52 protein-coding genes (1 of these 52 only partly in view) are annotated in these 56,940 nt (G+C 66.3%); 23 read left to right on the top strand and 29 right to left on the bottom strand.

The genetic code is table 11. The annotated features are described in order from the left end of the window. Window positions 1-140: 140 nt before the first annotated feature. From G5A46_RS13855 to hflX, 6 genes are all read left to right on the top strand, one after another. Window positions 141-1,613: a leucyl aminopeptidase gene (locus G5A46_RS13855; protein ID WP_163850256.1), complete on the top strand. Its 1,473-nt coding sequence runs from the start codon at window positions 141-143 to the stop codon at window positions 1,611-1,613. 84 nt (window positions 1,614-1,697) lie between these two features. Beyond that, the gene (locus G5A46_RS13850; RefSeq protein ID WP_163850254.1) at window positions 1,698-2,165 is read left to right on the top strand and encodes a DNA polymerase III subunit chi; all 468 of its coding nucleotides are present in this window, start codon (window positions 1,698-1,700) and stop codon (window positions 2,163-2,165) included. Between the two features lie 302 nt (window positions 2,166-2,467). Further along, window positions 2,468-3,844, top strand: coding sequence for a Trk system potassium transporter TrkA (trkA, locus tag G5A46_RS13845; protein WP_163850252.1), 1,377 nt, complete (start codon window positions 2,468-2,470; stop codon window positions 3,842-3,844). A 4-nt stretch (window positions 3,845-3,848) separates the two neighbouring features. Beyond that, window positions 3,849-5,384 (top strand): potassium transporter TrkG, encoded by a 1,536-nt coding sequence (locus tag G5A46_RS13840; RefSeq protein ID WP_239520920.1) that lies wholly within the window; start codon window positions 3,849-3,851, stop codon window positions 5,382-5,384. Between the two features lie 129 nt (window positions 5,385-5,513). After that, entirely contained in the window at window positions 5,514-5,753 is a 240-nt protein-coding gene (gene hfq / locus G5A46_RS13835; protein WP_163850248.1) for an RNA chaperone Hfq, read from the top strand. Further along, window positions 5,750-7,024, top strand: a complete 1,275-nt coding sequence (gene hflX, locus G5A46_RS13830; protein ID WP_163850246.1) for a GTPase HflX — start codon at window positions 5,750-5,752, stop codon at window positions 7,022-7,024. The genes hfq and hflX overlap by 4 nt, the downstream gene beginning before the upstream one ends. A 255-nt stretch (window positions 7,025-7,279) precedes the next feature. Here hflX and G5A46_RS13825 read toward each other — a convergent pair whose 3' ends face one another. Both G5A46_RS13825 and G5A46_RS13820 read right to left on the bottom strand, forming a co-directional pair. After that, window positions 7,280-8,230, bottom strand: a complete 951-nt coding sequence (locus G5A46_RS13825) for an aldo/keto reductase (RefSeq protein WP_163850244.1) — start codon at window positions 8,228-8,230, stop codon at window positions 7,280-7,282. Window positions 8,231-8,286: 56 nt separating this feature from the next. Further along, window positions 8,287-10,758: a penicillin acylase family protein gene (locus G5A46_RS13820; RefSeq protein ID WP_163850241.1), complete on the bottom strand. Its 2,472-nt coding sequence runs from the start codon at window positions 10,756-10,758 to the stop codon at window positions 8,287-8,289. A gap of 41 nt (window positions 10,759-10,799) precedes the next feature. Here G5A46_RS13820 and G5A46_RS13815 point away from each other — a divergent pair, with 41 nt between their 5' ends. Next, window positions 10,800-11,729 carry an NAD(P)-dependent oxidoreductase gene (locus G5A46_RS13815; RefSeq protein WP_275585272.1) on the top strand — a complete coding sequence of 310 codons (930 nt, stop codon included), beginning with the start codon at window positions 10,800-10,802 and terminating at the stop codon, window positions 11,727-11,729. A 146-nt stretch (window positions 11,730-11,875) separates the two neighbouring features. On the opposite strand, the gene G5A46_RS13810 is transcribed toward G5A46_RS13815, so the two are convergent. From G5A46_RS13810 to G5A46_RS13780, 7 genes are all read right to left on the bottom strand, one after another. Next, on the bottom strand, window positions 11,876-12,208 hold the full coding sequence (locus G5A46_RS13810) for a DMT family transporter (protein WP_163850237.1): 333 nt from the start codon (window positions 12,206-12,208) through the stop codon (window positions 11,876-11,878). 11 nt (window positions 12,209-12,219) lie between these two features. After that, complete coding sequence (locus G5A46_RS13805) at window positions 12,220-12,843, bottom strand: YitT family protein (protein WP_239520917.1); 624 nt, start codon at window positions 12,841-12,843, stop codon at window positions 12,220-12,222. Window positions 12,844-12,845: 2 nt separating this feature from the next. After that, window positions 12,846-13,472: a YitT family protein gene (locus tag G5A46_RS13800; protein ID WP_163850235.1), complete on the bottom strand. Its 627-nt coding sequence runs from the start codon at window positions 13,470-13,472 to the stop codon at window positions 12,846-12,848. Window positions 13,473-13,760: 288 nt separating this feature from the next. Next, a complete protein-coding gene (locus G5A46_RS13795) occupies window positions 13,761-14,975 on the bottom strand; it encodes an NADP-dependent isocitrate dehydrogenase (RefSeq protein WP_163850232.1) in 1,215 nt (404 codons plus the stop codon). A 106-nt stretch (window positions 14,976-15,081) separates the two neighbouring features. Continuing rightward, a complete protein-coding gene (locus G5A46_RS13790) occupies window positions 15,082-16,290 on the bottom strand; it encodes a multidrug effflux MFS transporter (protein WP_163850230.1) in 1,209 nt (402 codons plus the stop codon). A gap of 148 nt (window positions 16,291-16,438) precedes the next feature. Then, window positions 16,439-17,089, bottom strand: coding sequence for a DsbA family oxidoreductase (locus tag G5A46_RS13785; RefSeq protein WP_163850228.1), 651 nt, complete (start codon window positions 17,087-17,089; stop codon window positions 16,439-16,441). Between the two features lie 34 nt (window positions 17,090-17,123). Continuing rightward, window positions 17,124-18,653: a class I adenylate-forming enzyme family protein gene (locus tag G5A46_RS13780; protein WP_163851142.1), complete on the bottom strand. Its 1,530-nt coding sequence runs from the start codon at window positions 18,651-18,653 to the stop codon at window positions 17,124-17,126. An 88-nt stretch (window positions 18,654-18,741) separates the two neighbouring features. Between G5A46_RS13780 and G5A46_RS13775 the strand changes: the two genes are divergently transcribed. Further along, window positions 18,742-19,365 carry a helix-turn-helix domain-containing protein gene (locus G5A46_RS13775; protein ID WP_163850226.1) on the top strand — a complete coding sequence of 208 codons (624 nt, stop codon included), beginning with the start codon at window positions 18,742-18,744 and terminating at the stop codon, window positions 19,363-19,365. Between the two features lie 128 nt (window positions 19,366-19,493). On the opposite strand, the gene G5A46_RS13770 is transcribed toward G5A46_RS13775, so the two are convergent. Both G5A46_RS13770 and G5A46_RS13765 read right to left on the bottom strand, forming a co-directional pair. Beyond that, entirely contained in the window at window positions 19,494-19,841 is a 348-nt protein-coding gene (locus G5A46_RS13770; protein ID WP_163850224.1) for a hypothetical protein, read from the bottom strand. A gap of 59 nt (window positions 19,842-19,900) precedes the next feature. Further along, window positions 19,901-21,727 (bottom strand): extracellular solute-binding protein, encoded by a 1,827-nt coding sequence (locus tag G5A46_RS13765; protein WP_163850222.1) that lies wholly within the window; start codon window positions 21,725-21,727, stop codon window positions 19,901-19,903. A gap of 398 nt (window positions 21,728-22,125) precedes the next feature. On the opposite strand from G5A46_RS13765, the gene G5A46_RS13760 reads away from it, so the two are divergent. Both G5A46_RS13760 and G5A46_RS13755 read left to right on the top strand, forming a co-directional pair. Then, window positions 22,126-22,899: a 3-hydroxybutyrate dehydrogenase gene (locus tag G5A46_RS13760; protein ID WP_163850220.1), complete on the top strand. Its 774-nt coding sequence runs from the start codon at window positions 22,126-22,128 to the stop codon at window positions 22,897-22,899. Between the two features lie 7 nt (window positions 22,900-22,906). Continuing rightward, on the top strand, window positions 22,907-24,001 hold the full coding sequence (locus tag G5A46_RS13755; RefSeq protein WP_239520915.1) for a patatin-like phospholipase family protein: 1,095 nt from the start codon (window positions 22,907-22,909) through the stop codon (window positions 23,999-24,001). A 37-nt stretch (window positions 24,002-24,038) separates the two neighbouring features. Here G5A46_RS13755 and G5A46_RS13750 read toward each other — a convergent pair whose 3' ends face one another. The 4 genes from G5A46_RS13750 to G5A46_RS13735 form a co-directional block, all read right to left on the bottom strand. After that, window positions 24,039-24,731: a DUF502 domain-containing protein gene (locus G5A46_RS13750; protein ID WP_163850216.1), complete on the bottom strand. Its 693-nt coding sequence runs from the start codon at window positions 24,729-24,731 to the stop codon at window positions 24,039-24,041. A gap of 87 nt (window positions 24,732-24,818) precedes the next feature. Beyond that, window positions 24,819-25,730 carry a pseudouridine-5'-phosphate glycosidase gene (locus tag G5A46_RS13745; protein ID WP_163850215.1) on the bottom strand — a complete coding sequence of 304 codons (912 nt, stop codon included), beginning with the start codon at window positions 25,728-25,730 and terminating at the stop codon, window positions 24,819-24,821. A 15-nt stretch (window positions 25,731-25,745) separates the two neighbouring features. Next, complete coding sequence (locus G5A46_RS13740) at window positions 25,746-26,636, bottom strand: PfkB family carbohydrate kinase (protein WP_163850213.1); 891 nt, start codon at window positions 26,634-26,636, stop codon at window positions 25,746-25,748. 229 nt (window positions 26,637-26,865) lie between these two features. Then, window positions 26,866-27,681: a DUF4198 domain-containing protein gene (locus G5A46_RS13735; RefSeq protein WP_163850211.1), complete on the bottom strand. Its 816-nt coding sequence runs from the start codon at window positions 27,679-27,681 to the stop codon at window positions 26,866-26,868. On the opposite strand from G5A46_RS13735, the gene G5A46_RS13730 reads away from it, so the two are divergent. The 7 genes from G5A46_RS13730 (at window position 27,668) to ald (ending at window position 36,869) form a co-directional block, all read left to right on the top strand. Further along, the gene (locus G5A46_RS13730; RefSeq protein WP_239520909.1) at window positions 27,668-28,843 is read left to right on the top strand and encodes a HupE/UreJ family protein; all 1,176 of its coding nucleotides are present in this window, start codon (window positions 27,668-27,670) and stop codon (window positions 28,841-28,843) included. The two genes, G5A46_RS13735 and G5A46_RS13730, sit on opposite strands and share 14 nt — an antisense overlap. Window positions 28,844-28,994: 151 nt before the next feature. Then, window positions 28,995-30,569 carry an ABC-F family ATP-binding cassette domain-containing protein gene (locus G5A46_RS13725; protein WP_163850209.1) on the top strand — a complete coding sequence of 525 codons (1,575 nt, stop codon included), beginning with the start codon at window positions 28,995-28,997 and terminating at the stop codon, window positions 30,567-30,569. 213 nt (window positions 30,570-30,782) lie between these two features. Continuing rightward, complete coding sequence (rpsB, locus tag G5A46_RS13720; protein ID WP_163850207.1) at window positions 30,783-31,556, top strand: 30S ribosomal protein S2; 774 nt, start codon at window positions 30,783-30,785, stop codon at window positions 31,554-31,556. Window positions 31,557-31,630: 74 nt separating this feature from the next. Beyond that, complete coding sequence (gene tsf, locus G5A46_RS13715; RefSeq protein WP_163850205.1) at window positions 31,631-32,506, top strand: translation elongation factor Ts; 876 nt, start codon at window positions 31,631-31,633, stop codon at window positions 32,504-32,506. 303 nt (window positions 32,507-32,809) lie between these two features. Further along, complete coding sequence (locus tag G5A46_RS13710) at window positions 32,810-34,297, top strand: NAD-dependent succinate-semialdehyde dehydrogenase (protein ID WP_163850203.1); 1,488 nt, start codon at window positions 32,810-32,812, stop codon at window positions 34,295-34,297. A gap of 24 nt (window positions 34,298-34,321) precedes the next feature. Next, complete coding sequence (locus G5A46_RS13705) at window positions 34,322-35,692, top strand: aminotransferase class III-fold pyridoxal phosphate-dependent enzyme (RefSeq protein ID WP_163850201.1); 1,371 nt, start codon at window positions 34,322-34,324, stop codon at window positions 35,690-35,692. A 61-nt stretch (window positions 35,693-35,753) separates the two neighbouring features. Beyond that, window positions 35,754-36,869: an alanine dehydrogenase gene (ald, locus tag G5A46_RS13700; RefSeq protein ID WP_163850199.1), complete on the top strand. Its 1,116-nt coding sequence runs from the start codon at window positions 35,754-35,756 to the stop codon at window positions 36,867-36,869. Between the two features lie 51 nt (window positions 36,870-36,920). Here ald and G5A46_RS13695 read toward each other — a convergent pair whose 3' ends face one another. From G5A46_RS13695 to G5A46_RS13635, 13 genes are all read right to left on the bottom strand, one after another. Further along, a complete protein-coding gene (locus G5A46_RS13695; protein WP_420821363.1) occupies window positions 36,921-37,403 on the bottom strand; it encodes an Lrp/AsnC family transcriptional regulator in 483 nt (160 codons plus the stop codon). Beyond that, on the bottom strand, window positions 37,400-38,374 hold the full coding sequence (locus tag G5A46_RS13690) for a cyclodeaminase (protein WP_163850197.1): 975 nt from the start codon (window positions 38,372-38,374) through the stop codon (window positions 37,400-37,402). The genes G5A46_RS13695 and G5A46_RS13690 overlap by 4 nt, the downstream gene beginning before the upstream one ends. Next, a complete protein-coding gene (eutB, locus tag G5A46_RS13685; RefSeq protein WP_163850196.1) occupies window positions 38,364-39,368 on the bottom strand; it encodes a hydroxyectoine utilization dehydratase EutB in 1,005 nt (334 codons plus the stop codon). The genes G5A46_RS13690 and eutB overlap by 11 nt, the downstream gene beginning before the upstream one ends. A 307-nt stretch (window positions 39,369-39,675) precedes the next feature. After that, on the bottom strand, window positions 39,676-40,362 hold the full coding sequence (gene phoB / locus G5A46_RS13680) for a phosphate regulon transcriptional regulator PhoB (protein WP_163850194.1): 687 nt from the start codon (window positions 40,360-40,362) through the stop codon (window positions 39,676-39,678). A 1-nt stretch (window position 40,363) separates the two neighbouring features. Beyond that, window positions 40,364-41,101, bottom strand: a complete 738-nt coding sequence (gene phoU, locus G5A46_RS13675; protein ID WP_163850192.1) for a phosphate signaling complex protein PhoU — start codon at window positions 41,099-41,101, stop codon at window positions 40,364-40,366. A gap of 16 nt (window positions 41,102-41,117) precedes the next feature. Then, a complete protein-coding gene (gene pstB, locus G5A46_RS13670) occupies window positions 41,118-41,915 on the bottom strand; it encodes a phosphate ABC transporter ATP-binding protein PstB (protein ID WP_163850190.1) in 798 nt (265 codons plus the stop codon). A gap of 18 nt (window positions 41,916-41,933) precedes the next feature. Then, entirely contained in the window at window positions 41,934-43,295 is a 1,362-nt protein-coding gene (gene pstA, locus G5A46_RS13665; RefSeq protein ID WP_163850188.1) for a phosphate ABC transporter permease PstA, read from the bottom strand. Further along, entirely contained in the window at window positions 43,292-44,758 is a 1,467-nt protein-coding gene (gene pstC / locus G5A46_RS13660; protein ID WP_163850186.1) for a phosphate ABC transporter permease subunit PstC, read from the bottom strand. The genes pstA and pstC overlap by 4 nt, the downstream gene beginning before the upstream one ends. Before the next feature lie 106 nt (window positions 44,759-44,864). Further along, the gene (locus G5A46_RS13655) at window positions 44,865-45,908 is read right to left on the bottom strand and encodes a substrate-binding domain-containing protein (RefSeq protein WP_163850183.1); all 1,044 of its coding nucleotides are present in this window, start codon (window positions 45,906-45,908) and stop codon (window positions 44,865-44,867) included. Window positions 45,909-46,228: 320 nt separating this feature from the next. Further along, window positions 46,229-47,269 (bottom strand): sensor histidine kinase, encoded by a 1,041-nt coding sequence (locus G5A46_RS13650; RefSeq protein WP_163850181.1) that lies wholly within the window; start codon window positions 47,267-47,269, stop codon window positions 46,229-46,231. 134 nt (window positions 47,270-47,403) lie between these two features. Then, window positions 47,404-47,934, bottom strand: coding sequence for a gamma carbonic anhydrase family protein (locus G5A46_RS13645; protein ID WP_163850179.1), 531 nt, complete (start codon window positions 47,932-47,934; stop codon window positions 47,404-47,406). Then, window positions 47,931-48,572, bottom strand: a complete 642-nt coding sequence (gene gmk, locus G5A46_RS13640; protein ID WP_163850177.1) for a guanylate kinase — start codon at window positions 48,570-48,572, stop codon at window positions 47,931-47,933. Before gmk ends, G5A46_RS13645 begins: the two co-directional genes overlap by 4 nt. 163 nt (window positions 48,573-48,735) lie before the next feature. Beyond that, the gene (locus G5A46_RS13635; RefSeq protein ID WP_163850175.1) at window positions 48,736-49,629 is read right to left on the bottom strand and encodes a YicC/YloC family endoribonuclease; all 894 of its coding nucleotides are present in this window, start codon (window positions 49,627-49,629) and stop codon (window positions 48,736-48,738) included. 391 nt (window positions 49,630-50,020) lie between these two features. Between G5A46_RS13635 and G5A46_RS13630 the strand changes: the two genes are divergently transcribed. Beyond that, entirely contained in the window at window positions 50,021-50,662 is a 642-nt protein-coding gene (locus tag G5A46_RS13630) for a PAS domain-containing protein (protein ID WP_163850173.1), read from the top strand. Between the two features lie 220 nt (window positions 50,663-50,882). On the opposite strand, the gene G5A46_RS13625 is transcribed toward G5A46_RS13630, so the two are convergent. Further along, entirely contained in the window at window positions 50,883-52,250 is a 1,368-nt protein-coding gene (locus tag G5A46_RS13625; RefSeq protein ID WP_163851136.1) for a class II 3-deoxy-7-phosphoheptulonate synthase, read from the bottom strand. A gap of 196 nt (window positions 52,251-52,446) precedes the next feature. On the opposite strand from G5A46_RS13625, the gene G5A46_RS13620 reads away from it, so the two are divergent. The 5 genes from G5A46_RS13620 to G5A46_RS13600 form a co-directional block, all read left to right on the top strand. Beyond that, window positions 52,447-53,493: a GlxA family transcriptional regulator gene (locus tag G5A46_RS13620; RefSeq protein ID WP_163850171.1), complete on the top strand. Its 1,047-nt coding sequence runs from the start codon at window positions 52,447-52,449 to the stop codon at window positions 53,491-53,493. A 150-nt stretch (window positions 53,494-53,643) separates the two neighbouring features. Beyond that, on the top strand, window positions 53,644-54,831 hold the full coding sequence (locus tag G5A46_RS13615; RefSeq protein ID WP_163850169.1) for an ABC transporter substrate-binding protein: 1,188 nt from the start codon (window positions 53,644-53,646) through the stop codon (window positions 54,829-54,831). Between the two features lie 90 nt (window positions 54,832-54,921). Next, on the top strand, window positions 54,922-56,115 hold the full coding sequence (locus tag G5A46_RS13610; RefSeq protein ID WP_163850167.1) for an ABC transporter substrate-binding protein: 1,194 nt from the start codon (window positions 54,922-54,924) through the stop codon (window positions 56,113-56,115). Next, complete coding sequence (locus G5A46_RS13605) at window positions 56,115-56,894, top strand: ABC transporter ATP-binding protein (RefSeq protein ID WP_163850165.1); 780 nt, start codon at window positions 56,115-56,117, stop codon at window positions 56,892-56,894. Before G5A46_RS13610 ends, G5A46_RS13605 begins: the two co-directional genes overlap by 1 nt. A 31-nt stretch (window positions 56,895-56,925) precedes the next feature. Then, window positions 56,926-56,940 carry the 5' end (the start) of an ABC transporter ATP-binding protein gene (locus G5A46_RS13600; RefSeq protein WP_163850163.1) on the top strand. 819 nt of this gene lie beyond the right edge of the window, so 15 of the gene's 834 nt are visible here — the first part of the coding sequence; its start codon is at window positions 56,926-56,928; its stop codon lies off the right edge, out of view.

Here is a 56,940-nt window from a genome sequence, read left to right as displayed (position 1 = left end):
CGGCGGCAGGGGTAGCCTCCGCCGCGCCCGCCCGGCCATGTGCCCCTGCACGGGCCCGCCGGACCCCGGCGCCGGGACGGTGCAGGACCACCCACCCGGCCTGGTGCCCAACCATCCGGTCAACCGAAGGAGCGACCCGAGTGACAGACCCCCTCCGCATTTCCGCCCAGGACCACGATCTGGACAGCCTGAGCACGGCCACCGGCCGGATCGCCGTGGTGCTGGACCCGACCGCCGCGCTGCCCGCCCATGCCCGCCGCCTGAACCGCACCATGCGCGGCGCATTGAAACGGCTGCTGGACAGCGACGGCTTTGCCGAGCGCAAGGCAGGCGAGCTGGTCAGCCTGGCCTGGCCTGCCGGGCTGGAAGCGGAGGCGGTCGATGTGCTGTGCCTGCCGCGCCGTGCCGCCGCCGCAGAGGCGCGAAAGGCCGGGGCCGCTTTGGCCAAACAGGCCGGCAAGGGCGGGCTGACCATCGTCACCGGCCCGCTGAAGAACCTGTCCGACATGGCCCTTGGCCTGATGATGCGCGCCTATGAATACGACGCCCAGCGGACCGAGAAATCCGACCCGCGCGGTGATGTCGTGCTGATGTGTCCCAATGCCGAAACCGTGACTTCCGCGCTGGACACCGCCCGCGCCGTGGCGCAGGGCACGTTCTTCACCCGCGATCTGGTCAACGCGCCGGCCAATGTGCTGACCACTTCGGAATTCGCCGCCCAGCTGACCGCCCTCGCCGATCTGGGTGTCGAGGTCGAGGTGCTGGAGGAGGACCGGCTGGAAGAACTGGGCATGGGCTGCCTGCTTGCCGTGGGCCAGGGATCGGCCAGCCCGTCCAAGGTGGTGGTCATGCAGTGGAAGAACGGCGCCGATGACGAAGCCCCGCTGGCGCTGATCGGCAAGGGCGTTGTCTTCGACACCGGCGGGATCAGCCTGAAACCCGCAGGTGGCATGGAAGACATGACCATGGACATGGGGGGCGCGGGCGTCGTGTCGGGCGTGATGAAGACCCTGGCCCTGCGCAAGGCCAAGGCCAATGTCGTGGGCCTGGTCGGGCTGGTCGAGAACATGCCCTCCAGCACCGCGATGCGGCCCGGCGATGTCGTGACCTCCATGAAGGGCGATACGGTGGAGGTGATCAACACCGATGCGGAGGGGCGCCTGGTCCTGTGTGACGTGATGTGGTACGCGCAGGATCGGTTTGCCCCGCGCGGCATGATCGATCTTGCCACCCTGACCGGCGCGATCATCATCGGGCTTGGCCACGAGAATGCCGGTGTCTTTTCCAACGACGACACGCTGTGCAACGCCTTCCTCAAGGCGGCGGAGGCCGAGGGCGAAGGCGCCTGGCGGATGCCGTTGGGCCAGGCCTATGACGACCAGTTGAAAAGCCGCATCGCCGACATGAAGAACGTGGGCGGCCGCCCGGCCGGGTCGATCACGGCGGCGCAATACCTCAAACGGTTCGTGAAGGAGGAGACGCCCTGGATCCACCTCGACATCGCCGGGGTGGCCAGTGTGAAATCCGACACGATGCTGGCGCCCAAAGGCGCGACCGGCTGGGGCGTGATGGCGCTGGACCGGCTGGTTCGCGACAGCTTCGAGACGGAGTGAGGCCAGGACCGGGGGGGCATCGCGCCCCCCCCGGCCGCAAGACATGCCGCGGATCGGATCGCGGACCAACTGGAGGCGTGCGGCGTGGCCGAAGTCTATTTTTACCACCTGACCCGATCGGCGGCAGAGGCTGCGCTGGCGCAATTGCTGCGCCGGTCGCTTCAAGCCGGGTGGCGGGTGGCGGTGCGGGGCCGCGATGCGGCGCGGATGGACTGGCTGGACGAGCGGCTGTGGCTGGGCGCCGAGGAAGATTTCCTGCCCCATGGTCGTGCCGGTCAACCCCATGCCGCGCGCCAGCCCGTGCTGCTGACCACGGCCATGGCGGCGGAGAATTCCCCCGATTGCCTGATGTGTCTGGACGGGGCGGAGCTGGACCCGGCCGAGATCGGCGGGCTGAAACGGGCCTGCGTGATCTTTGACGGCAATGATCAGGACGCCCTGAATCTGGCACGCGGGCAGTGGAAGGCCCTGACCGGTGCGGGCTGCGGCGCGCAATACTGGTCGGAGGAAAGTGGCCGCTGGGAGAAGAAGGCGGAACGCCCGGCCGGGTAAATCGCGGCAACGCCGACACGGCACGGCACGGCGCGGGGGCGCCGGGGCGGCGGTTCGGGCCTGACAGGGGATGGCGCTGCGCGCCATGCCTCCGGCGGCGGTATTTGACGCCCGAAGGGGGCGGCGGCGCGCGGCTTTGGCACGGTGTCAGCGGGCAAATCGCGCGGCGCTGCCACCGCGGCAGGCAGTGCGCCGCCGCAGTGCCGCGACAGCGGGGGCCGGGCGCGCAAAGCGATTGCAACAGCGCCGGACCTCTGCCATGCAGGAAGGCCAGACAGCGGGCCAGAACGGGACACCAGGTCATGAAGGTCATCATCTGCGGCGCCGGCCAGGTCGGCTGGCAGATCGCGCGGCACCTCTCCGGCGAGAACAACGACGTCACCGTCGTCGACAACAACCCCGATCTCGTGAGGCGCGCCACCGATACGCTGGACGTGCAGGGGATCTCGGGCTTTGCCTCCTATCCCGACATCCTGGACCGGGCGGGCGCGCGGGATGCGGACATGATCATCGCCGCGACCTTCTCGGACGAGGTGAACATGGTCACCTGCCAGGTGGCGCATTCCGTCTTTGCCGTCCCGCGCAAGATCGCCCGGCTGCGCGCCCGCAGCTATCTGGAGGCGATCTATTCCGACCTCTACCGCCGCGACCACATGCCGATCGATGTCGTGATCTCTCCCGAGCGGGAAGTGGCAGAGGCCGCGCTGCGCCGGTTGTCGGCGCCTGCCGCCTTTGACGTGGAAAGCTTCATGGGTGGGCAGGTACAGCTGCTAGGTCTGCATATCGGCGAGGATTGTCCGGTAGTGAACACGCCGCTGCGCCAGTTGACCGATCTGTTTTCCACCCTGCGCACCATCGTGGTGGGCGTGCGTCGTGACAGCCGGTTGTTCGCGCCCGAGGCAGGCGATCAGATCTTTCCCGGCGATGATGTCTACCTGACCGTGGTGGAGGAGGACGTTCCCCGCACGCTGGAAGTCTTTGGCAAATCCGCGCGGGAGCAGGAGCGCGTCGTCGTTGTCGGCGGCGGCAATGTCGGCCTGTCGGTCGCCAAATCGCTGGAGGGCCGCGCGCGCCGGGTGCGCGCCAAGATGATCGAGAAATCGCGCGCCATCGCGGAGAAGGCGGCGGAAACACTGGAGCGGACCATTGTCCTGCATGGCGACGGGCTGGACAGCACCCTGCTGAGCGAGGCCGGGATCGCGCGGGCCGATGCGATCCTGTGCGTGACCGATGACGACAAGACCAACATGCTGTCCGCGGTGCGCGCCAAGTCGCAGGGCTGTCCCATGGCCATCGCGCTGATCAATGATCCCACGTTGGTGCCGCTGCTGGGACCGCTGGGCATCGACGCCTATATCAACCCGCGCGCCACGACCGTCTCGTCGATCCTGCGACATATCCGTCATGGCCGGGTGCATGGCGTCTATTCCATCGGTGACGCCGAGGCGGAGGTGATCGAGGCGGAAGTGCTGTCGACGTCGCCGCTGGCGGGCAGCGCGATCCGCGACATCGCCTTTCCCGAAGGGGTTCTGGTGGGCGCGGTCCAGAAAAAGGACACGGTTGTCAAACCCACCGCCGGCACCGTGATCGAGGAGGGCGATACCGTGGTCCTGTTCGCCCTGGCCGCTGATGTGCCGGAGGTCGAGCGGATGCTTCAGGTCTCCATCGACTTCTTCTGACGTCATGCAGCACCCCCGCGCCGAAGGCCAACCGCTGTTCCTGATCCTGCTGGGCGGGTTGTCGCTGTCCATGCTGCTGCCCGCGCTGGTCGGTCTGGCGCGAGAGGATTTCGTGTCCGCGCGGGCGTTTTTCTATACCGCCATTCTGGGCGCGGCGCTGGCCGGGGTGGTCGCCCTGGCGCGGGGCCGGCACCGGGTGGTGCGTCATGGCCGGGCGGATCTGAACGGGCTGCTGTCGCTGTTGGCGGCCTTTGTCGTGCTGCCCGCCGGGCTGGCCATCCCGGTCTGGGAGATCCTGCCCGCGCTGCCGTTCCTCGACGCCTATGCCGAAATGGTCTCGGCCTTCACGACAACCGGCATGGTGTTCCTGCCCAAGGATCCGCAGACGCCCATGGCGCTGGATCTGTGGCGGGCGCAGGTGGGGTGGATGGGTGGTTTCGTGATCTGGGTTTCGGCCGCCGCGGTGATGGCTCCGCTGTCGCTGGGCGGGTTCGAGGTGACCAGCGTCGCCGCCCAGATGAGCGGCGATCCGGCGGTGCAGCGGTTCCAGCGTGCCGCGCTCTATCGGCGGGTCCTGCTGGGGGCGCGGACGCTGGGGCCGATCTACGGCGGGCTGACCGCGCTGTTGTGGCTGGCCCTGATCCTGCTGGGCGACCGGCCGCTGGTCGCGGTCAGCCACGCCATGTCGGTCATGTCCACCAGCGGTATCACGCCGCTGGGGGCGCCGCCACCGGGTGCGGCAGCGGGATCGGGGGTGCCGGGGGAAATGGCCATGGCGCTGTTCCTGGTCTTTGCCATCAGCCGCCTGGCCTTTACCAGCGATACGGACGGGTCACGCACCGGGTTGCTGCGCGATCCGGAATTCCGCATGGGCATGATGATCGTGCTGGCCGTGCCGCTGGCGCTGTTCCTGCGCCATTGGCTGGCCGTCATCGAAGGCGCCGGAGACCAGAGCATCCTGCACATGCTGCGCGCGCTGTGGGCGGCGCTGTTCACCGCGCTGTCGTTCCTGACCACCTTCGGATTCGAGGCGCAGGATTGGGGCGCCATGCGCAGCTGGTCCGGGCTGGAGACGCCCGGCCTGATCCTGATGGGGCTGGCGATGACGGGGGGCGGCGTGGCCACCACCGCCGGCGGGGTGAAGCTGTTGCGCGTCTATGCGCTCTACCTCAACGGGATGCGGGAGATGGAGCGGCTGGTCTATCCGCATTCCGTCTCTGGCCGGGCGGTCAGCCGGGGACGCATCCGGCGGCGCGGGGCCTTTCCGGCCTGGATTTCCTTCATGCTGTTTGCCATGACACTGGCCCTCGGCACGGCGGTCTTTGCCCTGCTGGGCAGTGATTTCGAACAGGCCACCGTGCTGTCCGTGGCGGGATTGTCGAACACCGGGGCGCTGTTGGCCTCTGGCGCGGCGGAGGCGATTCATGCCGATGCGCTGCCCGCCGGGGCCAAGGCCGTGGCCTGTGCGGTGATGGTGCTGGGCCGGCTGGAACTGCTCGCCATCATTGCCCTGTTCAATCCGAACTTGTGGCGTGACTGACGCAGTGCCGCGCCATCCGCAGGAAAGACTTGATCGGGGGTGGAAGTTCCGCCATCTGGGTTTCATACTTCACGTTGGTAACGGACGGCCCCGGAACGGGCCGATAGCAATAAAAAAGGTCCGACAACAATGGCTTCCGACAGACAGAACCTTCAGGACGCGTTTCTCAATCATGTACGCAAGACCAAGGTTCCCGTAACGATTTTCCTGATCAACGGGGTCAAGCTTCAGGGCGTGATCACCTGGTTTGACAATTTCTGTGTTCTGCTGCGCCGCGACGGTCAGGCGCAGCTGGTCTACAAACACGCGATTTCCACCATCATGCCGTCGCAACCAATCAACCTTTACGAAGGTGAAGAGGGCGCTTGATCCCACATGAAGAGGTGCCGACGCGCGCCTATGTGATCCATCCTGACCTACGGCGCGAAGAGGCACGGCATGCCCCGGAATACGCTCTGGAAGAGGCCGTCGCACTGGCCCATGCGCTTCCGGGGTTGCAGGTGCTGGATGCGCAGGTCGTGCGTCTGGCCAAGCCGGTGCCGGCGACCCTTTTCGGGTCCGGCAAGGTGGAGGAACTGGGCGCGGCGCTGAAGGCCCGCGAAACCGAACTGGTGCTGATCGACGGGCCGGTGACGCCCGTCCAGCAACGCAATCTGGAAAAGGCCTGGGGCGTGAAGCTTCTGGACCGGACCGGGCTGATCCTTGAAATCTTCTCGGACCGGGCGCGCACCCGCGAGGGGGTGTTGCAGGTGGAGATGGCGGCGCTGTCCTACCAACGGACCCGCCTTGTCCGCGCCTGGACCCACCTTGAACGCCAGCGCGGCGGGCTGGGCTTCGTCGGCGGCCCCGGCGAAACCCAGATCGAGGCGGACCGCCGTGCCATCGACGAACAGCTGGTGCGCCTGCGCCGTCAGCTGGAACGCGTGGTGCGGACCCGTGACCTGCACCGCCAGGCCCGCGCCAAGGTGCCGTTCCCCATCGTCGCGCTGGTCGGCTATACCAACGCCGGGAAATCCACGCTGTTCAACCGGCTGACCGGCGCCGACGTGTTGGCCAAGGACATGCTGTTCGCCACTCTGGACCCGACCATGCGTCGCCTAAAGCTGGACACCGGGGCGGAGATCATCCTGTCCGACACCGTGGGCTTTATCTCCAACCTGCCGACACAGCTGGTGGCGGCCTTCCGCGCCACGCTGGAGGAGGTTCTGGAAGCTGATCTGATCCTGCATGTCCGCGACATTGCCCATCCCGAGACGGAGGAGCAGAAGGCCGACGTGTCCGACATCCTTTCCGGTCTGGGTGTGCGGGAGGAGGTGCCGGTGCTGGAGGTCTGGAACAAGATCGACCTGCTCCCCGAGACGGAGGCGGAAGCCGCCCGCGCCCGTGCCGAACGGGCCGAGGAGGTGATGGCGATTTCCGCGATCACCGGCGAGGGGCTGCCGCCGCTGCTGGAGGCCGTGACCCGGACGCTGGATTCCGAACGCATCGCCGAAGAGATCCGTCTTGGTTTCTCCGACGGAAAGCGGCGGGCGTGGCTGTTCGCCGAAGGGATCGTCCAGGAAGAGCGCCAGGACGAGGAGGGGTTCGTGTTGTCAGTCGCCTGGACCGCGCGGCAGAAAGCCCGGTTCCAGGGGATGTAATCCCCTGCCAGACCCTCGCCAGCGTCGGGTTGGATGATCGATCGGGAATGGCGCCTGAGGCGCCATCGCTGCGCGGCCGGTATTTGACGCCCGAAGGGGCCCCGCCGGGCGCCCGGACCGATCGGGCGGGACATGCGAGGCCGACGGCGCGGCGGGTCGGCCATGGATTTGGCGCAGCGTAGATGCCGTTTCGACGCGGATTTGGGGAGACCCGCAGGGGCCGCAGGGGCCGCAGGGGCCGCGGGTCTTTTCCCCTCAGGCTTCTCCGGCCTCGGTCAGGCGGGTCCGGGCGTCGTCGGACAGGGTGAGCGTGGCCGCGGCGATCAGGCTGTGGAGCTGCCTGGCAGACGTGGCGGAGGCGATCGGCGCCGTCACGCCTGGCCGCGCGCGCAGCCAGGCCAGCGCCAGTTCTGCCTGCGGTCGGCCGGTTTCAGCCGCGATATCGGCCAGGGTGGACAACAGGCGCTGCCCGCGCGCGTCGAAATATTTGCCCAACCGATGCGCGCGGGCGGTCTTCTCCGTCTCGGCGGCGTTGCCGTATTTGCCGGTCAGGAAGCCGGAGGCGAGGGAGAAATAGGTGATCACCCCGATCTCGTTGGCGGAGCAATATTCGGCCAGCGGCCCTTCGAACGTGCCGCGGTCATAGAGGTTGTATTCCGGCTGAAGCACCTGGTAGGGCGTCACATTCAGCTTCTGCGCGGCGGAGGTCGCAGCCTCCATCATCGGGCGGTCGAAGTTGGAGCAGCCATAGGCACGGATCTTGCCCGCCTGTTTCAGCCTGTCGAAGGCCTCAAGCGTTTCGGCATGGGCGGTGTCAGGGTCGGGCCAATGGGCCAGGTAGCAATCGATGTAATCGGTCTTGAGCCGCGACAGGGAGCGTTCGACCGCCTGTTCGATATAGGCGGCCTTCAGCGTGCGGCCCGCGCCCATGTCGGACCCGACCTTGGTGATCAGGGTGATCCTGTCGCGCATGCCGGGGTTGGCGGCCAGCCAATTGCCGATCACGGTTTCGCTTTCGCCGCCGGAATGGCCATCAACCCAGCGGGAATAGGCATCGGCGGTGTCGATCGTGGTCAACCCGGCCTCCAGCATCTGCGACAGCAGCCGGTGGGAGGTGGTTTCATCCACAGTCCAGCCAAAGACATTGCCGCCGAACACGATGGGCGAAATGTTCAGGCCGGTACGGCCAAGGGGAAGCGGTTGCATGTCGGTCCTTTCTGTCAGGGGGCGGCAGCCTGCCGGCGCGCCGGTTGCCGGGCGGATCAGGGTCTGGGGCGCAGCGTGGTGATCCCCACAGCCGCCGCCCGCGCCAGACCGATGTCCAGGGACATGGGGATATATTCGCCCCGCCGCCAGAGTTCGCCCAGATCGTCGTAATGGCGCGACAGCGGGTGGCCCGATTGCCCGGTGGAGGTCACGAAGACCGAGGAATCGGGATCGGCGAAATCATAGACCCCACGATACCCCGCGCCATGCACGTTCTCGAACGGGTTGGCGCCGGCGCCGCGGGTCACGCCCCGGTTCAGGGTGTTGTCCCCGCCGGAGGTCGATTGGCGGATGTTGACGAAATAGCGCAGCACCGGAACCTCGCCCAGGGTCTGGTGATCATGGGTGGCCTGGTGCGCATCGCCCCACCGCAGCGATTCCAGGTTGCCGCCGTAGCGTTCACTGATCCAAACCAGCGCATCGTCAAGCGCGACGCGCGCCACGTCGGAACAGGTCTCCACCGGGGTGGAGCGGCGGATGTCGCACCATTCCGCCGCGCCGTCGATGTCGCGGAAGACCCGTTCGATGAACACCGGCTGGATATGATCGAATTCCGCCGCCAGCGGCCCCAGATCATCCGCGATCAGCCGCCGTTGGAGGGCCTGCAACCAGGCGTTGTAGATCAGTGGCTCGGGCAGGTGTTCGTTCATCTCGCCGTTCCAGTCTGCCAACAGCGCCAGCGCGTCCTGGCGCAGCCGCTCCGGCGTGCCTTCGGCGGCGGCCTCTCCGGTGAACCACAGGTCACGCCCGATCAGCGGCAACAGGGAGCGCGCGGTGAAGGACACGGTGTCCAACTGCGCCTCGATGAAGCTGTCGCGGGTGTGCACCTGGCGCGATTGCATCAGCAGCTGCCAGCGATGGACCCGCTGCGTGTCCCCCCAGTCGAAGGAGACGTGATCGGGAAAGGGCCGGTCGATGATCTTGTTGTTGGTATTGCCAAGGATACCCCCGGCCGGGGCCAGGAATTCAGGGTTGCGCGAGACCGGCAGAATGCCCTGCCAGCGGTTCTGCGCCTTGTAGCCAAGAGCGGGCAGGCGGCCCTGGCTGTCATGGGCCGGGTCGCGGGCGGGCATGGCGCCGATCAGCTTCATGGCGATGGTGTCAGCATCGGCCAGGGTCAGGTTCTGAGCCGGGGCGACGTGGTCGCGCGTCGCCTCGATCGCCTGTTCGACGGTCTGGGCACCCATCAGGCGGATCCCGGCGCCCAGCGTGGTGTCACGATCGCTGAGCGCGGTCCAGGACAGCGCCGCCACATGGCCCGGCGGCGTCACCTGGCCCAGGTTGTAGCGGCTGCCCGGCAGCACGGGGCCGTTGTCGGTCCAGCGCAGGGTCAGGGTGATCGGCGCGGCATCCTTGACGTTGATGATGGTCTTGCGGGTTTCGAACCGCTTCCAGCCATCGGGGGTGCGATATTCCTGCGGGTTCTCGGGGTTCAGCTCCTCGATCAGGATGTCCTGGTCATCCAGGTAGGAGGACGTCAGCCCCCAGCCCAGCCGCTGCGACCGGCCGGTCAGGATCGACGGGATGCCGGGTATCGTGGCACCGATCACCCCGCCGGAGGACAGCTCCATCCGGGCGAGGTACCAGATCGTTGGCGCGGAAAAGCCCAGATGCGGATCATTGGCCAGCAGCGTCCCACCGGAGGCGGAGCGGTTGGGCGCTGCTGCAAAGGCATTGGAGGCCCCCGCGAAGATCATCGGGTGCACCGGCTCGAACGGATCGGGGGCGCGTTCCGCCACCGCCGCCACCTGCCGCGCCGAGGTGCCGGGGACGAGGCTGGCGTAATCGGGCAGGGCGGCCAGGCCGGGGCCGGGCACGTCGGGCAGGATGTCGGCAATCATCTCCTCCTGCGGCAGGACAAGGGAGGTGCGGGCGCGCCGGACCTCTGCCGCCAGATGGCCGGACAGCTGCACCGCCATCAACTTGCCCATGGCGATGGAATCAGCTGGCGACCATGGGGAAATCGGCGCGTTGAACAGGAACATCTCGGGCGCGCCCCGGCCCAGGGCGTCGCGGTTGACCTCCTCCAGCCGGGCATTGACGCCGGCGGTGTAGGATTCCAGCGCCATGGTGGTACGCGCGTCCTGCGCCGCGACCGAGCTGCGCGCCAGGTTGTAGAGTCCAAAGCGCCGCATGATCTTGTCAACTTCGACCGTGCGGGGGCCGAAGACCTCGGACAGGCGGCCCTGCACGGTGCGGCGCATGGTGATCATCTGCCACAACCGGTCCTGCGCATGCGCATAGCCCAGGCCAAAGAACACATCCGCATCGGTGGAGGCAAAGATATGCGGCACGTTGGCATTGTCGCGCACGATCTCGGTCTGCGAGGAAAGTCCCTTGACCGTCAGTACCTTGTCGTAGTCCGGCAGGGAGCGGGAGGCGAGGAAATAGACCCCGATGACAGCGAGGACCACCAACACGATCAGCCCCCCTGTCAGACGGATGAGCCAGCGGAACATCATTCTCATGCGGGCGAAACTCTCCTGGCTTTCCGTGGTCTTGCCTTGCCATCCGGGAGCATGACGGACAGAAAAGCTGTGGCAACCGCAATACAGGGGATTTTGTCATGGCGAAAGTCGCGTTTCTGGGTTTGGGCGTAATGGGCTATCCGATGGCGGGGCATCTTGCCGCCGCCGGGCATCAGGTCACGGTCTACAACCGCACCGCAGCCAAGGCCGAGGCCTGGGTGAAACAGCATGGCGGCGCCATGGCCGCCACGCCGCGCGCCGCGGCCGAAGGGGCGGAGTTCGTGATGAGCTGCGTGGGCAATGACGACGACCTGCGCGCCGTCTGCACCGGGGCGGAGGGCGCCTTTGCCGGGATGGCGGAGGGCGCGGTGCTGGTCGATCACACCACCGTTTCGGCGCGGGTGACGGAGGAGCTGCACGAGGCGGCCGCCGCGGCAGGACTGGGATTTGTCGATGCCCCGATCTCGGGCGGGCAGGCGGGCGCCGAAAACGGCGTGCTGTCGGTGATGTGCGGCGGCGCGCAGGACGCGTATGACAAGGCCGAGCCGGTGATCGCCGCCTATGCCCGCATCTGCCGCCGCCTGGGCGACAGCGGCGCCGGCCAGATGACGAAGATGTGCAACCAGATCGCCATCGCCGGCCTGGTCCAGGGGCTGAGCGAGGCGCTGCATTTCAGCCAGCAGGCCGGGTTGGACGGCGCGGCGGTGGTCGAGGTGATCTCCCAGGGGGCGGCGGGATCCTGGCAGATGGAAAACCGGCACAAGACCATGCTGGCGGATGAGTTCGAGCATGGATTCGCCGTGGACTGGATGCGCAAGGACCTGGGGATCTGCCTGTCTACCGGCGACGAGATCGGCGCCAGCCTGCCGGTCACCGCGCTGGTCGATCAATTCTACAAGGATGTGCAGAAGATGGGCGGCGGGCGGTGGGACACCTCCAGCCTGATCAAGCGGTTGCGCGACCTGGGCTGATCGGGCGAGGCGGGTCGGAATTGGCCCGCCTGCGGCGGACCAGCCTCCGGCGGCGGTATTTCCCGCCCGAAGGGGGCCCCGCGTCGCGCCCCGCTTCGGACGGGCGCGCACCGGTGTGCAGGGGATGGGGTCAGGCGTGGCGGGGATCAGTGGGTGGCTGTCTTGGAAAACAGTTGGATCACCGCGATTCCCGCGACGATCATCGCCAGACCCAGGATCGCCGGCAGATCCAGCCGCTGACCAAAGGCGACGCGGCCGATCACCGCGATCAGCACCACGCCCAGACCCGACCACAGCGCATAGACCACGCCCACCGGCATGGCGCGCAGGGTCAGCGACAGGAAGTAGAAGGCCAGCCCGTAGCTGATCACCACCAGCACCGAGGGCAGGGGTCGGGTGAACTGCTGGCTGGCCTGCAACGCGGTGGTGCCGATGGTTTCGGCCAGGACGGCGATGACCAGGGTCAGATAGGCGGGCATGGGCGGCTTCCTCAGCTGGCGACGTACCAGTCGCGGCGGTGGTTGATGGTGATCACAAGGTTCAGCACCACGGCGCCCAGCACCGACAGCGCCAGACGGTCCCAGGGCAGCACGAAGGCGGCGAAGACGAAGACGCAGGCGTCGAAGATCAACTGGGTATAGCCCGCGCGGAACCCGAGGCGATCCTGAAGGTATAGCGCCAGGATGCCAACCCCGCCCAGCGATGCGCCATGCCGGAACAGCGCCAGCAGCCCGGCCCCCGCGCACATGCCGAACAGGACCGCGCCCACGACCGGGTGCAGCTGGTCGAACTGCACCAGCTGCGGCAGCACCGCCGACAGCCCCGACAGAAGCGCCACGGCGGCAAAGGTCTTGAGGGTGAAGCGCAGGCCCATGCGGCGATAGCCGAACCAGTAGAAGGGCAGGTTCACCACGAAGAACACCAGCCCGAAGCTTTGCCCGGTCACATAGGCCAGCAGCACAGCCAGGCCGGCGGTCTGACCGGTGGCCAGTCCCAGATGGGTCAGCATGGTGATGCCGAGCGCGGTCATCGTCGTGCCGAAGGCCAGGCCCTGGGCATCGGCCAGCGGGCCGTGGCGATGGACGGGATCGTCGGTCCGGGGGGTGCTGCTCATGGTCAATCCGCGATATACCGGTCGCGCCGGTGGTTGAAGGCGATGACCCCGTTCAGGATCACCGCTCCGAACAGGGAATAGAGCACCACACGCGTCGGGAAAAGCGCGAAGGCCACCGCGAACAGCACCCCATCCACGATGATCTGCACATAGCCCGCGCGAAACCCGGTTCGGTCCTGGATCATCAGGGCGACCACGCCCAGCCCGCCCAGCGACCCCTTGTGCCGGATGACCCCCAGCAGACCGAACCCGGTGAGCACGCCGAAGATCACTGTTCCCAGCACCGGGTCCAGCGTCTTGAACGCCAACCCCAGCGGCAGGTAATCCACCATCAGCGACAGGGCGACGACGCAGAAGGCCGATTTCAGCGTGAATTCCGCCCCCAGCCGCCGCCAGGCAAAGGCATAGAAGGGCACGTTCACCGCGATGAAGACCGGGCCGAAATCCCAGCCCGTGGCGTAGGAGATGATCAGCGCCAGCCCCGCCGTCTGCCCGGTCAGGAACCCCAGAGACGTGAGGAAGACCAGCCCGACAGAGGCGGTGAGCAAGCCAATGGCCAGGCCCTGCACATCCTCCAACGGGGTGTGGCCCTGGCGGTATTCGGTGGGGATTTCTATCGGTGCGGGCATGGGGCAGCCATGGGACGCGGGCGCGCGCGGTGCAAGGGTGACGCGGCGGGCGGGATCAGAGAGGCGGGCAAAATGCCCGTGGCTTGGGCGCACCGGGATGCGATGCCGGCCAGACGATCAAAGCGCAAAGACGCGAATAGGGGGCCGGCCCGCATAGCTGCCAGGACGGGGGCCTGAGCGGATGATCGGGGCGCGGCACCGGCTTGGGCCGGGACTTGGCACAGCGCACCGTCCCGCGCGTCCTGCACGCGCCGCCCGGCGACTGCGCCAGCGGGCGGCACGCGGGGGTCAGCCGGCGAGCGCGGCGTTCAGGTTCTCCTCGATCTTCTCAAGGAACCCCATGGTGGTCAGCCACCCCTGATCCGGGCCGACCAGCAGGGCCAGGTCCTTGGTCATGTGGCCGCTTTCGACCGTGTCGACGATGACCTTTTCCAGGGTTTCGGCGAATTTGGTCAGGGCGGTGTTGCCGTCCAGCGTGGCGCGGTGTTTCAACCCGCCGGTCCAGGCGAAGATGGAGGCGATGGAATTGGTCGATGTCGCCTCCCCCTTCTGGTGCTGGCGGTAGTGGCGGGTGACGGTGCCGTGGGCGGCCTCGGCCTCCACGATCTTGCCGTCGGGGGTGCGCAGTTGCGAGGTCATCAGCCCGAGGGAGCCGAAGCCCTGCGCCACCGTATCCGATTGCACATCGCCATCGTAATTCTTGCAGGCCCAGACAAAACCGCCGTTCCACTTCATCGCGCAGGCGACCATATCGTCGATCAGGCGGTGTTCGTACCAGATGCCGGCGGCTTTGAATTTCTCGGCGAATTCTTCCTCGTAAACCTGCTGGAACAGCTCCAGGAACCGGCCATCATATTGTTTGAGAATGGTGTTCTTGGTGGACAGGTAGACCGGCCAGCCCAGTTCCAGCCCATAGTTCAGCGAGGCGCGCGCGAAATCCAGGATGGAGGCATCGAGGTTGTACATCGACATGAACACCCCGGCGGAAGGCGCGTCGAAGACCTCGTGTTCGATCTCCTGCCCGTCCTCGCCGACGAATTTCATCGTCAGCTTGCCGGGGCCGGGGAATTTCATGTCCGTCGCCTTGTACTGATCGCCAAAGGCATGGCGCCCGATCACGATGGGCTTTGTCCAGCCGGGCACCAGGCGGGGCACGTTGCGGCAGATGATCGGCTGGCGAAAGACGACACCGCCCAGAATGTTGCGGATCGTCCCGTTGGGGGACCGCCACATCTTCTTCAGGCCGAATTCCTCCACCCGCGCTTCGTCGGGGGTGATGGTGGCGCATTTGACGGCGACGCCGATCTCCTTGGTCTTTTCTGCCGCGTCGATCGTCACCTGGTCCTCGGTGCGGTCGCGTTCCTCGATCCCCAGATCGTAATACAGAAGATCGAGATCCAGATAGGGCAGGATCAGCTTGTCCTTGATGAATTGCCAGATGATCCGGGTCATTTCATCCCCGTCCATCTCCACAATGGGGTTATCCACCTTGATCTTGGTCATGGTCCGCACCTTTCGGGTCAGGATTGAATCGTCCTTGGGCGCGACATAGCGCATCGCCCCCCATCGGGGAAGCGAGGAGACCGGCCCGGCGCGGCTTCTGATCGGATCAGGGGGTCTTGCTGCGGTCCAGCTGCCGCATTTTCAGTAGTGGCGGCAGGGCCAGCAGCGACAGGACCAGCGCGGCCAGCACCAGCGGCAGGGTGGTGCCGTCGAAGGTCTGCCCGACCAGCAGCGCCACGATCCCCGCGCCCACGGTGGAAATCGCGCCCATGACCGACGCGGCCAGCCCCGCGATATGGCCCAACGGCTCCATCGCCAGGGCATTCAGGTTCCCGATGGTCAGGCCCATCTGATAAAAGGTCGCCGTCTGCCAGGCAAGGAAGCACCAGAAATAGATCCCCGCCGGGATATCCATCAGCGTCAGAATCAGTATCACGGCGCAGAACACCATGTAGCAGGACAGCGCGATGGTGATCAGCAGCCGCATTCCCAACCGCATCACCAGCGCCGCATTCACCATGGAAGAGGTCGCGCAGAACATCCCGATGGAAAAGAAGATCACCGGAAATTGCTCCGCCTTGTCGAAGGTCACGTCGAACACCGGCTGGATCAGGCTGATCATGGAGAACAGGATGGAAAAGATCAGCGTCTGAACCAGGATCGACAGCCGCACCATCGGGATGGCCATCATCTCGCGCAGCGCGAGGATCAGCTCTCCGGGGCGGAACGGGCGCCGCCGGTCGACGGGCAGGGGTTCGGGCAGGCGGATGCTGAACCACAGGACCGAGATGGTGCCGAAGAACAGGAAGGCGATAAAGATGGAGCGCCAGCCACCCAGGTCGATGATAAAGGCCCCGATGAAGGGCGCCATGGCCGGAAAGACGGTGAAGACGATCATGACAAAGGACACGATCCGCGCCATCTGCCGCCCGGAATAGAGATCACGGATGATCGCCTGCGAGACCACGCGCGGCCCCGCCGCCCCCAGTCCCTGAACGAACCGCGCCAGCACCAGAAGCTCCAGCGATCCCGCAGCCCAGGCCGCCAGCGCGCCAACAAGGTAGAGCCCGGTAAACGCCACCACCACCGGTTTGCGCCCGAAGGTGTCGGACAGCGGGCCGGTCACCAATGTGCCCGATCCCATGCCGACGATGAAGCCCGCAATGATGAACTGCGCCTTGTTGGGATCCAGCGGTGTCAGCCCCTCGGCGATTTCGGGCAGGGCGGGCAGCATGGAATCGATGGAGAAGGCGACAGTGGCCACCATCATCGCCATCAATGCGACGAATTCGATCTGCGAAACACGAGAACCCATGTGACCTCCGACGGGGTGAACCCGCAGGCGTTACCACCTTGGCCGGCGGAGGGCCAGAACACTGCGCCGCACAGACGCCTCCGCAATTGTGCGAAGATTGATAAGCCGGGGGCAGCGCTGGTGCGCGAGTGCTTGGGTCGGGGAGCGATCAGCCCTGTTCGGCCAGCCCTTCGGTGATCTCGTCGATGACCTTCAGCCACAGTTCCGGCGGTTGGGAACCGGGCACCGCGTGTTTCTGTGCCACGATGAAGGTCGGTACCGAATTCACCCCCATCTGACGCGAATGGGAATCGCGGTCACGGATCATCTGGCTGTCGTTCTCCGAGGCCAGCAGCCGCCGCACGACAGAGGCATCCATGCCTGCCCCATCGGCCACGTCGGCCAGCACGTCATGGTCCGAGATATCGCGCCCGGCGACGAAATTGGCCTGAAACAGCGCATCGACCACGGCGCCCTGTTTCTCCTCCAGCCCGGCCCAATGGATCAGGCGGTGCGCGTTCAGCGTGTTGGGCGTGCGGGGGATCGCGTCCAGGTCCATCGGCACGCCGGCCTCTTCGCCATGGCGGGCGATGCGGCCGTAGACCTCGCCGGCCTGGTCACCGAACTTCCCTTCCAGATAGGCGCGCCGGTCCATGCCTTCGGGCGGCATGTCGGGGTTCAGCTGAAAGGGATGCCATTCGATGACAAAGGGATGGCCGGGCCGCTGCGCCAGCGCGCGGTCCAGCATCGTCTTGCCGATATAACACCAGGGGCAGATCGGATCGGACAGGATATCGAGTTTGACGTTCACGTCGGGCATGGAGAGGTCTCTTTCCGCTGGGATCGGGGAAGGTTCAGACTGCCGGGGTGGCGCGCGCCACCCAAAGCTGGCGCAGCGCGCGGCGCTGAAGTTTTCCGTTGGGATTGCGCGGCATCTCATCCAGATGGACGAAGGCGCGGGGCTGCTTGTACCGGGCCAGCCGGTCGGCGGCGGCGGCTTTCAGCATCGCCTCCTCCAGCGGGGCGGGACCGGTGTAGAAGGCGATGATCAGCCGGGCATCGGCCTTGACCTCGCAATCGGTGACACCGATTTCGGTAATGCCGGGCAGGTCGGTCAGCGCCTGCTCCACCTCGATCGGGGAGACGCGGTAGCCGCCGGCATTCATCATGTCATCATCGCGGCCCAGGTAGGTGATCTGGCCCTCGCCATCCATCACGCCCTGATCACCGGTCTGGAACCAATCGCCCGCGAACCGGGCCTGCGTCTCGGCTTCCGCACCCAGGTAGCCCAGCATCAGGCCCGGATCGTCGCGATGCACGGCGATCACCCCTTCCTGGCCCAGTGGCACGGGGCCGTCGGCGCCGATCAGCGCGACGCGGCGCCCGATCTGCGGACGGCCCAAGGTGCCCGGATCGGCAGGCCGCGACGGCGAAGACGACACGAAGGTAGAGCATTCCGACATGCCGAACGCCTCGTAAAGCTCCAGCCCGGTTGCGGTTTTCCAATCCGCGCGGATCGTGTCCGACAGTTTTTCCCCCGCCGTCAACCCGTGGCGCAGGCGCGGCAAGTCTATGCGGGTGTGATGCTGCAAGATCTTGCGGTAAACACCTGGGGCAGCAGCGAAAATCGTTGCCTCGTGGCGCCGAAGAAGCAGCGGCAGCGCCTCTGCGCCGATGCCCGCGGCGGGGATCAGCGCGGTGGCGCCCACGGACCAGGGATCCATCAGCCCGGTGCCCAGTGTATAGGTCCAGTTGAACGCGCCCGCGTGCAGCAGCCGGTCATCGCCGCCCAACCCGTACCAGCCGTCATGCATCATCCGCCGTGCCCAGATCGCGCGGTGGGCATGGCAGACAGCACGCGGATTGCCCGAAGTGCCGGAGGTAAAGACGATATAGGCCAGCCGGTCCGGGTCGCCCATGGCGTAATCGGCGGGTGGCAGGTCGCGCATGGCGCGCAGCGCGGGCGCGTCGAAACAGGGCAGATCGGTGTCGGGGCAGGCGATCCCGTCACCGCGCAGGATGGCGGACGGATTCAGCGTGGCGATCATCTTCGCCACCTCCGGCGCCGTCAGCTGGGCAGAGGTCGGAACCGGCACCAGACCGGCGGCGATGGTGCCCAGAAAGGCGATCGGGAAATCCACGTCATTGCCCAGCCGCATCAGCACGATCTGCCCAGGCTCCAGCCCGGCCCGCAACAGGCCGGTGGCGGTGCCGCGCACGGCGGCCTCCAACCGGGCAAAGCTCCATCTTTCGGCGCCGGACAGGCCCAGGACGGACAGGGCGATCTTGTCGGGCAGATCCCCGGCGCTGCCCAGCACATGGGCGGCCAGGTTGAACGGATGCGGGCAGGGCGCGGGTGGCCCCTGGTCAAAGATCGAGAGCATGGCCAAGGGTTAAGGCCCGTCGGGTGCGGTTGCAAGAGGATGCGGTTGCGGTTGCATGGGCGCGGGGCCGGCCCTATACCGCGTCGCCATGACAGAGACCGACCCCAGATCGCTGATCCGCATCGCCCGTGAAAGTGGCGAGGACAGCACCGCCGAGCCATTGAACCTGGGCGAGCGTGTGCGCGAACTGCGCAAGGCCCGCAGCTGGACCCTGGAACAGGCGGCGGCACAGGCGGGCATGGCGCGATCTACCCTGTCAAAGATCGAGAACGGCCAGATGTCGCCCACCTATGACGCGCTGAAGAAGCTGGCGATCGGGCTGGAAATCTCGGTCCCGCAATTGTTCACCCCGGCGCCTTCCGCCCAGGTAACGGCGCGGATGACGGTGACGCGCTCCGGAGGCGGCGCCGATCACGCCACCGCCACTTACGAGCACAAATTGCTGGCCACGGAACTCAGCCGCAAGAAGATGCTGCCCTACCAGGCCCGCATCCGCGCCCGCGACCTGGCCGAATTCGATGGCTGGGTCCGCCACGAGGGCGAGGAATTCCTTTATGTGCTGACCGGGGCGGTGCGGTTCTACTCGGAATTCTATGCCCCGGTGGAGCTGAAGCGCGGCGATACCGCCTATTACGACAGCACCATGGGCCATAACGTGATCTCCATCAGTGATGACGACGCGACGATCCTGTGGGTGACCTCTCTGGGCTGAGCGGGTTCGCGGCGGTGTTCCGGGCCGCGTTTGATCATCGGCCGCGTCCGTCTGCCCTCCCGAATTGCAAAGGACCCCGCGCGACGGCAGGGCCCTTGGCGGGATCTCTGGCGGGAAGGCTCCGCCCCTCAGCCGGTGCGGCCCAGCGGCGTATCCTGCGCCTCCTCTGCGCCAAAGGCGTCATCGTCATTGTAGACGTCTTCTCCCGGCGGAATGTGGCGGGCGCTTTCGCCGATGTTGTGGTTGTCGCGGCTTTCGTCCATGCGCACGTCCGAGGGCATCGCCCCGGTGCGCCATTCCTCGATTTCCTCGTTGATCTCCACCAGGTCACGATTGGTTCGGCCGGCCAGGTAGCCGGCCAGCGTGGTCTGGGTGCCGTCGAGGGTCAGCAGATCATCCTCTTCGGCCTCCGGCCAGCGTTGCATGATCGAGCCGACGTAGGCCTGCCAGTTCTGGGCGATTGCGGTCCATTGCATGGGAACCATCCTTTTGCTTGGCGTTTCCCACCCAACGCCCACCGGACGCGGCGCGTTCCCTATTCCGCCTGCCACCAGGTTTCGGGCATGAAATTCACACTGTCTCCCAACAGGGGCGCGCGGCCCGACCAATCCAGGTTCGATTGGTGCGCGATACGCCCCACATCGAAGGAAAAGATCGGGATCACGTAGCGCCCTGCCGCCAGCAGACGGTCCAGCGCGCGTGCGGCAGCGACCAGCCCGTCCTGATCGCGCGCGGTGGTCATGGCGTCGATCATCGCATCCACGGCCGGCGATTTCACGCCCATCAGGTTGCGCGATCCCGCCGCATCGGCCTGCGCCGATCCCCAGTACAGCCGCTGCTCGTTGCCCGGCGACAGGGAGGCCGCGCGGCGGAAATCGGTGATGTCAAAATCCAGCGCGCCAACACGTTGATAATATTGCGCATCATCCACTGTCGTGACACGCGCGGCGATGCCCAGCCGTTGCAGCGCCTGCACGTAGACGTCGATGATCTGCTGGTCCTGCTGCGCGCCCTGGCGCAACAGGATTTCCACTGCCAGCGGCTGGCCGTCGCGCATCCGCTGGCCGCGATCGTCGACCTGCCAGCCGGCGGCATCCAGCAGGCCGGAGGCCTTGCGGAAACTGCGCCGGTTGCGCGCCGTGCCATCGCCTTGCGGCAGCGTGTAGCCCTGCATCACCGCCGGCGGCAGATCCTCGGCGAAGGGCGCCAGCAGTTCCGCCACCGCGCCCGAGGCCGGGCCGGGGCGCATCGCCAGCGCGCTGTCGGAGAAATAGGAAGTGATGCGTGGCTGACGCCCGCCGGTGATCGTGTCATTGATGAACTCGAAGTTGAAGGCATGGATCAGCGCATCGCGCACCCGGATGTCGTCCAGCGGCGGGCGGCGGCTGTTCATCACGTAGCCGGTCAGCCCGGTCGGCTGTTCTGACGGGATCTCGGTCTTGACCACATCACCGCGCTGGGCTGCGGGGAAGTCGTAATCGCGGGCCCAGGCCTCGGCGTTGAATTCGCGCAGATAGCTGATTTCCCCGGCCTTGAAGGCCTCGAACAGGACATTCTGATCGCCGAAATGCTCGATCCGGATCGTGTCGAAATTGTTGGTTCCGCGCCGGATCGGCAGGTCGGCGCCCCAATAATCGGGATCGCGGCGCAGCACGACCGAACGGCCGGGATCCACGCTGTCGATCACGTAGGGCGCCGATCCGATCGGAGCCTCGTCCAGCCCGCTGGCGGTGAAATCGCGCCCCTCCCATTGGGCCTTCTTCAGGATCGGACGCAGGCCGACCAACAGCGCCAATTCGCGGTTCTCTTCGGCAAAGGTGAAGCGGACAGAGCGCGGCCCGGTCTGTTCGATATCCGCGATCATCGTCCACAGGCCGCGGTAGCGCTGATTGCCGCGCGTGCCCAGCGTCTCGTAGGACCAGATCACATCCGCCACCGTGACCGGGCTGCCGTCGGAGAACCGGGCCTCCGCACGCAGGGTGAATTCGACCCAGGACCGGTCTTCGGGCACCTCCACCGATTCGGCCAGCAGACCGTAGAGGGCAAAGGGTTCGTCCTGATTGCGCTGCATCAGGCTTTCGTGGGTGAGGAACCGCAGCTGCCAGGGCACGCGCCCCTTCACCACGAAAGGATTGATCGAATCGAATCCCCCCGTGTTGCCATCGACCAGCGTGCCGCCCTTGGGCGCGTCCGGGTTGGCATAGGGCAGGGACACAAAATCCGGTGGCAGCTCCGGGGTGCCGTACATAGCTATGCCATGCTGCGGCTGCGCAGATGCGGCGGACAGCGCAAGAGCCCAGCAAAACAGGGCCATGACCGTCCGCAGGATCAGGTAAGATTCTGGCCGAAGTTTGGCGATCATCCGCGCTGCTCCCGTATTGTTGACGGGAAGGATACGGGTGGTTTCGTGCCTTTTCAAACTTTTAACTTCCAAAGCTCGTCTGCCTCGCATATAAAGAGAGCACTGCTCGATAGGTTTCTTGCCTGTATGAAACCTGCCTCAATAACTGAACGCCGGCCTTGTGCCGGCGTTTTTTTTGTCTCCTGCCATTACGATGCAGTCTGGCGCAATGCGGGACCGACCCTCCGGCGGCGTCTTGCGAACCGCCCGTCCCGAATTCCGCCGTACCGATTCCCTGTCACCGTTTTGCGATCCGCTCTCGAATTTCGCAGACGCAGCATTACACTCGGGACGGACGGGGATGCACCCGGACGCGGCGTCACGATGTGTGGGCCGCGCAGGCAGGCAAGGAGAGGCACATGTCACTGAATGGCAAAACCGCAATCGTTACCGGATCCACCTCGGGGATCGGGCTGGGCGTCGCCCGCGAATTGTCCCGCGCCGGGGCGTCGCTGGTGCTGAATTCCTTCAGCGACCGAGAGGAAGACCACGCCCTTGCCGCCGAGTTGGCGCAGGAGACGGGCAATCCGGTGCGCTATATTCAGGGCGACATGTCCAAGGGCGCCGAATGCCGCGCCCTGATCGAGACGGCGGGCGCCTGTGATATCCTGGTGAACAACGCCGGCATTCAGCACGTCGCCGCCATCGACGAATTCCCGACCGAGAAATGGGATGCGATCATCGCGATCAACATGAACTCCGCCTTTCACACCACCGCTGCTGCCCTGCCGATGATGCGCAAGGCGGGCTGGGGCCGGGTGATCTACGTGGCCTCTGCCCACGGGCTGACCGCCTCGCCCTACAAATCGGCCTATGTCACGGCGAAACACGGCGTTGTCGGCATGACCAAGGTCGTGGCGCTGGAAACCGCGCAGGAGCCAATCACCGCCAATGCGATCTGTCCGGGCTATGTCTACACCCCGCTGGTAGAGGCCCAGATCCCCGACACGATGGAGAAATACGGGCTGAGCCGCGAAGACGCGATCCGCGATGTGCTGTTGCAGCGCCAGCCGTCCAAGGAATTTTCCACCGTGGAGCAGATCGGCGGCATCGCGGCCTTCCTGTGTTCGGCGGCGGCGGAGCAGATCACCGGCACCTCCATCAGTGTCGATGGCGGCTGGACCGCGTTGTGAGGGGCGCATGACCCCCGCAACCGGCAAGAAGACCCCGGCAGGCGACCGGCGCGGGGCCGCCTCGCCCCGGCGCATCAATCTGGCGCTTCAGGGCGGGGGTGCGCATGGCGCCTATACCTGGGGCGTTCTGGACCGCCTGCTGGAAAGCGATGAGGTGGAGATTGCCGCCATCTCCGGCACCTCCGCCGGGGCGCTGAACGGGGCTGCGCTGAAGGCCGGGCTGGCCCGGAACGGTCGGGAAGGGGCGCGGGAGACGCTGAACTGGCTATGGTCGCGCATGGGAGCGATCGACGACATGCGGATGCCGGCCTGGATGGGCGGGCCTGCCGCCTGGCCCGCCGCGCAGGCGATGTCGCGGGCGATGGAATATTCGCTGCCCTTTGCCATGGCGGATGCGGCGGCGCGGCTGTCCTCGCCCTATGCCTGGGGGCCGATGTGGCAGAATCCGCTGCGTCCGGTGGTCGATGATTTCGATTACGGCGACGTCTGCGCGGGCGAGGGGCCAGAGCTGCATGTCTGCGCCACAAACGTGCGTGACGGCAAGATCCGCGTGTTTACCGGCGACGAGATCAGCACCGATGTGATCCTGGCCTCGGCCTGCCTGCCGACGATCTTCCAGGCGGTGGAGCTGGACGACCCCCGTACCGGCCGGAGAGAGGCATTCTGGGACGGCGGCTATACCGGCAATCCGGCGCTGTTCCCGTTGTTCGATCCCAGGTTGCCGGCGGATGTCGTCATCGTGAACATCAACCCGCTGGAACGCGATGACATCCCCGTCACGCCCACGCAGATCAACAACCGGATCAACGAGATTTCCTTCAATTCCTCGCTGTTGCGGGAATTGCGCGCGATCGATTTCGTGCAACGTCTGATCCAAATGGGCAAGATGCCCGAAGCGGCGATGAAATACGTGCTGGTGCACATGATCTCTGACGACAACTTGATGCAGGAACTGTCCGTCGCGACCAAGCTGATGCCGAATCCCGTGCTGCTGCATCGGTTGAAGGACGCCGGGCGACAGGCCGCCGGACGGTTTCTCGCGGCGCATCTGGACGATCTGGGGGAACGGTCCTCGACCGACCTGCGGGCGATGTTCGACTGAATGTCAGGCGCGCCGGGCCGGGCGCCGGACCGGGGCTTCAGCCCTGTTTGCCACGCTTGGCCGGTTGGGTCGGATCCTTGGCGTTGGGATAGACCAGCCCGGCGGAGATCACCAGCTTGGCCGCTTCTTCCACCGACATGTCCAGCTCGATCACGTCTTCGCGCGGCAGGAACAGCAGAAAGCCCGAAGTCGGGTTGGGCGTGGTGGGGACAAAGACGCTCAGCAACGGGCTGCCGGTTTCGGCACGGGTCGCGACCTCGCCCTTGGCGGTGGTGGAGACAAAGCCGATGGCCCAGATCCCCTTGCGCGGATATTGCACCAGGCAGGCGGTTTCGAAACTGCGTTCGGTCTGGGCAAACACCGTTTCGGCAATCTGTTTCACGCCGGAATAGATCGACCGCACCACCGGCATCCGGTCCACGACGCTTTCGCCGTAACGGATCAGCGACCGGCCGATCAGTCCCTTTGCGACCCAGCCGACCACGATGGTGAACAGCAGGAAGAAGATGATTCCCACACCGCGCAGGTTGATGCCGATGTATTTTTCCGGCTGGAACCGTTCCGGCACCAGCGGCAGGACGAACCCGTCGACCCAGCCCAACATGGTCCACAACAGCCAGATGGTCAGCCCGATGGGCGCGATCACAACGATCCCGGTCAGGAACGAGGACCGGAGCCGGGCAAAAAGTCCGGGACGGTTGCGCAGGGGTTGGTTCAATGGGTCGCTCATCAGCCCGTCCGGAGGAGTGTTCGGATAAGGAACCTAGGCACTCCTCCGCAGCGCGGCAATGGGCAGAGCGCGGAATTCGCGCGCAAATCAGTCCGCTTTGCCAAGATGTTGGGCAATTCGGGCCGCAAGGCGGGCATTGTTGCGCACCAAGGCGATGTTCGTGGCCAGGGACCGGCCCTCCGTCAGCTCGAAAATGCGTTGCAGCAGGAAAGGGGTGACGGCCTTGCCGAGGATGCCCTGTCGGGCCGCCTCTTCCAGGGCACGGGCGATGATCGGGGTGATCTCCGCCTGCGGGATCTCGTCCGCCTGCGGCACCGGGTTCACCACCAGCTGGCCGCCGGGAAGACCCATCGCGGCGCGCATCCGATGGGCGGCGGCGATCTGCGCCGGATCATCCAGCCGCAGCGGCGCGGCCAGTCCCGAGGCGCGCGACCAGAAGGCCGGAACCTCGTCCTGGCCGACAGCGATCACCGGCACGCCGTTGGTTTCCAGCACTTCCAGCGTCTTCGGGATATCGAGAATCGCCTTGGCCCCGGCCGCGACCACGGTGACGGGGGTTTCGGACAGCTCCCGCAGATCGGCGGAGATGTCGAAGCTGTCCTCCGCCCCGCGATGCACGCCACCGATGCCGCCGGTGGCAAAGACGCCGATTCCCGCCAGCCGCGCGGCGATCATCGTCGCCGCCACCGTGGTTGCGCCGGTGCCGCCGGTGGCCAGGCAGGCGGCCATGTCGGCGCGCGACAGTTTCGCCACGTCCTGTGCCTGGGCCAACCGGTCCAGCTGCGCATCGGTCAGACCGATATGCAGCGTGCCGTGCATCACCGCGATCGTGGCGGGCACCGCGCCCGCATCGCGGATGTCCTGTTCCACCTGACGCGCGGTTTCCACGTTCTGGGGAAAGGGCATGCCGTGGGTGATGATCGTGCTTTCCAGCGCGACAACAGGGCGGCCGGCCTCCTGCGCCTGCGTCACCTCGGGAGAGCGGAGAATGCGAACCATGGGATTTCCTCGAGCTTATCCGGTATCGCCTGACACATATCGCGCCGCGGCACGAAGCGCACGGCCCAGCGCGTCTTCCCGTGCGGCACCTTCGGCCTCGGCCACGATATGGGCGGCCATGAAGGTATCGCCGGCGCCTGTCACCCGTGTCACCAGAACCTCCGGCGGGTCCAGGGTGACGACGCCAAGCGCATCCGCGTCGCTGGCGCGCTGGCCGCCATTGGTCACCAATGCGCGCAACGCCCCGCGCCGGACCAGCGCGGCGGCGGCTGTGGCGCTGTCGGTGAACTGATCCTGGCAGAGCAGCCCGGCCTCCTCCAGGTTCACGTACAGCAGCGCGCGGGTGTGCGTCAGGAACGGCCGCAGGCGCTGCGCCTTGCCCGGCGATGCCGGCGCCACGCGCAGATCGGCGGCGGCAAAGGCGGCAGAACCGGCGATCTCTTCCAGCTGGTGGGTCGTCAGGTTCCCGTCCAGCGCGATCCGCCCGGCATAGGGCTGGTCCGCGCTGCCCAGGGCGCCGCCGGTCAGGGGGCGCAGGATCTTGGCGCCGGCGGCTTCCAGAGAGTGGGCATCGGCGATGGCGGCGATCAGACCATTGGCCCCTTCGACAGCCATGTAGCGATCCGTGGGCAGATCGTCGGAGCGGTAGATATGCGCCGTCTCCATCCCCATTTCCGCGCAGGCGGCGATCAGCTCGTCACCCTCGGGATCACGGCCAACAGCGGTCAGCAGGGCGGGTCGCAGCCCGAACCGGGCCAGTGTCATGGCGATGTTCATGGCCACGCCGCCAGGCAGGCGGGTGATCCGTCCGGGCACATCCGATCCCTGCCGCATGTGACTGGCGGAACGGCCGATCACGTCCCACAGGACGGATCCGATGCAAAGGATATCTGGGCTTTGGCTCATGCGTCCCTTGTGATCGGCGCGGGGCACCTGCGCAAGGCTCTTGTGCGTTGTCCCCGGAGCCACTGGCGGATCTCCGGGGCGGGGTGGACCGGTCACCGAAACGGGTGCGCGGGGCAGGGCCACGAGGCGTCTCCTTCGGCCTTTCGATCCTGCGTGCAACGCCATCTGCGCCCACGCCCTGCCTGTCCACGTCTGTTACCGGTGAGCCGCGCGCGATCGGTGCCCGGCCTCACGGGACGGCGAAGGTCATGTTGGCCCACAGGGTTTCCCACATCACGTTCTTTTCCTCCGCCAGGGCGGCGTCGGGTTCGCGCAGCACAACGGCGTCCAGCTGATAGGCATGGCCAGGTGCCACCGCGATCCGCGCCTCACCCGCCGCATCGGTGCGTGTTGTGGTCACGGTGACCTGACCGTCGGGCGCGCGGGCAAAGATCTCGACCTGCGCATCGGGACGCGGCGCCCCCCGGTAGAGCAGCCGCACCGGCATGCCGCCGGACAGATCGTCGACATAGGGGTTGGCCAGGGCCAGGAATTCAGTTTCCATCCCGGTGGCACGGTCGGATCCCGTGCCCTCGCCCACGGCGATCAGCGTCTTGCAGAAGCGGGTGTAGGCCTCCCGCACGCCGTTCCGGGGCAGGCCGCGTTCGGCGTGGCGGGGCAGGAGGGTCGGCAAATCCTTGTGGGCGGCGAACCGGCGCACCAGGTCGAAATCGTCATAGGTCAGCGTCGACAGAGTGGATTGGTAGACCAGTACCGCCAGCCCGGCCCGCGTGTCACGGGCCGGGATCTGCACGGCGGGACGGTCGCCGGGGCGGCCGGTCACCGGGGCGGCGGTTCCGGCGCGCAACTGCTCCATCCGGGCGATACGGCGGTCGTACCAGACCAGGTCGGTGCCCACGAACCCCTCGCCGTTTTTCATCGCCACCCGCAGTTCGGCGTCAGGCGCGACTTGAAACTCCTCGGGTTCCAGCCAAAACTCATGGGACAGCCCCGCACCAGACAGGGCCACCAGGGACAGCAGGGAGAACGCAGTGCGTCGGATCATCTTTTTCATGGCGACCAAGCTGCGCCACAGGGCCGCCATGTCAAGGGTCCGCGCCGCATCGCTGGCCGCGATCCTGCTGTGGACGGCGCTGTTGCCTGCCGCCGCGCATGAGGTGATCCCCGCCACTGGAGACCTGCGGCTGGCCGAAGGGCAGGTGACCCTGACGCTGGAACTGAACGCCGAGGCGCGGGTCGCCGGACTGAACCTCGACGGGGTGGAAGATACCAGCGAGGTCGAGGGCAACGGCGATTACGACAGCCTGCGCGCGCTGCCGCCCGCACGGATGCAGGCGCGGATCCGCGCGGCCTGGGACAGTATCGGCCCGGGGGTGATCCTGACGGCGGATGGCGGCGGCGCCTTCCCGCTGACCCTGACCGACATCACCGTGCCGGAAGTCGGCAGCCCCGATCTGCCGCGCCGTACGCGGCTGGTCCTGACCGGCGATCTGCCCCCTGCCGTCGGCGCTGTCACCCTGACCTGGGGAGCGGGCAACGGCACGCTGATCCTGCGCCATGTCGGAGTGGAGGACGGCTTCGCCGGCTACCTGGACGGCGGCGACACCTCTCCGCCGCTGACGCCGAAGGGCCGCGGCGCGCTCGGCGCGGGCGCCGCCTTTGCCGCCTACATCCCGGTGGGGTTCACCCATATCGTGCCCAAGGGGCTGGACCACATCCTGTTCGTGCTGGGTCTGTTCTTCCTGTCACCGAAACTGCGGCCGTTGCTATGGCAGATCTCTGCCTTCACGCTGGCGCATACGGTGACGCTGGCGCTTGGCGCGTTGGGCTGGGCCGATGCGCCCGCCCGCATCGTGGAGCCGCTGATCGCGCTGTCCATCGCCTTTGTCGCGGTGGAGAACATCCTGTCCACGCGGTTGCACCGATGGCGGCCGGTTCTGGTTTTCGCCTTCGGATTGCTGCACGGGCTGGGCTTTGCCTCTGTCCTGTCGGAGTTCGGCCTGCCGCAGGCACAGCTCGTCCCGGCGCTGCTGGGCTTCAACATCGGGGTCGAGCTGGGGCAGTTGGCTGTGATCGCGGTGGCCTTCCTGGCGCTGGCGGTCTGGTTCCGCGACCGTCCCTGGTACCGCCCGCGCATCGCGGTGCCGGCCTCGGCGGTGATCGGTCTCGTCGGGTTCTACTGGTTCGTGGAGCGGGCATTCCTGTAGCACGGCCCGCGCCACCCCCATCCGCGCATTTGCATTTTCGGACGCGGGGGCGTATCTGAAAACTGTAGACGAGAGGAGACCCCGATGGACCAGCAGATCATCGCCACGCGCCCGATTGCCCGATGCTCTGTCCCTTTGTCCCAGGTTCTCCATGCCTTCCCTCACCTTTACGGAACTTACGTTTGCCACGCCTGATGGCGACCCACTTGTCACCGATCTGACCCTGTCGTTCGGTCCCGGCCGCCATGGGCTGATCGGGCGCAACGGCTGCGGCAAATCCACCCTGCTGCGATGCATCGCCGGGGCGTATCCCATCGCTTCCGGACGAATTTCCACCTTGGGCAATGTTCACCTGCTTCGGCAGGACAGCGGCGGCAGGGCTGTGGCCGACGTGGCCCACGCCCTGGGTCTGACCGCCGCGCTGGCCACGTTGAACCGGCTGCTGGCCGGGCAGGGCACCCTTGCCGATGCGGACCGGGCGGACTGGACCCTGCCGGACCGCGCGGCGGCGGCGCTGGCGCGGGTCGGCCTGCCGGATCTGTCCCTGACTGCGCCCACCACCTCCCTGTCGGGCGGGGAACGGATGCGTCTGGCTCTGGCGGCCGCCCATCTGTCCGGCGCTGACGTGCTGCTGATGGATGAGCCGACCAACAACCTCGATACGCCGGGCCGGGAACTGGTTGCGGAGCTGATCGCCAGCCATCCCGGCGTCGTGCTGGTGGCCAGCCATGACCGCGCCCTGCTGGACCGGATGGACCGCATCATCGAGCTGGACGCCCCCGGCGGGGCGGTCACCGTCTTTGGCGGCGGTTGGAGCGAATTCGCCATCGCCCGCGCCGCCCGCCAGGCCCGCGCCGATGCCGCGCTGGCCAAGGCGGATGCCGATCTGCACCGCGCCGGGCGCGACCGGCAGGAGGCGCGCGAACGGCAGGCCCGGCGGGATCGCCACGGCCGGGCGCAGCGCGGTTCGCAGGCCAAGGTGCTGCTCAATCGCCAGCGGGAGCGGTCGGAGGCCACTGCCGGACGGGGCGCGCGGCTGTCCGGGAATGCTGTCGCGCGCGCCGAAACCGCCCGCAGTGCCGCCCGCGCCGAGATGGCGCCGCGCCTGCCCCTGCGGATGATCCTGCCACCCTGCGACCTGCCGGCGATGCGGCGGGTGCTGTCGGTGCGCGGGCAGGTGTTGCGAGCCGGGCCGCACCGGATCGCCGCCCCGGAGCTGACGTTGCGCGGGCCGGAGCGGGTGGCGATCGTCGGCGCCAACGGATCGGGCAAATCCACCTTTCTGCGGGCGTTGATGGCCCTGGGCACGGGCGGGCAGGGACCGGGCGCGGATCCGGTGCCGCGCGCGCTGCTGGACCAACATGTCAGCCTGTTGGGCCGCGAGGGAACGCTGATCGGTGCGATGCGTCGTCGGCACCCGGCGCTGGACGCCGAACAGGCCCGCGCGGCTCTGGCGCGGTTCGGCTTTCGCGGCGCGGCAGGCGCGCGTCCGGTCACGGCGTTGTCGGGGGGCGAACGGCTGCGCGCCGGGCTGGCGCTGGTCTTTGCCGCCGTACCGGTGCCACAGCTGCTGATCCTGGACGAACCGACGAACCACCTCGACCTGGCCGCGACCGAGGCGCTGGAACAGGCGCTGCGCGACTATGACGGCGCGATCGTGCTGGTCAGCCACGACAGCCGGTTCCGCCAGGCCATCGGCATCACGCGGCAGGTGGCGATGGGGTAGCGGCGCGCGCACAGCCCCCATATGACGCGCAGAACGGGCTATGACACCGGTCCCGTCCCTTTCGGCCTTGCCACCGGGATGGGCGCGGTGTATGGCACCGCCACTCAATCCCGCAGGCGGGGTCGGGCCGCTCGGGGGAGACATCCCCGAAGGTCCACCGGTTGAAGCTTCCGCTTCTCACCCCCGCCAAGGCTAAACCGGAAAGGAAAAGACATGGCTCTTCCCGAGTTCTCCATGCGCCAGCTGCTGGAAGCAGGCGTTCACTTCGGCCACCAGACGCAACGCTGGAACCCCCGCATGGGCGAGTTCATCTACGGCGCGCGCAACGGCATCCACATCCTGGACCTGACGCAGACCGTCCCGATGCTGGACCAGGCGCTGCAAGTCATCCGTGACACCGTCGCCCGTGGCGGCCGCGTCCTGTTCGTCGGCACCAAGCGCCAGGCCTCGCTGCCCGTCGCCGAGGCGGCCGAGAAATGCGCGCAATACTACATGAACCACCGGTGGCTGGGCGGCACGCTCACCAACTGGAAGACCGTGTCCCAGTCCATCAACCGCCTGAAGGCGATCGACGAGCAGATGGAACACGGCGCCGAGGGCCTCACCAAGAAAGAGCGCCTGGGCATGGAACGTGAGCAGGCCAAGCTGCAAGCTTCGCTGGGCGGTATCCGCGAAATGGGCGGCGTGCCGGACCTGCTGTTCGTCATCGACGTCAAGAAAGAGGCCCTGGCCATCGCCGAGGCGAAGAAGCTGGGCATCCCCGTCGTCGCGATCGTGGATACCAACTGCTCCCCCGACGGGATCGACTACATCATCCCCGGCAACGATGACGCGGCCCGCGCCATCTCTCTCTATACCGACCTGGCCTCCCGCGCGGCCATCGACGGCATGACCGCCCAGCTGGGCGCCGCCGGCGTCGACATGGGCGCCATGGAAGAGGCCCCCGCCGAAGAGGTCGTGGCCGAAGAGACCCCGGCCGAGGCATAAGCCCGCCGTTACACAGCTGTCACCGGCTGCGGGCATACCCGCGGCCGGACCATTCCAGACGAAGGAGACGCCCCATGGCGATCACAGCCGCACAGGTGAAAGAACTGCGCGAGATGACCGGCGCAGGCATGATGGATGCAAAGAAGGCGCTGACCGAAACCGATGGCGACATCGAAGCCGCGGTTGACTGGCTGCGCACCAAGGGTCTGGCCAAGGCCGCGAAGAAATCCGGCCGTGTCGCCGCCGAGGGCCTGGTGGCCGTCGCCGTCGACGGTGGTCAGGGTGTCGCCGTCGAAGTGAACTCCGAAACCGATTTCGTCGCCAAGAACGCCGATTTCCAGCAGATGGTGCAATCCTTCGCCACGGCCGCCCTGGCCGTTGACGATGTCGACGCGCTGAAAAACGCCGAGATCGACGGCAAATCGGTGGATGCGACGCTGACCGACAAGATCGCATTGATCGGCGAGAACATGACCCTGCGCCGGATGGCCAAGATCTCCGGCGATCAGGTTGTGTCCTACGTGCACAACGCCGCGGCTCCCGGCATGGGCAAGATCGGCGTGCTGGTGGCGTTGAAAGGTCAGAACGAAGAATTCGGCCGCCAGGTCGCGATGCACATCGCCGCAGCCAACCCCGCCTCCCTGGGCGAAGCCGATCTGGACCCGGCGCTGGTGGAGCGTGAGCGCACCGTGCTGACCGAACAGGCCCGCGAATCCGGCAAGCCCGAGAACATCATCGAGAACATGATCAAGGGCCGGATGAAGAAGTACCTGTCCGAAGTCACACTTCTGGGCCAGGCCTTTGTCATCAACCCCGACCTGACGGTCGAGGCCGCCGCCACCGAAGCGGGCGTCGAAGTCTTGGGCTTTGTGCGGCTGGAAGTCGGCGAAGGCATCGAGAAGCAGACCGAAGATTTCGCCGCCGAAGTGGCCAAGGCCGCCCAGGGCTAAGCCCCGGCGTCATCGCGCGAACGATCCCAAGGGGCCGGTGCAGATCCGGCCCCTTTCTCATGTCTGGTTCACCGATCCGGGGCAACGGGGCAGGGCGCCCGCCCATTGGGCGCGCCCATGGCACCCGTCTGCGGCGGCATTTCTCCGGCGCTTGCCCAGAATTCCGGCCGGTTTCACAGGACAGAAGACGAATCCTCTCCCCCAGCCCATCGAGACAGGATAATCCTCTCCCAACGCAGAGGATTTCAGTCACTTCACCTTCGCCATCCGGGGCAATCTTGACCGGGATGAAAGGAGAATCCGATGGACCATATTTCCGACACGCTGCACGCGATCATCGACGACGGGAAGCTGGCGCGCTCGTTCTCCTACGTGGGAGGCAAGTGGACGGCGGCGACGGGTGGCGGCAGCATCGCCGTGACCAACCCCGCCGACGGCAGCCGCATCGGCGAGATTGCCAGCCTGACCGCCGAGGACAGCCGCGCCGCCGTGGATGCCGCGCAGGCCGCCTTCGACGGCTGGGCCGGGATGCTGCCGCAGGAACGCGCGGCCATCCTGCGCCGCTGGATGGAACTTCAGATCGCGCATCGCGAGGATCTGGCGCGGATCATGGTGATCGAACAGGGCAAACCGATCTCAGAGGCGCGCGGCGAAATCGACTACGGTGCCGGTTTCGTCGAATTCTACGCCGAGGAGGCCAAGCGCCCGGATGTGGAGGGCGTCACCAGCCATCTGCCCGATGCGGAGGTGGAGCTGTGGCTGGAGCCTGTGGGCGTGGCCGCGCTGATCACGCCGTGGAACTTCCCCTCCGCCATGCTGACGCGCAAGGCCGCCGCCGCGCTGGCGGCTGGCTGTACCGTGGTGGCCCATCCCTCGGCGGAAACGCCGTTTTCCGCCCTGGCGCTGGCCGAGCTTGCGGAACGTGCGGGCTTCCCGCCCGGTGTGTTCAACGTGGTGACGGGCGATGCGCCCACCGTGGTGAAACCCTGGACCGAAGACTCCCGCGTGCGGGCGCTGTCCTTCACCGGTTCGACCCAGGTGGGGCGGCTGCTGTATGCGCAATCCAGCGCCACGGTAAAGAAACTGGTGCTGGAGCTGGGCGGCCATGCGCCGGTGATCGTCTTTGATAACGCCGATCCCGCCCTGGCGGTAGCGGAGGCGATCAAGGCCAAGTTCGCGACCTCGGGCCAGGATTGCCTGGGCGCCAACCGGATCTTCGTGCAGCGCGCGCTGTATGACGCATTCTGCACCGAATTCACCCGTGCCGCGCAGGCGCTGACCTTGGGCCGGGGCATGGATGATCCCGACCTTGGCCCGCTGATGAACGCCGCCGCCGTGGCCAAGCAGCAGGACCACGTCAAAGACGCGCAATCGCGGGGCGCGCGGCTATTGTGCGGCGGCACGGTCCGGCATGACCTGGGTCCGCTGTTCTACCCGCCCACCGTATTGTGCGACGTCCCCGCCGACGCCCGGATCATGACCGAGGAGACATTCGGCCCCGTCGCGGCGATCGTGCCCTTCGACACCGAGGACGAGGTGATCGCGCGGGCCAATGACACCGAATACGGTCTGATCGCCTATGTCCATTCCACCGATCCGCGCCAGATCTACCGCTGCACCCGCGCGCTGCAATTCGGCATGGTGGGGGTGAACCGGACCAAGGTGACCGGCGCGCCGATCCCGTTCGGCGGGATGAAACAATCCGGGTTGGGGCGTGAAGGCTCCAGCGCGGGGATGCGCGACTTCATGGAACTGAAATACGTCTGCCGCGACTGGGCCAAGCTGGGCTGAGCGCGAAGAAGGAAAGGAAAGACGATGCTGGAGAACGATCATCTGGAAAGCTGGGACCGGGAGAACTTCTTTCACCCCTCCACCCACCTGGCCGAATTCGCCCGTGGCAACGCCCCGCAACGGGTGATGAAGACGGGCAAGGGCGTGCGCATCACGGATCGCGACGGCAACGAACTGCTGGATGCCTTTGCCGGTCTCTACTGTGTGAACGTGGGCTATGGCCGTCAGGAAATCGCCGAGGCGATCGCCGATCAGGCGCGGGAACTGGCCTATTACCACGCCTATGTCGGCCATGGCACCGAGGCCTCGATCACCCTGTCCAAGATGATCCTGGATCGTGCACCCGAAGGCATGTCCAAGGTCTATTTCGGGCTGGGCGGATCCGATGCCAACACCACCAACGTCAAGCTGGTCTGGTATTACAACAACGTCCTGGGCCGCCCCGAGAAGAAGAAGATCATTTCCCGCTGGCGCGGCTACCATGGCTCGGGGCTGGTGAACGGCTCCCTGACCGGGTTGAAGCTGTTTCACGACAAGTTCGACCTGCCGTTCGACCGCTTCCTGCATACCGATGCGCCCTATTACTTCCGCCGGGAGAAGCTGGACCAGACAGAGGCCGAATTCGTCGCCGAATGTGCCGCCAACCTGGAGGCGATGATCGCGGAAGAGGGCGCCGATACCATCGCCGCCTTCATCGGGGAACCCGCGCTTGGCACCGGGGGGCTGGTGCCGCCGCCCGCCGGCTATTGGGAGGCGATCCAGAAGGTGCTGGACAAGCATGACATCCTGCTGATCGCCGATGAGGTCGTCACCGGCTTTGGCCGGCTGGGGTCCATGTTCGGGTCCGATCACTACGGAATGCGCCCCGACATCATCACCATCGCCAAGGGGCTGACCTCGGCCTATGCGCCGCTGTCGGGCTCCATCGTGTCGGACAAGGTCTGGAAGGTGCTGGAAGAGGGCACCGACAAGTTCGGCGCCTTCGGCCATGGCTGGACCTATTCCGCCCACCCGCTGGGTGCGGCGGCGGGCGTCGCCAACCTGAAGCTGCTGGACGATCTGAACCTGATCGAGAATGCGGGCAGCGTGGGCGCCTATTTCAAATCCGCGCTGCGCGATGCCCTGGGCGATCATGCGCATGTGGGCGACATCCGGGGCGAGGGGCTGCTTTGCGCCGTCGAATTCGTCGAGGACAAGGCCGATCGCGCGTTCTTCGATCCGGCCAAGGGAACGGCGGCGCAGGTCAACAACGCGCTGTTGCGGCGGGGCGTGATCAGCCGGGCGATGCCGCAGGGCGACATCCTGGGCTTTGCCCCGCCGTTCTGCCTGACGGAGGCGGATGCCGACGAAATCGCGACCAAGCTGCGCGAGGCCGTCACCGAGGTGCTGGGTTAACAAGCGTCGCCCCGGGGATCATCCCCCGGGGCGATGTCGTTTCACGAGGGAGGAAGAGAAGATGAAGATCGGTGTCCCGAAAGAGATCAAGAACCACGAATACCGCGTCGGGCTGACCCCCGAAAGCGTGCAGGAGCTGTCGGGGCGGGGCCATGAGTTGGCCGTACAGACCGGCGCGGGCGCAGGGATCGGCGCGACCGATGACGCCTACCTGGCCGCGGGCGCGCAGATCCTGCCCGATGCGGGCGCGGTCTTCGGCTGGGCCGACATGATCGTCAAGGTCAAGGAACCGCAAGCGGCCGAACGCGCCATGCTGCGGCCCGGGCAGATCCTCTACACCTATCTTCACCTGGCGCCGGACCCGGATCAGACGCGCGATCTGGTCGCCTCGGGGGCGGTCTGCATCGCCTATGAGACGGTGACCGATGCGGCAGGTGGTCTGCCGCTGTTGAAACCGATGAGCCAGGTGGCGGGCCGCATGTCGGTTCAGGCAGGCGCCGCCGCGTTGGAGAAGTCGCGCGGCGGGCGCGGTGTGTTGCTGGGCGGCGTGCCTGGCGTGGCGCCCGGACGTGTGGTGGTGATCGGCGGCGGCGTGGTCGGGTTCAACGCCGCGCAGATGGCCGTGGGCCTTCAAGCCGATGTCACCATCCTGGATCGCAACCCCGCCCAGTTGGAGCGGCTGGCCACCCATTTCGGTGCCTCTGCGCGGGTACTTCATTCCACCCAGGCCCTGATGGAGGATCTGCTGCCCCGCGCCGACCTGGTGATCGGCGCCGTGCTTATCCCCGGCGCCGCCGCGCCCAAGCTGGTGACGCGCAAGATGCTGGCCACGATGCAGCCGGGTTCGGTCGTGGTGGACGTCGCCATCGATCAGGGCGGGTGTTTCGAAACCTCCCGCGCGACCACCCATCAGGATCCGATCTACGTGGAGGAGGAGGTGGTGCATTACTGCGTCGCCAACATGCCCGGCGGCGTGGCCCGGACCGCGACCTATGCCCTGAACAACGCCACGCTGGACCACGCCATCGCGATTGCCGGCAAGGGCTGGCAACAGGCGTTGAAGGACAACGCCCACCTGCGCGCGGGTCTGAACGTCGCGGATGGCAAGATCACCTGCGCCCCGGTGGCCGAGGCACTGGGCTACGATTACCACGCGGCGGAGGCTCTTCTGGGCTGACACCTCGGGCGTCCGCCGTTCCCGACAGGAGGCGGCGGCGGGCGCCTGGCGTCAGTTCGCGCCGCGCAACAGGTCGAACGGAGGGGCACCGGCGCTCTTGACCGCCTTGGTCACGATATAGCTGAAATAACGCGCCAGCCCGATCCTGTCGTCCAGCATCTGATCCATCAGGCGCTGATAGGCGTCGATGTCGCGGGTGGTGACCTGCAACAGGAAATCATGGCCGCCGCCGATGGCCCAGCAGGCGGTGACCTCGGGCGTCTTGCGCATCGCGTCCTCGAAGGTACGAAAGCTGTCGGCCGTGTGGCTGTGCAGCTCTGCCGCGACGAAGACGACGACATGCGGGCCCAGCACCTTCAGGTCGAACCGGGCATGATAGCTGCGGATCAGCCCGGCCTTTTCCAGCCGTTGCAGGCGGTTCCAGCAGGGCGTGGCGGACAGGCCGACACGGTCGGCCAGGGCCGATTTGGTGATCCGCCCATCCTCGGCCAGCGCCACCAGGATGGCGATGTCGCGATCATCCAGCGCGATCATGCGCGGATCACCGTGCCCGCATCGCCCAGAAGGCCCAGGGCGTGGCTGGCGATCGCGGTATCCTGCGCGCCGGTGCCCGTCAGGTCGCAGATCACGCAGCCGGGGGGGCGGGGCAGGGCGCGCGCGATGAGCTGCCCCAGCTCCGGCGGGGTGTCGGGCATCAGGCCGGCGGCGCGGGCGGCCTCCAGCTCTCCGCTGGTTTCGCATTGGCTGAACCGGTCGCAGACATAGAGATCGGCGGCGGCCAGCGCCTGCGGCGCGATCTCGCCCTTGCCGGGCTGGTCCGATCCCATGGCGGTGATCAGCAGATCGGGGTGCAGCCATTCGGCGCGGACCAGCGGACTGCGCGCGGGCGTTGTGGTGACGACCAACTGGGCGCGGCGCACGACGTCCTCGGCGCTGCCTGCCACGCGGGCGGTCAGGCCGGGATCTTGCGACAGGTCTGCGGCACAGGCGGCGGCGTGGTCCGGGTTGCGCCCCCAGATCAGCACGTCGTCGAAGGGACGTTCCAGCCGCGCGGCGCGGATCTGCATCCGGGCCTGCACCCCGGTGCCCAGCACGCCGGCCACCGAGACCTGCGCCGGCGCCAGATGCCGCGCGGCCACGGCACCGGCGGCGGCGGTGCGCAGATCCGTCAGATAGCCATTGTCCAGAAACACCGCCTGCACCAGACCCGTCTGGGCCGAAAGAAGGACCATCAACCCGTTCAGCGACGGCAGGCCAAGCGCGGGATTGTCGAAGAAACCGGGGCTGACCTTGATCGCGAAACCGTCGAAACCGGGGATATAGGCGGTTTTCACATCGACCTCGCCATTGGCCTGCGGCAGGTCCATCGACAGAATCGGCGGCATTACCACATCGCCACGCGCCAGCGCGGCGAAGGCGGTTTCGACGACATCGACGGCGGCGCGGTCCAGGGGCAGGGCGGCGCGCAGCTCCACCTCTGTCAGGATGCGGATGTCATGGGGCATGGTGGCGTCCTTTCACGGTATATGCGCCCAGTTGCACGTCCTGGCCCGTCACCACGCGGGTGAACATCTCCATATCCACGTTGCGCCCGGTGATCACGGTGGCCGTGGGTCCGGACAGCGTCACCTTTCCGGCCAACCCGGCGGCCAGACCCACGACACAGGCTCCCTCCGCGATCAGTGCATCGTGGTAGTACAGGGATTGCATCGCGGAATAGATTTCCTCCTCGCTCACCAGCACGACGTCGTCCAGAAGATCGCGGCACATCGCAAGGGTCAGCCGGTTCGGCGCGCCGATCCCGCCGCCCAGGCTGTCGGCCAGCGAGGCGACCTCGGTCACCGGGACGGGGCGGCCCGCATCCAGCGCGGCCTTCATCGCAGCGCCCCGGTCCATGGAAATGCCGGTGATGCGGATGCCGGGGTTGATGGCGCGGGCGGCCAGCGCGATGCCTGCGGCCAGACCGCCGCCCGACAGCGGGATCAGCAGATGCGCCAGATCGGGACGGGCCTCCATCAGTTCCAGCCCGATGGTACCCTGACCCGCGATCACGTCCGGGTGGTCGAACGGCGGGATCTCGGCCAGCCCGTCCTCAGCCGCCAGGCGCCGGCTTTCGGCTTCGGCCTCGTCCTGGGAGTTGCCGCAGATCCGCACCTCGGCCCCCAGGGCGCGGATGCCGTCCACCTTGGTCTGCGGCACCAGCGCGGACATGCAGATGACCGCCCGCAGCCCGCGCGCGCGCGCCGCATAGGCCACGCCGCGCCCGTGGTTCCCGGTAGAGCAGCAGGTGACCCCGGCGGTGCCCTCTGGCAGGCGGGACACGGCATTGAGCGCGCCGCGCAATTTGAACGCGCCGATGGGCTGGGCGATTTCAAGCTTCAGCAGCAGCTCCTGACCCAGCCGGTCGGAATGGTACGGGCTGGGCACCAGCGGCGTGTTATCGGCCACACCTGCAATGGCGCGGCGCGCGGCGAAGATATCCATGAGGCGTGGCGTCATGCGTCCTCCGGCGTTCGGGATGGGTTTCGGACGCGGCAGCCGCGCCCGAGGTCCAGCATGTCGAATTTCGGGCCGGGAACAAGGGGGCGCGTGACCCGCGGGCGCTGCAACCCGATCCACGCGGGAAAGCGCGTAGGATCAGATAGTTGCACGCCACGGGTCAAGTGGGACGACGAGACCGGAACGCAGACCGCGCGCCCGGTTGAGCGCGCGGAAACCCCCGAATTTCCAAGATATGACAGGACCCGTTCGCCCGGGCGGTTAACGAATCATTAACATAATACCGATTACACGCATCACATTTCGATCATCCCAGGGCGTAGCCCGCCCCGCGCACCGTACGCAACGGATCGTCGCCGCCGTGCTGGCACAGCGCCTTGCGCAGACGGCCGATATGCACGTCCACGGTACGCGTATCGACGTAGATATCGCGCCCCCAAACCCGGTCGAGCAGTTGTTCACGCGACCAGACGCGCCCTGGCTTTTCCATGAAGGTGGACAGCAGCCGGAATTCCGTCGGCCCCAGCTTCAGCATCTGTTCGGACCGCGTGACGCGATGCGTATCGCTGTCCAGCACGATGTCCTCGTATTCCAGACGCTCACCCACCGATGCGGGACGCGTGCGACGCAGTTGCGCCCGCACACGGGCCATCAGCTCGATCACGGAATATGGTTTGACGACGTAGTCGTCGGCGCCGGTCTCTAGCCCCCTGACCCGGTCGACTTCCTCTGACCGGGCGGAAAGCATGATGATCGGAACACCGCGCGTGTCGGACCGCATCTTCAGCTGGCGGCAGACCTCGATGCCCGAGACATTGGGCAACATCCAGTCCAGGACGATGATGTCCGGCGCCGCCTCGTTGATCAACAACAGCGCCTCTTCGCCATTCTCCGCCCGCGAGACCCGAAACCCCTCGGCTTCCAGATTATAGGCCAGAACCTCGCGCTGCGCTGGTTCGTCTTCGACTACAAGAACCGTCGGCTGATCAATCATGTCACGCCTCGCGACCTGCCGGGGCAATGGGTGCCACGTCGGGATCGATGGAGGTCAGATCCTTCTTCGGGCGCGGATCCTCGGGCGTTTCGCCGGTGACAAGGTAGATCACCTGTTCCGCGATGGAGGTCACGTGATCGCCCATCCGCTCCGTGTTCTTGGCAATGAAATGCAGGTGCATGCAGGCGGTGATGTTGCGCGGATCCTCCATCATGAAGGTCAGGAATTCGCGGAACAGCGCGTTGTACATCTGATCGACATCGCGGTCACGCTGGATGACCTCTTCGGCCAGGGCGGCGTCACGTTGGATATAGGCGTCCAGCGCGTCTTTCAGCATGTCCTGAACCTCCCGCGCCATCCGACGCAGCGCGGCGTTGGAGCCATGGATCGGGTTGAGCTGCACCAGAACCGAAGTCCGTTTGGCCATGTTCTTGGCGTAGTCCGCGATCCGTTCCAGATTGGCGGAGATCTTGATCACCGTCAGCACCAGCCGCAGGTCCACCGCCGTCGGCGCGCGCAGCGCGATCAGCTGTGCGGCGTCGATGTTGATCAGGTTTTCCAGCTCGTCGATGGCGCGATCGCTGGCGCGGACCTTCTCGGCCAGTTCCTCGTCACGGGCGTCCAGCGCTTCGGAGGCGTCGAGGATGGAGGCTTCGACCAGCCCGCCCATCTTCATGATGCGGGCCTGGATCAGTTCAAGATCGCGATCGAACGCGCTTGCGATATGTTGGTTGTCCATTGGTATCTCCCCCGGATTAACCGATGCGTCCGGTGATGTAACTTTCGGTGCGCGGATCTGTCGGGTTGGTGAATATCTGCGATGTGTCGCCATATTCCACCAGGTTGCCGAGATGGAAAAACGCGGTCTTCTGGCTGACGCGCGCCGCCTGCTGCATGGAGTGCGTCACGATCACGACCGAGAAGCTTTCGCGCAGCTCGTCGATCAGTTCCTCCACCTGGCCGGTGGCGATGGGATCGAGCGCGGAACAAGGTTCGTCCATCAGCAGGATCTCCGGCTCCGTCGCGACGGCGCGGGCGATGCACAGGCGCTGTTGCTGGCCGCCGGACAACCCGGTGCCGGGCGCGTGCAGCCGGTCCTTGACCTCGTCCCAGATGGCGCCGCGGCGCAGGCTCCTCTCGACGATCTCGTCCAGGTCGGCCTTGCCCTGGGCCAACCCGTGGATGCGCGGGCCATAGGCGATGTTGTCGTAGATCGACTTGGGGAACGGGTTCGGCTTCTGGAACACCATGCCGACCTTGGCGCGCAGTTGCACCGGGTCGACCTTGGGGTCGTAGATGTTCTCTCCGTCGATCAGGATGTCACCCTTGACGCGGCAGATGTCGATCGTGTCATTCATCCGGTTCAGCGTGCGCAGGAAGGTTGATTTCCCGCAGCCCGACGGCCCGATGAAGGCAGTGACGGTGTTGTCCTCGATCTCGACGTCGACGTCCTTGATGGCATGGGTGTCGCCATAGAAGACCTGCACGTTTCGCGCGGAGATCTTGTTCGCTTTCGTGTCCACTTTGCTCTCCGGATGCTGGGTATCGTACATGAGTTGCGGCCCTTTCTCTTACCACCGACGCTCGAAACGGCGGCGCAGGATGATGGCGATGATGTTCATGGTCATGAGGAACAGAAGCAGGATGATGATCCCGCCCCAGGCCCGTTCGTAATAGGCTGGATCGGCCCGTTTGGCCCATTCGTAGATTTGCGCCGGCATGGCCGAGTTCGGATCCATGAAGCCGCTGATCACACCATCGGGCGCGTTGGAGGCAATGTAGCCGACCATCCCGATCAGCAACAGTGGCGCGGTCTCTCCCAGGGCCTGTGCAAGGCCGATGATCGTGCCGGTCAGGATGCCGGGCATGGCCAGCGGCAGCACGTGGTGGAACACCGATTGCATCTTGGATGCGCCCAGCCCCAGAGCGGCATCGCGGATCGATGGCGGCACCGCCTGCAACGAGGCCCGGGTGGAGATGATGATCGTCGGCAGGGTCATCAGCGTCAGCACCAGCCCGCCGACCAGCGGCGCCGATTGCGGCAGGTGCACGAACTGGATGAAGACCGCCAGACCGAGGATCCCGAAAACGATCGAAGGAACGGCGGCCAGGTTGGAGATATTCACCTCGATCAGGTCGGTGATCCGGTTCTTGGGTGCGAATTCCTCAAGGTAGATGGAGGCGGCGACACCGATCGGCAGGGCCAGCAGCAGCACCACCAGCATCATGAACAGCGACCCGATCATCGACACGCCGATCCCGGCCTGTTCGGGGCGGCTTTCGGAGGCGTCGGCGCCGGTGATGAACGCCCAGTTGAAGGTGGAGCGCATGATGCCCGCCTCCTGCATCCGGTCGGCGACGTCCAGGTGTTCGGCATCCAGGTTCTTGTCGCGGGCCAGCGACTCGCGGGTCACCCTGCCCTTGAAATACCCGTCCACGCGGGAAGAGGCGAGCAGGTCGAATTCCACCGTCTGCCCGATCAGCATCGGGTTTTCCAGTACCCGGTCGCGGACCTGTGCGGCGGCAGAGGCGGACAGGATATCGCCGACATCCTTGGCCTTCTCGAAGGGGATGTCGATCCCCTGCCCGTTCAGTTGCGCGACCAGGCTGTCGATGATCACGGGCTTGTAGCCGAAGGTGGAAACCTTGGCCATTTCCTTCGGATCGCGGTTGCCGGTCTTGTCCAGCTTGGCCTCCGTCAGGGTGATCGGCACGGTCAGGTAGGTCTGGGTGAACGCCGGGGCGCCGTTGCGGACGATGGCGAACAGCAGCGTGACCAGAAAGACCAGGCCGATGCCGACAGCGATCATGCCGTAGGTCTTGAACCGGCCTTCGGCGGCGTTGCGGCGGCGCGTGTGGCTGTCGAGTTCCAGCAGCGACGTCGCCTTGCGCGCGCGCGGGGTGGCGGCACCAGGGGTGGTTGCGTCGGTCATTCGTACTGCTCCCGGTATTTGCGCACGATATAGAGCGCGAAGATGTTCAGCCCGAGGGTGATCACGAAGAGCGTCATGCCCAGGGCAAAGGCCACCAGCGCCTCGGGAGAGGCGAAATCGGCATCCCCCGTCAACTGGCTGACGATCTTGGCGGTGACGGTGGTCATGGCGTCGAACGGGTTCATCGACAATCGGGCCGCGGCCCCTGCCCCCAGCACCACGATCATGGTTTCGCCGATGGCGCGCGAGGCGGCCAGAAGGATGGCGCCGACGATACCCGGAAGGGCCGCGGGGATCACCACCTGCTTGATCGTTTCGGATTTCGTCGCGCCCAGCCCAAGGGAGCCGTCGCGCATGGATTGCGGCACCGAGTTGATGATGTCATCCGACAGGGAGGACACGAAAGGGATCAGCATGATCCCCATCACCAACCCCGCCGTCATCACCGCCGTGCCGCCCTGCATCCAGCCCAGGCCGCCCTGTTCTCCGAATGCCTTGAGCAGCATCGGACCGACGGTCAGCAGCGCGAAAAGGCCGTAGACGATGGTCGGGATGCCCGCCAGGACCTCCAGGAGCGGCTTGGCAAAGGCGCGGGTTGTGGGGCTGGCGTATTCGGACAGGTAGATCGCGGCGAACAGCCCGATCGGCACCGCCACGAGCAGCGCCAGGATGGAGATGTAGAACGTGCCCCAGAACAGCGGCAGAATCCCCAGCTCCGAGCCGCCGCCGAAGGACGGGCTCCAGGTCAGGCCAAAGAAGAACTCGTCGGCCGGATAAAGGCGGAAGAACTCGATGGTGTTGAAGACCAGCGACAGGACGATGCCGACGGTGGTCAGGATGGCGATGGAGGCGGCGGCGATCAGCAGCGCCATCACGACCTTCTCGACCGAATTGCGGGCGCGGAAGTCACGGTTGGTCCGGCTGAGCGCATAGCCCAGCCCGGCCAGCGCCAATAGCAAAACGACGACACTGCGCGCGGTGCTGCCCAGGGTGTTCAGTTCACGGTAGCGTTGCGCGGCGTTCAACGTCGCGTTGTCCACATCCGATCCGAGGGCGACACCGACCTGGGCCAGCGTGCCGCGCACGTCGGTGGAGCCGGCATCCAGCGCATCTGCCGCGCCCGCGGTCAGGGCCCCGCGTGTGACCGCCAGGTCCAGCCCGTCGGCGACCCGGCGCACGTCGGACATGATCAGGTTAAGCTGACCGCTGTTTTCATAGCTGGCCGCCGGGATCAGGTCGGCGACGCGATACTGGATGGCCGCAGGCTGCGCGATCAGCCAGACGCCCAGCAGCAGCAGCGCGGGCACCAGCACGAACAGCGCGGTGTTGAAGCCGTAATAGGACGGCAGCGAATGAAGATTACGACTGTTCCCGTCGGCAGAGCGCATCGCACGCCCGCGTCCGAGAACGTAGCCGACGACGGCGAGCGCCAGAACGATCAGGAAAATCCAAGTTGCCGACATGGGAAACGTACCCGGAGAGTTGAGAATGGAAAACCGCGCCCCAGTCCTCGTGACGGGACGCGGTGGGATCAGGTGCCGGGGCCGCCGTGGGCCCCGGCGTCGGCGATCACATCGCCGAACCCATGGTGTCTTCGTTGGACACGCCGTCCTGGGTGGCGCCCAGCTCGGGGTCGGAGACCAGGCCGTATTCGCTCAGCGGGCCATCGGGGCCGGCCATGTCGTCGGAGACGAAGAATTCGGCGTATTCCTTGACGCCCGGGATCACGCCGATGTGGGCTTTCTTCACGTAGAAGAACAGCGGACGCGACACGGGGTAGTCACCGGAGGCGATGGTCTCGGTGGAAGGCTCGACGCCGCCCATGGTGGCCACTTTCAGCTTGTCGGTGTTGTTCTCGTAGAACGCCAGGCCAAAGACGCCGACACCGTTGGTGTTGCTGTCGATACGGGCCAGGGTCTCGGTATAATCGCCATCGATGTCCACGGACTTGCCGTCGGTGCGGACCGCCATGCAGGCGCCTTCGGCCGCATCTTCGTCCATGCCGCTGTCCATGAAGGCCTTCATGGCGCCGGTGTCTTCGCAGCCTTGCAGCAGCACCTTTTCCTCGAACACTTCACGGGTGCCGTGCTTGGTGCCGGGGATGAAGGTCATGATCTCTTCGGCGGGCAGGTCGGCGTTGACATCGGCCCAGGTCATGTTGGGGTTTTCGACGATCTCGCCGGCGTCGTTGACGACTTTCGGCGACAGGGCCAGAAACCAGTCAGAGGCTTCGAAGGCGGTGTATTCCGGGCCGTCGATCTGCGAGGCGAAGACGATGCCGTCATAGCCGATGCGCACTTCGATGATGTCGGAGACGCCATTTTCGGCACAGGCCTTGATCTCTTTTTCGCGAATCTTGCGGGACGCGTTGGCCACATCGATGGTGTTTTCGCCCACGCCTTCGCAGAAGCGTTTCAGACCGGCGGAGGAGCCACCGGATTCCACGACCGGGGTCGGGAAGTCGAAGTTTTCACCGAAAGCCTCGGCCACGATGGAGGCATAGGGCAGCACGGTGGAAGAGCCGGCAACCTGCACCTGGTCGCGCGCGGCGGCGGCGGATGCGGAAACGGCAGCGATCGCCACAGCGGAGGCGGTCAGTTTCATGAAAGACATGGATTGCTCCTGATTGATGTTCGGCCGCCCCCCCTTGGGCAACCTCATGAGCGGGGGGTAGCCATGGCCCGCGATGCTTTTGTGACACCTGTGTAACGGTTTCATGACACTCGTCCGGGCCGCCCCGTTGATCCGCGAAAAAAAGCCGATACGCCGCGTCAAGGCATTGCGCCGAGGGGTGCAGAAAGCCCCGATGACGGGCCGCTTCGGTCCGGGTATGGAAGAGAACTTTCCGGGTAGGCAGGGTGTGTCCCCTGCTCCGTGCGCTGACGCGCCAGGCTGTGCAGGGTCAGGCCAGATCAGCCGGAACCGAAGGGGTGTCAGCTGGCGGGCAGGATGACGGTGATGCGCGTGCCCTGCCCTGCCTCACTGTCGATGCGCAGCCGGCCCCGGTGCCGATTGACGATATGCTTCACGATGGCCAGCCCCAGTCCGGTCCCTCCCATCTCGCGGGAGCGGTGACTGTCCACCCGGTAGAACCGTTCCGTCAGCCGCGGCAGGTGCACCTCGTCGATGCCCTGTCCCTTGTCCGCGACAGTCAGGATCACCGCCGGGCCTTTCAGCTGCCGGGCCATCGCCTGTGCCTCCAGCGTGATCGCGACTTCGCCGCCGCTGCCGCCGTACTTGATGCCGTTCTCGACCAGATTGGTCAGCACCTGGCGCAGCTGGTCTGCATCGCCCTGCACATGCAGCGGCTGATCATCGCCCAGAATTCGCAGGTCGATCGCGGCCTCGGTCGCCAGCGGCGCCAGGGTAGAGCGCACGGACCGCACCAGCGCCCCCATCTCCACCCGTTCGGCCGGACGCATCCGCTCCTCGCTTTCGACCCGGCTCAACGACAGCAGATCCTTGACCAGCCGCTCCATGCGCCCGGCCTCGTTGGCCATGATGTGCAGGAACCGCTGCTGCGCATCCGGATCGTTGCGGGCCGGACCCTGAAGCGTTTCGATGAACCCCAGCAGCGCGGTCAGCGGGGTGCGCAGTTCATGGCTGACATTGGCCACGAAATCGCGGCGCATCTTCTCTGCCTTCTCGACATGGGTGATGTCCTCGAAACAGGTCAGAACGCCGCTGCCAAAGGAGGTTTCGACATAGGTGCAGGTCACATCGAAATTGTGGTCCTGCCCGCCGCGCGTGGTCAGCATCCGGGTTTCGCGGGTCTGCTTGTCACCAAGCGAGGCCTCCACCGCGTCCAGAACGGCGGGTTGGCGAATCGCGGTGATGAAGTGGCGCCCGGTGATGCCCGGCCCCAGCAGTTCCAGCGCCAGGTTGTTGGCGGCGATGATGCGTTCGCCCCGCCCCACCAACAGGGACGGCAGCGGAATGGCGCGCAGAAGCGCGGTCAGGGAATCGCCTGTCATGTGCCCTTGGCCCTCTGGCTCCGGTCGTGGTGGTCGCGCTGTCCTACCCCCACCGATGTCGGGCTGTAAAGGCGACAGCCCGATCCGAGGCCAAGGCGTTTCTGGCCGGGCCCCGGTCAGTCCCGTCTCCGTCTTCAGTCCAGCGGCGCCAGCCCGTCGCGAAACCGGCGCATATTGCGCTGGTAGCCCAGGGCCGAGGCCTCGATCTTCGCGATCGCGGCCGCATTCAGGTCGCGTGCCACCCGGCCCGGCGCGCCCAGCACCATGGAGCCGTCGGGGATCTCCTTGCCTTCCGTCACCAGCGCCCCTGCCCCGATCAGGCAGTTGCGCCCGATCCTGGCGCCGTTCAGCACCGTGGCGCCCATGCCGATCAGCGTGTTGTCCCCGATGGTGCAGCCGTGCAGCATCGCCTTGTGACCGATGGTGCAATTGCGCCCCACCGTCAGGGGGAAGCCCATGTCAGTGTGCAGCACGCAGTTTTCCTGCACATTGCTGCCCGCGCCGATGCGGATCACCTCGTTGTCGCCCCGCAAGGTGGCGCCGAACCAGACGGAGCTGCCGGATTCCAGCACGACACGGCCAATCACATTGGCATCGGGGGCGATCCAGAAATCGCCGTCCTCGGGAGTTTCGGGGCGGGCATCGTTCAGGGCGTATAGGGTCATCCACGTTCCTCGAACTGTGTGTTGAGATCCTGCACCACGGCCATGATGCCGGGCTGCTGCGACAGGCGCATCCGCTCTGCCTTGATGATGATGCGCAGACGGGTTTCCGTCTCGTCCAGATCGTCGTTCACCAGGACGTAATCATATTCCGGCCAATGGCTGATTTCATCGCGGCTTTTCTGCATCCGGCTGGCAATCACCTCGTCGGCGTCCTGGGCGCGGGCGCGCAGGCGCCGTTCAAGTTCCGCCATGGAGGGGGGCAGGATGAAGATCGACAGCACATGTTTGCCCAGGGCGGAATTGCGCACCTGCTGACCGCCCTGCCAATCGATGTCGAACAGCAGATCCTGCCCGGCGTCGATGGCCTGTTCCACCGGCCCGCGCGGGCTGCCGTAGCGGTTGCCGAAGACCAGCGCGTGTTCCAGCATGTCCCCGCCGGCCACCATTTGCTGAAACTCCGTGTCGGAGTGGAAATAATAATGCACGCCGTTCTCTTCGCCTGGGCGCGGCGGGCGGGTCGTGGCGGATACGGAAAAGCGGATGTCGCTGTCCCAGTCCAACAAGCGCCGGGCCAGGGTGGATTTTCCCGCCCCCGAGGGCGAAGACAGAATGATCAGAAGACCGCGGCGCTGCGTCATGGTTCAGGTCCGGTTGCGTCGATTTCGGGGATCTGATCGCAGGTTTCGCCCTGGGGTGCAACGTCGTGCCCCCGGCGCCCGGCGCAGCACCCGCGCGCGGGGTCGTCCCTGCGGCGGCTCTTGCGCCCGCCCGTCGCCTGCCGGCGGCGATGCGGTGCAGCTGTCATTCGATATTCTGCACCTGCTCGCGCAGCTGGTCGATCACCGCCTTCAGCTCGAGCCCGAGGGCGGTCAGGTCGGTGTCCTGAGCCTTGGCGCACAGGGTGTTGGCCTCGCGGTTGAATTCCTGGGTCAGGAAATCCAGCCGACGGCCCACCGGGGCCTCCTGCGCCAGCAGGTCGCGGGCGGCACCGATATGGGCATGCAGGCGGTCCAGCTCTTCCGACACGTCGGCCTTGATTGCCAGCATCGCCAGTTCCTGGGCGATGCGCTCCGGCTCTACCGGGCCAAGGCTGTCGGCCACGCGGTCCAGCGCAGCGCGGTGGTGGGCGGCGATGCGGTCGGCACGGGCGCGCACGATCCGCGAGGCGTCCCGCGTCAGGGTCTCGATCCGGTCGAGCTGCTCGGCCAGCACGGCCGACAGGGCGGTGCCCTCGGCGATGCGCATGGCCAGGAATTCCGCCAGCACCGCGTCGAAATCCGCCGCCAGAGCGGCGGCCAGCTGGCTGTTGGCGTCGCCCTCCGCCCCGGCCTGTTCCAGAACGCCGCGCTGGTGCAGGATGTCGGTGGCGCGCGCCGGTTGCAGGGCGATGCCCTGGATTTGGGCCTGGGCCTCAACCTGCTGCATCAGGGTCAGAACCGCGCGCAGCTGGGCGGCGTTTATCCGCAAGCTGCTGCCCTGGTCCTCGCGGTTGATACGCAGGTTCAGGGTCACGTTGCCCCGCGCCAGCGCGCCGGAGAGTTTCTGCCGCAACGCCGTTTCCAGCCCCGACAGCCAGTCCGGCACCCGCACCCGCAGGTCCAGCCCACGGGCATTGACGCTGCGCACGTCCCAGGACCAGCTGTAACCCTCGCGGCTGCCGGTGCCCGAGGCGAAGGCGGTCATGGATCGGGTCATGGGGTCTGGTCCTTCCAGCTATGTGGGGTCAGGGAAGCGCATGATCCGCTCCGGATCAAGGCGCAGAGCAGCGTCAAGGCCGATCGGCTTTGCGGCAGGACGGCACGGGCCGGTACGGTCGCGCGCCAGCCAGTTAACCCTTTCGCAACGTTTCTGCTAAAATTCGGCGAAATTGTGGCATATTAACGGCTGAGTAACCTTGATGCCCGTAGGATTAACCATTCCGGGAGGGCGCGAAACGCTTGGTACAGCTGTCATTATCGCGCACAGTTCGAAGGGGACCAATGTGGCAGCGTCGGATCGTGGGGAGTGATGCCATGCGGATCGAACGGAACCTGACAGGGCGGTACTGCCCCGGACGGGCATCAAGGTGAACGAGGCGCGGTTCGAAATGCTGAACATGCTTGACGCCTATTGGGAGGCGTTGCGCGGCGAGGCGTTGATCCCGGCCCGCGCCGAGATCGATCCGCGCGGCATAGAAACCGCCCTGCCCCATGCCTTCATCCTTGAACAGATCGCCCCCGGCCTGGCCCGGTTCCGAATCGCGGGTTCGCACCTGATCGCGCTGATGGGGATGGACCTGCGCGGCATGCCGGCCTCCGCGCTGATGGTCCCGCCCGCACGGGACGGGCTGGCCGTGGTTCTGCGCCAGGTCTTCGAAGGCCCGTCCAAGGCCCGGTTGACCCTTCAAGGACCGGATTCCATGAATGGCGCGGCGCTGGCGGCGCGCATGATCCTTCTGCCGCTGCGCGACGAGGCCGATGCCTGTAGCCGTGTTCTGGGCTGCATCGCGACAGCAGGCCCGATCGGCAAGGCGCCACTCCGGTTCAACGTTCTGGCGCATGAGGTCACGCAGTTGGTAGCGGGGCCGAGGTCCAGGCCGCTGCGTCCCTCCCGGCCCATGCCTGGACTGGCGGAGCGGCAGACTCCCTTTGCACCGCGCGGCAGAGATCGGCACGACGAAAGTGACACCGCCCGCCTGCGCCCCGGCCCGCGCCCCTACCTGCGCGTTGTCGACAGCGAGACGGAGTAGCACCACAACCGAAGCGCGCCGCGAACCGAGGCAGAGGGGGCGATTCCGCATCGCTTGGGCCTATCGCCTGTTCGGCGGCCTGCTGACCTATCTCCGCGCTTGGCACAAAAAACCGGCGCGACGGGCTGCGTCGCGCCGGTTGATTCTCCTGTGCCGCGCGTCCCGGACCGGGCCCGGAAGAGAGCGCGCCTGTCAGGCTGTACCCACAGGCCCGAGCCCGTCAGCCCGCGGCGGCGAGGCGGGTTTCGCGCAGGGCGGTCAGTTCCTCGGCCACAAGGAACGCCAGTTCCAGCGATTGCGAGGCGTTCAGACGCGGGTCGCAGGCCGTGTGATACCGATCCGACAGATCCTCGTAGGTGACGGCCTTCACGCCGCCGACGCATTCGGTCACGTCCAGGCCCGTCATCTCGAAATGCACGCCACCAGGGATCGTGCCTTCGGCGCGATGTATGGCAAAGAACTCCTGAACCTCGCGCAGCACCGCATCGAAGGGCCGGGTCTTGTAGCCGCTGTCGGACTTGATCGTGTTGCCGTGCATCGGGTCGCAGACCCACAGCACATTGGCGCCGGCCTCCCGCACGGTGCGGATCAGGCGCGGCAGATGTTCGCCCACCTTGCCCGCGCCGAACCGCGCGATCAGCGTCAGCCGCCCGGCCTCGTTGTCGGGGTTCAGCTTGGCCATCAGGATCTTCAGATCCTCAGACGTCATGGAAGGACCGCATTTCAGGCCGATCGGGTTCTGAACGCCCCGCGCGAATTCCACATGGGCACCGTCGGGTTGGCGGGTGCGGTCGCCGATCCAGATCATGTGACCCGAGCCCGCAAGCCATTTGCCGGTGGTGCTGTCGATGCGGGTCAACGCCTCTTCGTATTCCAGCAGCAGCGACTCGTGGCTGGTGTAGAAATCCACCTGCCGCAGCGCGTGCTGACGGTCGGAGGTGACGCCGGCGGCACGGATGAAATCCAGCGTGTCGGAGATCCGGTTGGCCATGTCGCGGAACCGCTCTGCCTCGTCCGTCTCGGTAAAGCCGAGGGTCCAGCGATGGACCTCGTTCACATCGGCATAGCCGCCGGTCGAGAAGGCGCGCAGCAGGTTCAGCGTTGCCGCCGATTGCATGTAGGCCTGCAACATCTTGTCGGGATTGGGCGACCGCGCGGCTTCGGAGAAGTCGAGTTCGTTGATGATGTCACCGCGGTAGGAGGGCAGCTCCACACCATTGACGGCCTCCATCGGGGCGGAGCGCGGCTTGGCGAACTGACCGGCCATGCGCCCGACCTTCACCACCGGAACCTTGGCCCCGAAGGTCAGGACCATGGCCATCTGCAACATCACCTTGAAGGTGTCGCGGATCGCATCGGCGCTGAATTGTTCGAAGCTTTCTGCGCAATCGCCACCCTGCAACAGGAAGGCTTCGCCACGCGAGGCGGCGCCCAGTTGATCCTTGAGGCGCCGGGCCTCCCCGGCAAAGACCAGCGGCGGATACTTGGAAAGCTGGGCCTCGACCCGGCCGAGCGCCTCGGCATCCTGATACTCGGGCATCTGCACCCGCGGCTTGTTGCGCCAATCGGACTTGGACCACGTGCCCATTGCTTCCTCCGCATTCTGGTCAATCGTCGATGGTGTATAGGCGACACTCGGCGAAAGTTCCATAACGTAATTGCGACCCTTGACGTCGCAGATGGCCTCGTCTTGAAATGCTTGGAACGGGATTGCCGCCGCGGATCATCCGCACCCCGGTTGTCCGCCGCCGACTGCCACTCCTGCCACCCTGCGCGAGGCGCCCATGCCGCATTCTCCCTCCTCGGCCCCGCCCCTGCCCGACGATCCGCGCCCCGGCACCGGATCGGACTTGCGCGGCGCCGATGCGGCGCGGCCCCGGCATTTCGCCTTCGTGCTGCTGAACAACTTTTCCCTGCTGTCGTTTTCCTCCGCCCTGGAATGCCTGCGGATCGCCAACCGGATGGCGGGCTATGCGCTCTACACCTGGGAACTGCAAAGCCTGGACGGAGAGACGGTCACCTGTTCCGGCGGCACCGTCTTTGCCGTCAGCGGGACGATCCGCGAACAGGCCCGTGACGATACGATCCTGCTGTGTTCGGGCATCGCCGTACAGGATGAGACGGATCGCCGGCTGCTCAGCTGGTTGCGGCGGGAGGCGCGGCGCGGGCTGACACTGGGCGGGCTGTGCACGGCGTCCTATGCGCTGGCCAAGGCCGGACTGCTGGACGGCAAGCGCGCCACGATCCACTGGGAAAATCAGGACAGTTTCGCCGAGGATTTTCCAGACGTGACGCTGACGAAATCGGTCTTCGTGGTGGATGGCAACCGCCTGTCGACCGCCGGCGGCACCTCCTCCATCGACCTCATGCTGAAGCTGATCGCCGATCACCACGGCGAGGATCTGGCCAACGCCGTGGCCGACCAGCTGATCTATTCCTCCATCCGCACCGATCAGGACACGCAACGTCTGTCCGTCCCCACCCGCATCGGCGTCCGCCATCCCAAGCTGAGCCAGGTGGTGCACATGATGGAAGCCAATATCGAGGAACCGATCAGCCCCGCCATTCTGGCCCGCGATGTCGGCATGTCCACGCGGCAGCTGGAACGCCTGTTCCGCCGCTATCTGAACCGGTCGCCCAAGCGGTATTACATGGAACTGCGCCTGCAAAAGGCGCGCAACCTGCTGATGCAGACCGACATGTCGGTGATCAACGTGGCGCTGGCCTGCGGCTTTGCCTCGCCGTCGCATTTCTCCAAATGCTACCGCGCGCAATACCACACGACCCCCTATCGCGAACGTGGCAGCCAGTCGACGCGCCTGTCGATCTGAGCACGCGGGCGCCCTGCCCCGGCGTCACGCTCCACGGCGGCCAAGCGCCTTGCAAAACCGGGGGTTGCAGGGAGCGCATGGCGGCTTTTCTTTTGCAAACGTCCTGCTAGGGTCACGAGTCGGGACCATTGTCCAATAGGGAGACATGTCATGAAAAAAGTATTGCTGGCAGGTGTTGCCACCGCCGCCCTTACCGGCGCCGCATTCGCGGAAAGCCATTCCGAAGAGGTCAAGATCGGGGTTATCCTGGGCTATACCGGCCCGATTGAATCGCTGACCCCGCAGATGGCCGACAGCGCCGAGCTGGCGATGAAGGAAGTCAACGACAGCGGCAAGTTCCTGGACGGCAAGATGCTGGCTTCGGTCCGTGCGGACAGCACCTGCATCGACAGCGCCGCCGCGACGGCCGCCGCCGAACGTCTTGTCACCACCGATGGCGTGGTCGCGATCATGGGCGCCGATTGCTCCGGCGTGACGGGCGCCGTGCTGTCCAACGTGGCCGTGCCGAACGGCGTGCCGATGGTGTCGCCCTCCGCGACATCCCCCGCGCTGTCCACGGCGGAGGACAACGGCCTGTTCTTCCGCACCTCGCCCTCCGACGCGCGTCAAGGCGATGTTCTGGCGGCCATTCTGGCGGACAAGGATATCTCCGAAGTCGCCGTGACCTACACCAACAACGATTACGGCAAGGGTCTGGCCGATGCCTTCGCCTCCTCCTTTGGCGGGACCATCACGCTGTCTGCCCCGCATGAGGACGGCAAGGCCGATTACGCGGCTGAAATCGGTGCGCTTGCCTCGGCCGGGGGCGAAGTTCTGGTGGTGCTGGGCTATGCCGATCAGGGCGGCAAGGGCATGATCCAGGGCGCGCTGGACAGCGGCGCCTTCGATACCTTTGTCATGGGTGACGGCATGTTCGCCGACAGCCTGACCGCCGATCTGGGCGCCGACATGGAAGGGTCGTTCGGCACCGTGCCCTGGTCCGAAGGCGAAGGTACCGAGGCCTTCACCAAGCTGGCGGCAGATGCGGGCGTGAACGGCGAGAGCTCCTTTACCCGCGAAAGCTATGACGCGGCGGCCCTGATCGCGCTGGCGATGATGGCCGGCGGAGAGGCGACCTCCGAAGCCGTGGCCGCCAACATGCTGGACGTGGCCAATGCGCCCGGCGAAAAGATCCTGCCGGGCCAACTGGGCCGCGCGCTGGAGATCCTGGCCGAAGGCGGTGACGTCGATTACGTCGGCGCCACCAACGTCGAGCTGATCGGCCCGGGCGAAGCCGCAGGCACCTACCGCGAATACGAGATCAAGGACGGCGATTACAGCACCGTCACCTTCCGCTGATCCACCCGGACCGGCCCCGCGTTCATCGGGGCCGGTCCATTTCTTTCCTGCATTGCCGATATTCCATTTTTCAAACCCTCGGGGCCGATCATGATCAGACGTATCCTTCCGACTTCCGCCGCGCTTCTGGCGTTGGCCACGCCCGCCCTTGCCCAATCGGGTGATCCGGTGCGGCTGGGCCTGATGTTCGGGCTGACCGGCCCGATCGAAAGCCTGGCGGCGACCATGGCCGCCTCGGCCCGCCTTGCGGTCGACGAGGTGAACGCCGCCGGTGGCATCCTTGACGGTCGCATGGTCGAGACGCTGGAGGCCGACACCGGCTGCATCGACAACGACCTTGCGACCTCTGGCGCCGAACGGTTGATCGGCGAAGGGGTCAGCGGCCTTGTCGGGCCGGATTGTTCGGGCGTCACCGGTGCGGTCTTGCAGAATGTCGCAGTGCCCAACGGCATGGCGCTGATCTCCCCCTCCGCCGTGTCACCGGGGCTGGGCGCCATGGAGGACCGGGGCCTGTTCTTCCGCACCGCGCCCTCTGCCGCGCGCGAGGGTCAGGTGATGACCGAGATGCTGGGCGAACGTGGCATAGGGAGCGTCGCGCTGACCTATACCAACAACGATTACGGCAAAGGACTGGCCGACAGTTTCCAGACCGCGTTCGAGGCGGCAGGCGGCACCGTCACCACCGCGCTGGCGCATGAGGACGGCAAGGGCGATTACAGCGCCGAGGTCGCGACGCTGGATGCCGCAGGCGGCGATGTTCTGGTCGTCGCGGGCTATCTGGATCAGGGCGGGCTGGGCATCATCCGCGCCGCCACCGATACGGATGCGTTCGACACTTTCATGCTGCCCGGCGGCATGGTGGGCGACAGCCTGACGGATGCGCTGGGCGATGTGCTGGACGGCTCCTTCGGGCAGATCGCGGGCACACAGGGCGAAGGGGTCACCCGGTTCCATGCCCTGGCCGAGGCCGGCGGCGTCGACGGCACCTCCACCTATGCGCCCGAAAGCTATGATGCCGCCGCCTTGATGCTGCTGGCGATGGCGCAGGCCGGGTCCGCCGCCCCCGCCGATTACGCACCGATGATCGAAGATGTCGCCAACGCACCGGGCGAGGTCATCCTGCCCGGCGAGCTGGGCCGCGCGCTTGAAATCATTGCCGCAGGGGGAGAGATCGACTATGCCGGTGCATCCTCGGTGGAGTTGATCAATGGCGGCGAAAGCGCCGGAAGTTACAGGGAGATCGAAGTGACGGGCGGAAAGATGGAAACGGTGCGGTATCGCTGATGATCCGCGTCGAGAACCTGCACAAGCATTTCGGCGGCTTCCACGCCGTCGATGGCGCCACGCTGGAGATCGCCGAAGGCTCGATCACCGGGCTGATCGGTCCCAACGGCGCGGGCAAGACGACGCTGTTCAACGTGATCGCGGGCGTGCTGCCGCCGACCTCGGGCCGGGTGACGATGGGGGGGGAGGAGATCACCGGCCTGCCCCCGCACGAATTGTTCGGCAAGGGGCTGCTGCGCACCTTTCAGATCGCGCATGAATTCTCCTCCATGAGTGTGCGGGAGAACCTGATGATGGTGCCCGGCGGGCAATCCGGCGAAACCCTGTGGAACGCGTTCTTCCGCCGCACCCGCATCGCGGAGGAAGAGCGCACATTGGCCGCCAAGGCCGACGAGGTTCTGGAGTTTCTCACCATCGCGCATCTGGCCGACGAAAAGGCCGGGAACCTGTCCGGCGGCCAGAAAAAGCTGCTGGAACTGGGCCGCACCATGATGGTGGATGCGCGCATCGTCTTTCTGGACGAGGTCGGCGCCGGGGTGAACCGCACCCTGCTGAACACCATCGGCGATGCGATCCTGCGGCTGAACCGTGAACGCGGCTATACCTTTGTGGTGATCGAACACGACATGGATTTCATCGGCCGTCTCTGCGATCCCGTGATCTGCATGGCGGAGGGTCGCGTGCTGGCCGAAGGCACGCTGGACCAGATCAAATCCGACGAACGGGTGATCGAGGCCTATCTGGGCACCGGCCTGAAGAACAAGGAGATGGTGGGCTGACCCCCATCTTCGCGCCGAAGGACCATCACGCATGAGCACGACCCCC

The sequence above is a fragment of the Pseudooceanicola aestuarii genome (genome assembly GCF_010614805.1).
GTDB classification, from domain to species: Bacteria; Pseudomonadota; Alphaproteobacteria; order Rhodobacterales; family Rhodobacteraceae; genus Pseudooceanicola; species Pseudooceanicola aestuarii.
This window is presented reverse-complemented; position numbering and strand designations above follow the sequence as displayed.

Bases quoted from the DNA above. Each gene is read 5' to 3' on its own strand.
- trkA (WP_163850252.1), top strand. From the start codon at position 2,468: ATGAAGGTCATCATCTGCGGCGCCGGCCAGGTCGGCTGGCAGATCGCG.
- G5A46_RS13840 (WP_239520920.1), top strand. From the start codon at position 3,849: ATGCAGCACCCCCGCGCCGAAGGCCAACCGCTGTTCCTGATCCTGCTG.
- hfq (WP_163850248.1), top strand. From the start codon at position 5,514: ATGGCTTCCGACAGACAGAACCTTCAGGACGCGTTTCTCAATCATGTA.
- G5A46_RS13825 (WP_163850244.1), bottom strand. From the start codon at position 8,230: ATGCAACCGCTTCCCCTTGGCCGTACCGGCCTGAACATTTCGCCCATC.
- G5A46_RS13820 (WP_163850241.1), bottom strand. From the start codon at position 10,758: ATGAGAATGATGTTCCGCTGGCTCATCCGTCTGACAGGGGGGCTGATC.
- G5A46_RS13810 (WP_163850237.1), bottom strand. From the start codon at position 12,208: ATGCCCGCCTATCTGACCCTGGTCATCGCCGTCCTGGCCGAAACCATC.
- G5A46_RS13805 (WP_239520917.1), bottom strand. From the start codon at position 12,843: ATGAGCAGCACCCCCCGGACCGACGATCCCGTCCATCGCCACGGCCCG.
- G5A46_RS13800 (WP_163850235.1), bottom strand. From the start codon at position 13,472: ATGCCCGCACCGATAGAAATCCCCACCGAATACCGCCAGGGCCACACC.
- G5A46_RS13795 (WP_163850232.1), bottom strand. From the start codon at position 14,975: ATGACCAAGATCAAGGTGGATAACCCCATTGTGGAGATGGACGGGGAT.
- G5A46_RS13790 (WP_163850230.1), bottom strand. From the start codon at position 16,290: ATGGGTTCTCGTGTTTCGCAGATCGAATTCGTCGCATTGATGGCGATG.
- G5A46_RS13785 (WP_163850228.1), bottom strand. From the start codon at position 17,089: ATGCCCGACGTGAACGTCAAACTCGATATCCTGTCCGATCCGATCTGC.
- G5A46_RS13780 (WP_163851142.1), bottom strand. From the start codon at position 18,653: ATGCTCTCGATCTTTGACCAGGGGCCACCCGCGCCCTGCCCGCATCCG.
- G5A46_RS13775 (WP_163850226.1), top strand. From the start codon at position 18,742: ATGACAGAGACCGACCCCAGATCGCTGATCCGCATCGCCCGTGAAAGT.
- G5A46_RS13770 (WP_163850224.1), bottom strand. From the start codon at position 19,841: ATGCAATGGACCGCAATCGCCCAGAACTGGCAGGCCTACGTCGGCTCG.
- G5A46_RS13765 (WP_163850222.1), bottom strand. From the start codon at position 21,727: ATGATCGCCAAACTTCGGCCAGAATCTTACCTGATCCTGCGGACGGTC.
- G5A46_RS13760 (WP_163850220.1), top strand. From the start codon at position 22,126: ATGTCACTGAATGGCAAAACCGCAATCGTTACCGGATCCACCTCGGGG.
- G5A46_RS13755 (WP_239520915.1), top strand. From the start codon at position 22,907: ATGACCCCCGCAACCGGCAAGAAGACCCCGGCAGGCGACCGGCGCGGG.
- G5A46_RS13750 (WP_163850216.1), bottom strand. From the start codon at position 24,731: ATGAGCGACCCATTGAACCAACCCCTGCGCAACCGTCCCGGACTTTTT.
- G5A46_RS13745 (WP_163850215.1), bottom strand. From the start codon at position 25,730: ATGGTTCGCATTCTCCGCTCTCCCGAGGTGACGCAGGCGCAGGAGGCC.
- G5A46_RS13740 (WP_163850213.1), bottom strand. From the start codon at position 26,636: ATGAGCCAAAGCCCAGATATCCTTTGCATCGGATCCGTCCTGTGGGAC.
- G5A46_RS13735 (WP_163850211.1), bottom strand. From the start codon at position 27,681: ATGATCCGACGCACTGCGTTCTCCCTGCTGTCCCTGGTGGCCCTGTCT.
- G5A46_RS13725 (WP_163850209.1), top strand. From the start codon at position 28,995: ATGCCTTCCCTCACCTTTACGGAACTTACGTTTGCCACGCCTGATGGC.
- rpsB (WP_163850207.1), top strand. From the start codon at position 30,783: ATGGCTCTTCCCGAGTTCTCCATGCGCCAGCTGCTGGAAGCAGGCGTT.
- tsf (WP_163850205.1), top strand. From the start codon at position 31,631: ATGGCGATCACAGCCGCACAGGTGAAAGAACTGCGCGAGATGACCGGC.
- G5A46_RS13710 (WP_163850203.1), top strand. From the start codon at position 32,810: ATGGACCATATTTCCGACACGCTGCACGCGATCATCGACGACGGGAAG.
- G5A46_RS13705 (WP_163850201.1), top strand. From the start codon at position 34,322: ATGCTGGAGAACGATCATCTGGAAAGCTGGGACCGGGAGAACTTCTTT.
- ald (WP_163850199.1), top strand. From the start codon at position 35,754: ATGAAGATCGGTGTCCCGAAAGAGATCAAGAACCACGAATACCGCGTC.
- G5A46_RS13695 (WP_420821363.1), bottom strand. From the start codon at position 37,403: ATGATCGCGCTGGATGATCGCGACATCGCCATCCTGGTGGCGCTGGCC.
- G5A46_RS13690 (WP_163850197.1), bottom strand. From the start codon at position 38,374: ATGCCCCATGACATCCGCATCCTGACAGAGGTGGAGCTGCGCGCCGCC.
- eutB (WP_163850196.1), bottom strand. From the start codon at position 39,368: ATGACGCCACGCCTCATGGATATCTTCGCCGCGCGCCGCGCCATTGCA.
- phoB (WP_163850194.1), bottom strand. From the start codon at position 40,362: ATGATTGATCAGCCGACGGTTCTTGTAGTCGAAGACGAACCAGCGCAG.
- phoU (WP_163850192.1), bottom strand. From the start codon at position 41,101: ATGGACAACCAACATATCGCAAGCGCGTTCGATCGCGATCTTGAACTG.
- pstB (WP_163850190.1), bottom strand. From the start codon at position 41,915: ATGTACGATACCCAGCATCCGGAGAGCAAAGTGGACACGAAAGCGAAC.
- pstA (WP_163850188.1), bottom strand. From the start codon at position 43,295: ATGACCGACGCAACCACCCCTGGTGCCGCCACCCCGCGCGCGCGCAAG.
- pstC (WP_163850186.1), bottom strand. From the start codon at position 44,758: ATGTCGGCAACTTGGATTTTCCTGATCGTTCTGGCGCTCGCCGTCGTC.
- G5A46_RS13655 (WP_163850183.1), bottom strand. From the start codon at position 45,908: ATGTCTTTCATGAAACTGACCGCCTCCGCTGTGGCGATCGCTGCCGTT.
- G5A46_RS13650 (WP_163850181.1), bottom strand. From the start codon at position 47,269: ATGACAGGCGATTCCCTGACCGCGCTTCTGCGCGCCATTCCGCTGCCG.
- G5A46_RS13645 (WP_163850179.1), bottom strand. From the start codon at position 47,934: ATGACCCTATACGCCCTGAACGATGCCCGCCCCGAAACTCCCGAGGAC.
- gmk (WP_163850177.1), bottom strand. From the start codon at position 48,572: ATGACGCAGCGCCGCGGTCTTCTGATCATTCTGTCTTCGCCCTCGGGG.
- G5A46_RS13635 (WP_163850175.1), bottom strand. From the start codon at position 49,629: ATGACCCGATCCATGACCGCCTTCGCCTCGGGCACCGGCAGCCGCGAG.
- G5A46_RS13630 (WP_163850173.1), top strand. From the start codon at position 50,021: ATGCTGAACATGCTTGACGCCTATTGGGAGGCGTTGCGCGGCGAGGCG.
- G5A46_RS13625 (WP_163851136.1), bottom strand. From the start codon at position 52,250: ATGGGCACGTGGTCCAAGTCCGATTGGCGCAACAAGCCGCGGGTGCAG.
- G5A46_RS13620 (WP_163850171.1), top strand. From the start codon at position 52,447: ATGCCGCATTCTCCCTCCTCGGCCCCGCCCCTGCCCGACGATCCGCGC.
- G5A46_RS13615 (WP_163850169.1), top strand. From the start codon at position 53,644: ATGAAAAAAGTATTGCTGGCAGGTGTTGCCACCGCCGCCCTTACCGGC.
- G5A46_RS13610 (WP_163850167.1), top strand. From the start codon at position 54,922: ATGATCAGACGTATCCTTCCGACTTCCGCCGCGCTTCTGGCGTTGGCC.
- G5A46_RS13605 (WP_163850165.1), top strand. From the start codon at position 56,115: ATGATCCGCGTCGAGAACCTGCACAAGCATTTCGGCGGCTTCCACGCC.